The 57,077-nt window shown below is 56.3% G+C and carries 54 protein-coding genes, 3 tRNA genes, 1 pseudogene and 1 other annotated feature (2 of these 59 cut by a window edge); of the genes and pseudogenes, 39 read left to right on the top strand and 19 right to left on the bottom strand.

Annotated elements, in window-relative coordinates:
* Positions 1-340, bottom strand: partial view of a YbaK/EbsC family protein gene (locus E0L16_RS07415; protein ID WP_003856572.1) — the 5' portion only. The gene continues 119 nt to the left of window position 1, outside the view; the window shows 340 of its 459 coding nt (coding positions 1-340); it begins with the start codon at positions 338-340; its stop codon lies off the left edge, out of view.
* Positions 341-668: 328 nt separating this feature from the next.
* On the opposite strand from E0L16_RS07415, the gene E0L16_RS07420 reads away from it, so the two are divergent.
* Positions 669-2,015, top strand: a complete 1,347-nt coding sequence (locus E0L16_RS07420; protein WP_063450736.1) for a PTS sugar transporter subunit IIC — start codon at positions 669-671, stop codon at positions 2,013-2,015.
* Positions 2,016-2,099: 84 nt separating this feature from the next.
* On the opposite strand, the gene fhuF is transcribed toward E0L16_RS07420, so the two are convergent.
* A complete protein-coding gene (gene fhuF / locus E0L16_RS07425) occupies positions 2,100-2,888 on the bottom strand; it encodes a siderophore-iron reductase FhuF (RefSeq protein WP_131636647.1) in 789 nt (262 codons plus the stop codon).
* A gap of 93 nt (positions 2,889-2,981) precedes the next feature.
* Entirely contained in the window at positions 2,982-4,046 is a 1,065-nt protein-coding gene (locus E0L16_RS07430) for a GGDEF domain-containing protein (RefSeq protein ID WP_063867396.1), read from the bottom strand.
* A gap of 255 nt (positions 4,047-4,301) precedes the next feature.
* On the opposite strand from E0L16_RS07430, the gene E0L16_RS07435 reads away from it, so the two are divergent.
* Positions 4,302-4,532 carry a DUF1435 domain-containing protein gene (locus E0L16_RS07435; RefSeq protein ID WP_063867397.1) on the top strand — a complete coding sequence of 77 codons (231 nt, stop codon included), beginning with the start codon at positions 4,302-4,304 and terminating at the stop codon, positions 4,530-4,532.
* 42 nt (positions 4,533-4,574) lie between these two features.
* Here E0L16_RS07435 and E0L16_RS07440 read toward each other — a convergent pair.
* The 4 genes from E0L16_RS07440 to rsmC all read right to left on the bottom strand — a co-directional run bounded on the left by E0L16_RS07440 (position 4,575) and on the right by rsmC (position 6,071).
* Positions 4,575-4,661 (bottom strand) — tRNA-Leu (locus tag E0L16_RS07440).
* A gap of 32 nt (positions 4,662-4,693) precedes the next feature.
* A tRNA-Leu gene (locus E0L16_RS07445) sits at positions 4,694-4,779 on the bottom strand.
* Positions 4,780-4,807: 28 nt separating this feature from the next.
* Positions 4,808-4,894 (bottom strand) — tRNA-Leu (locus tag E0L16_RS07450).
* Positions 4,895-5,042: 148 nt separating this feature from the next.
* Positions 5,043-6,071 carry a 16S rRNA (guanine(1207)-N(2))-methyltransferase RsmC gene (gene rsmC / locus E0L16_RS07455; RefSeq protein WP_112792014.1) on the bottom strand — a complete coding sequence of 343 codons (1,029 nt, stop codon included), beginning with the start codon at positions 6,069-6,071 and terminating at the stop codon, positions 5,043-5,045.
* 102 nt (positions 6,072-6,173) lie between these two features.
* Between rsmC and E0L16_RS07460 the strand changes: the two genes are divergently transcribed.
* The 8 genes from E0L16_RS07460 (at position 6,174) to E0L16_RS07495 (ending at position 12,543) form a co-directional block, all read left to right on the top strand.
* Complete coding sequence (locus tag E0L16_RS07460) at positions 6,174-6,587, top strand: DNA polymerase III subunit psi (protein WP_131636648.1); 414 nt, start codon at positions 6,174-6,176, stop codon at positions 6,585-6,587.
* Positions 6,556-6,999, top strand: a complete 444-nt coding sequence (rimI, locus tag E0L16_RS07465; RefSeq protein WP_063450730.1) for a ribosomal protein S18-alanine N-acetyltransferase — start codon at positions 6,556-6,558, stop codon at positions 6,997-6,999. Before E0L16_RS07460 ends, rimI begins: the two co-directional genes overlap by 32 nt.
* 19 nt (positions 7,000-7,018) lie before the next feature.
* A complete protein-coding gene (yjjG, locus tag E0L16_RS07470) occupies positions 7,019-7,696 on the top strand; it encodes a pyrimidine 5'-nucleotidase (protein WP_131636649.1) in 678 nt (225 codons plus the stop codon).
* A 92-nt stretch (positions 7,697-7,788) separates the two neighbouring features.
* Positions 7,789-9,378: a peptide chain release factor 3 gene (prfC, locus tag E0L16_RS07475; RefSeq protein ID WP_063450728.1), complete on the top strand. Its 1,590-nt coding sequence runs from the start codon at positions 7,789-7,791 to the stop codon at positions 9,376-9,378.
* A gap of 304 nt (positions 9,379-9,682) precedes the next feature.
* Positions 9,683-10,300 carry a molecular chaperone OsmY gene (gene osmY, locus E0L16_RS07480; protein WP_063450727.1) on the top strand — a complete coding sequence of 206 codons (618 nt, stop codon included), beginning with the start codon at positions 9,683-9,685 and terminating at the stop codon, positions 10,298-10,300.
* A gap of 127 nt (positions 10,301-10,427) precedes the next feature.
* On the top strand, positions 10,428-10,589 hold the full coding sequence (locus tag E0L16_RS07485; RefSeq protein WP_003856556.1) for a DUF1328 domain-containing protein: 162 nt from the start codon (positions 10,428-10,430) through the stop codon (positions 10,587-10,589).
* Between the two features lie 122 nt (positions 10,590-10,711).
* Positions 10,712-11,764, top strand: a complete 1,053-nt coding sequence (locus tag E0L16_RS07490) for a patatin-like phospholipase family protein (RefSeq protein ID WP_063867402.1) — start codon at positions 10,712-10,714, stop codon at positions 11,762-11,764.
* Positions 11,761-12,543: a TatD family hydrolase gene (locus E0L16_RS07495; RefSeq protein ID WP_131636650.1), complete on the top strand. Its 783-nt coding sequence runs from the start codon at positions 11,761-11,763 to the stop codon at positions 12,541-12,543. The genes E0L16_RS07490 and E0L16_RS07495 overlap by 4 nt, the downstream gene beginning before the upstream one ends.
* Here E0L16_RS07495 and E0L16_RS07500 read toward each other — a convergent pair.
* Both E0L16_RS07500 and E0L16_RS07505 read right to left on the bottom strand, forming a co-directional pair.
* Positions 12,538-13,398, bottom strand: a complete 861-nt coding sequence (locus E0L16_RS07500; RefSeq protein ID WP_131636651.1) for a YjjW family glycine radical enzyme activase — start codon at positions 13,396-13,398, stop codon at positions 12,538-12,540. The two genes, E0L16_RS07495 and E0L16_RS07500, sit on opposite strands and share 6 nt — an antisense overlap.
* Positions 13,373-14,908, bottom strand: coding sequence for a YjjI family glycine radical enzyme (locus tag E0L16_RS07505; protein ID WP_131636652.1), 1,536 nt, complete (start codon positions 14,906-14,908; stop codon positions 13,373-13,375). Before E0L16_RS07505 ends, E0L16_RS07500 begins: the two co-directional genes overlap by 26 nt.
* Positions 14,909-15,171: 263 nt before the next feature.
* On the opposite strand from E0L16_RS07505, the gene deoC reads away from it, so the two are divergent.
* The 4 genes from deoC (at position 15,172) to deoD (ending at position 19,476) form a co-directional block, all read left to right on the top strand.
* Positions 15,172-15,951 (top strand): deoxyribose-phosphate aldolase, encoded by a 780-nt coding sequence (gene deoC / locus E0L16_RS07510; RefSeq protein WP_063867406.1) that lies wholly within the window; start codon positions 15,172-15,174, stop codon positions 15,949-15,951.
* 103 nt (positions 15,952-16,054) lie between these two features.
* Positions 16,055-17,377 carry a thymidine phosphorylase gene (gene deoA, locus E0L16_RS07515; RefSeq protein ID WP_063867522.1) on the top strand — a complete coding sequence of 441 codons (1,323 nt, stop codon included), beginning with the start codon at positions 16,055-16,057 and terminating at the stop codon, positions 17,375-17,377.
* 53 nt (positions 17,378-17,430) lie between these two features.
* The gene (gene deoB / locus E0L16_RS07520) at positions 17,431-18,654 is read left to right on the top strand and encodes a phosphopentomutase (protein ID WP_063867407.1); all 1,224 of its coding nucleotides are present in this window, start codon (positions 17,431-17,433) and stop codon (positions 18,652-18,654) included.
* A gap of 102 nt (positions 18,655-18,756) precedes the next feature.
* A complete protein-coding gene (gene deoD / locus E0L16_RS07525; RefSeq protein ID WP_003856538.1) occupies positions 18,757-19,476 on the top strand; it encodes a purine-nucleoside phosphorylase in 720 nt (239 codons plus the stop codon).
* A gap of 85 nt (positions 19,477-19,561) precedes the next feature.
* Here the strand turns inward: deoD and lplA are convergent, their stop codons facing one another.
* Complete coding sequence (lplA, locus tag E0L16_RS07530) at positions 19,562-20,578, bottom strand: lipoate--protein ligase (RefSeq protein ID WP_131636653.1); 1,017 nt, start codon at positions 20,576-20,578, stop codon at positions 19,562-19,564.
* Positions 20,579-20,617: 39 nt separating this feature from the next.
* Complete coding sequence (locus E0L16_RS07535; RefSeq protein ID WP_131636654.1) at positions 20,618-21,262, bottom strand: YtjB family periplasmic protein; 645 nt, start codon at positions 21,260-21,262, stop codon at positions 20,618-20,620.
* 117 nt (positions 21,263-21,379) lie between these two features.
* Here E0L16_RS07535 and serB point away from each other — a divergent pair, with 117 nt between their 5' ends.
* The 4 genes from serB (at position 21,380) to E0L16_RS07555 (ending at position 26,162) form a co-directional block, all read left to right on the top strand.
* On the top strand, positions 21,380-22,348 hold the full coding sequence (gene serB / locus E0L16_RS07540; protein ID WP_131636655.1) for a phosphoserine phosphatase: 969 nt from the start codon (positions 21,380-21,382) through the stop codon (positions 22,346-22,348).
* A 74-nt stretch (positions 22,349-22,422) separates the two neighbouring features.
* On the top strand, positions 22,423-23,808 hold the full coding sequence (radA, locus tag E0L16_RS07545; protein ID WP_003856523.1) for a DNA repair protein RadA: 1,386 nt from the start codon (positions 22,423-22,425) through the stop codon (positions 23,806-23,808).
* Between the two features lie 35 nt (positions 23,809-23,843).
* Positions 23,844-25,076 (top strand): multifunctional transcriptional regulator/nicotinamide-nucleotide adenylyltransferase/ribosylnicotinamide kinase NadR, encoded by a 1,233-nt coding sequence (nadR, locus tag E0L16_RS07550; RefSeq protein ID WP_063867411.1) that lies wholly within the window; start codon positions 23,844-23,846, stop codon positions 25,074-25,076.
* 186 nt (positions 25,077-25,262) lie between these two features.
* On the top strand, positions 25,263-26,162 hold the full coding sequence (locus E0L16_RS07555) for a LysR family transcriptional regulator (RefSeq protein WP_063867412.1): 900 nt from the start codon (positions 25,263-25,265) through the stop codon (positions 26,160-26,162).
* A 93-nt stretch (positions 26,163-26,255) separates the two neighbouring features.
* Here the strand turns inward: E0L16_RS07555 and ettA are convergent, their stop codons facing one another.
* Complete coding sequence (gene ettA, locus E0L16_RS07560) at positions 26,256-27,923, bottom strand: energy-dependent translational throttle protein EttA (protein ID WP_006810191.1); 1,668 nt, start codon at positions 27,921-27,923, stop codon at positions 26,256-26,258.
* A gap of 226 nt (positions 27,924-28,149) precedes the next feature.
* On the opposite strand from ettA, the gene sltY reads away from it, so the two are divergent.
* Positions 28,150-30,087 carry a murein transglycosylase gene (gene sltY / locus E0L16_RS07565; protein WP_131636656.1) on the top strand — a complete coding sequence of 646 codons (1,938 nt, stop codon included), beginning with the start codon at positions 28,150-28,152 and terminating at the stop codon, positions 30,085-30,087.
* A gap of 55 nt (positions 30,088-30,142) precedes the next feature.
* A complete protein-coding gene (gene trpR, locus E0L16_RS07570; protein WP_010427104.1) occupies positions 30,143-30,472 on the top strand; it encodes a trp operon repressor in 330 nt (109 codons plus the stop codon).
* Between the two features lie 27 nt (positions 30,473-30,499).
* Here trpR and yjjX read toward each other — a convergent pair whose 3' ends face one another.
* Positions 30,500-31,015, bottom strand: coding sequence for an inosine/xanthosine triphosphatase (yjjX, locus tag E0L16_RS07575; RefSeq protein WP_131636657.1), 516 nt, complete (start codon positions 31,013-31,015; stop codon positions 30,500-30,502).
* Between the two features lie 47 nt (positions 31,016-31,062).
* On the opposite strand from yjjX, the gene gpmB reads away from it, so the two are divergent.
* A complete protein-coding gene (gene gpmB / locus E0L16_RS07580; protein ID WP_063867415.1) occupies positions 31,063-31,710 on the top strand; it encodes a 2,3-diphosphoglycerate-dependent phosphoglycerate mutase GpmB in 648 nt (215 codons plus the stop codon).
* Here the strand turns inward: gpmB and robA are convergent.
* Entirely contained in the window at positions 31,707-32,576 is an 870-nt protein-coding gene (robA, locus tag E0L16_RS07585) for an MDR efflux pump AcrAB transcriptional activator RobA (protein WP_063450712.1), read from the bottom strand. The genes gpmB and robA overlap by 4 nt on opposite strands.
* A 215-nt stretch (positions 32,577-32,791) precedes the next feature.
* Here robA and creA point away from each other — a divergent pair, with 215 nt between their 5' ends.
* The gene (creA, locus tag E0L16_RS07590; RefSeq protein ID WP_063450711.1) at positions 32,792-33,262 is read left to right on the top strand and encodes a protein CreA; all 471 of its coding nucleotides are present in this window, start codon (positions 32,792-32,794) and stop codon (positions 33,260-33,262) included.
* A 49-nt stretch (positions 33,263-33,311) separates the two neighbouring features.
* On the opposite strand, the gene arcA is transcribed toward creA, so the two are convergent.
* Positions 33,312-34,028 (bottom strand): two-component system response regulator ArcA, encoded by a 717-nt coding sequence (gene arcA / locus E0L16_RS07595; RefSeq protein ID WP_003856501.1) that lies wholly within the window; start codon positions 34,026-34,028, stop codon positions 33,312-33,314.
* Between the two features lie 95 nt (positions 34,029-34,123).
* Here arcA and yjjY point away from each other — a divergent pair, with 95 nt between their 5' ends.
* From yjjY to E0L16_RS07630, 7 genes are all read left to right on the top strand, one after another.
* Positions 34,124-34,264, top strand: a complete 141-nt coding sequence (gene yjjY / locus E0L16_RS07600; RefSeq protein WP_001541509.1) for a YjjY family protein — start codon at positions 34,124-34,126, stop codon at positions 34,262-34,264.
* Between the two features lie 399 nt (positions 34,265-34,663).
* A complete protein-coding gene (locus tag E0L16_RS07605) occupies positions 34,664-35,350 on the top strand; it encodes a tRNA/rRNA methyltransferase (RefSeq protein ID WP_112792008.1) in 687 nt (228 codons plus the stop codon).
* 211 nt (positions 35,351-35,561) lie between these two features.
* On the top strand, positions 35,562-35,630 hold the full coding sequence (gene thrL / locus E0L16_RS07610; protein ID WP_072039575.1) for a thr operon leader peptide: 69 nt from the start codon (positions 35,562-35,564) through the stop codon (positions 35,628-35,630).
* Positions 35,569-35,686: a sequence feature (Thr leader region), on the top strand. It overlaps the preceding gene by 62 nt.
* A gap of 24 nt (positions 35,687-35,710) precedes the next feature.
* Positions 35,711-38,173 carry a bifunctional aspartate kinase/homoserine dehydrogenase I gene (gene thrA, locus E0L16_RS07615; protein ID WP_112792007.1) on the top strand — a complete coding sequence of 821 codons (2,463 nt, stop codon included), beginning with the start codon at positions 35,711-35,713 and terminating at the stop codon, positions 38,171-38,173.
* A 1-nt stretch (position 38,174) separates the two neighbouring features.
* Positions 38,175-39,104, top strand: coding sequence for a homoserine kinase (thrB, locus tag E0L16_RS07620; protein ID WP_023299286.1), 930 nt, complete (start codon positions 38,175-38,177; stop codon positions 39,102-39,104).
* Positions 39,105-39,107: 3 nt separating this feature from the next.
* A complete protein-coding gene (thrC, locus tag E0L16_RS07625; protein ID WP_063450707.1) occupies positions 39,108-40,394 on the top strand; it encodes a threonine synthase in 1,287 nt (428 codons plus the stop codon).
* Positions 40,395-40,707: 313 nt separating this feature from the next.
* Entirely contained in the window at positions 40,708-40,995 is a 288-nt protein-coding gene (locus E0L16_RS07630; RefSeq protein ID WP_107534663.1) for a DUF2502 domain-containing protein, read from the top strand.
* A 31-nt stretch (positions 40,996-41,026) separates the two neighbouring features.
* Here the strand turns inward: E0L16_RS07630 and yaaA are convergent, their stop codons facing one another.
* Entirely contained in the window at positions 41,027-41,800 is a 774-nt protein-coding gene (gene yaaA / locus E0L16_RS07635; protein ID WP_131636658.1) for a peroxide stress protein YaaA, read from the bottom strand.
* Between the two features lie 66 nt (positions 41,801-41,866).
* Positions 41,867-43,300 (bottom strand): alanine/glycine:cation symporter family protein, encoded by a 1,434-nt coding sequence (locus E0L16_RS07640; protein ID WP_112792006.1) that lies wholly within the window; start codon positions 43,298-43,300, stop codon positions 41,867-41,869.
* Between the two features lie 262 nt (positions 43,301-43,562).
* Between E0L16_RS07640 and tal the strand changes: the two genes are divergently transcribed.
* From tal to E0L16_RS07655, 3 genes are all read left to right on the top strand, one after another.
* Positions 43,563-44,516 carry a transaldolase gene (gene tal, locus E0L16_RS07645; protein WP_003856481.1) on the top strand — a complete coding sequence of 318 codons (954 nt, stop codon included), beginning with the start codon at positions 43,563-43,565 and terminating at the stop codon, positions 44,514-44,516.
* Positions 44,517-44,626: 110 nt separating this feature from the next.
* On the top strand, positions 44,627-45,214 hold the full coding sequence (mog, locus tag E0L16_RS07650) for a molybdopterin adenylyltransferase (RefSeq protein ID WP_063867421.1): 588 nt from the start codon (positions 44,627-44,629) through the stop codon (positions 45,212-45,214).
* A gap of 122 nt (positions 45,215-45,336) precedes the next feature.
* A complete protein-coding gene (locus E0L16_RS07655; RefSeq protein WP_131636659.1) occupies positions 45,337-46,659 on the top strand; it encodes an MFS transporter in 1,323 nt (440 codons plus the stop codon).
* On the opposite strand, the gene satP is transcribed toward E0L16_RS07655, so the two are convergent.
* Positions 46,636-47,202 (bottom strand): acetate uptake transporter, encoded by a 567-nt coding sequence (satP, locus tag E0L16_RS07660; protein WP_063450701.1) that lies wholly within the window; start codon positions 47,200-47,202, stop codon positions 46,636-46,638. The two genes, E0L16_RS07655 and satP, sit on opposite strands and share 24 nt — an antisense overlap.
* 296 nt (positions 47,203-47,498) lie before the next feature.
* Here satP and dnaK point away from each other — a divergent pair, with 296 nt between their 5' ends.
* From dnaK to nhaR, 4 genes are all read left to right on the top strand, one after another.
* Entirely contained in the window at positions 47,499-49,412 is a 1,914-nt protein-coding gene (dnaK, locus tag E0L16_RS07665) for a molecular chaperone DnaK (protein WP_063450699.1), read from the top strand.
* An 87-nt stretch (positions 49,413-49,499) separates the two neighbouring features.
* Positions 49,500-50,645 carry a molecular chaperone DnaJ gene (dnaJ, locus tag E0L16_RS07670; RefSeq protein ID WP_063450698.1) on the top strand — a complete coding sequence of 382 codons (1,146 nt, stop codon included), beginning with the start codon at positions 49,500-49,502 and terminating at the stop codon, positions 50,643-50,645.
* A gap of 172 nt (positions 50,646-50,817) precedes the next feature.
* On the top strand, positions 50,818-51,993 hold the full coding sequence (gene nhaA, locus E0L16_RS07675; RefSeq protein ID WP_131636660.1) for a Na+/H+ antiporter NhaA: 1,176 nt from the start codon (positions 50,818-50,820) through the stop codon (positions 51,991-51,993).
* A gap of 58 nt (positions 51,994-52,051) precedes the next feature.
* A complete protein-coding gene (nhaR, locus tag E0L16_RS07680) occupies positions 52,052-52,951 on the top strand; it encodes a transcriptional activator NhaR (protein ID WP_063450696.1) in 900 nt (299 codons plus the stop codon).
* Positions 52,952-53,009: 58 nt separating this feature from the next.
* On the opposite strand, the gene rpsT is transcribed toward nhaR, so the two are convergent.
* Positions 53,010-53,273 (bottom strand): 30S ribosomal protein S20, encoded by a 264-nt coding sequence (rpsT, locus tag E0L16_RS07685; RefSeq protein WP_003856458.1) that lies wholly within the window; start codon positions 53,271-53,273, stop codon positions 53,010-53,012.
* Positions 53,274-53,388: 115 nt separating this feature from the next.
* On the opposite strand from rpsT, the pseudogene E0L16_RS22285 reads away from it, so the two are divergent.
* The 3 genes and pseudogenes from E0L16_RS22285 to ileS all read left to right on the top strand — a co-directional run.
* Positions 53,389-53,594, top strand: a pseudogene (locus tag E0L16_RS22285) (DUF2575 domain-containing protein); the annotation flags it as partial.
* A 7-nt stretch (positions 53,595-53,601) separates the two neighbouring features.
* Positions 53,602-54,528 carry a bifunctional riboflavin kinase/FAD synthetase gene (ribF, locus tag E0L16_RS07700; RefSeq protein ID WP_063450695.1) on the top strand — a complete coding sequence of 309 codons (927 nt, stop codon included), beginning with the start codon at positions 53,602-53,604 and terminating at the stop codon, positions 54,526-54,528.
* 45 nt (positions 54,529-54,573) lie between these two features.
* A protein-coding gene (gene ileS, locus E0L16_RS07705; protein WP_131636661.1) for an isoleucine--tRNA ligase crosses the window boundary here: on the top strand, positions 54,574-57,077 show its 5' portion. Its footprint extends 313 nt past the window's final position; 2,504 of the gene's 2,817 nt are visible here — the first part of the coding sequence; the start codon lies at positions 54,574-54,576; the stop codon falls past the right edge of the window.

Consider the following 57,077-nt stretch of genomic DNA (forward strand, 5'->3'; position numbering starts at 1 on the left):
TGATGTCACAGTAAACAGAGAGAGGGTTTTCCAGCCCGAAAGGGCAGACGCCGCCCACAGGATGACCCGTCAGGGTGACGACCTCATCGCTGCTGAGCATGCGGGCTTTTGCACCGAATGTCTCTTTGAGCTTTTTGTTATCAAGACGCGCATCGCCTTTTGCGACCACCAGAATCACGTCATTTTTAATCTTCAGTGATAGCGTTTTGGCAATCTGGCCGGGTTCAACGTTGTGCGCGGCAGCAGCAAGTGCAACAGTCGCTGTGCTTTGATTAAGCTCAATGATCTCTATATCCGGAGCGTGTTCGGCGAAAAACTGCTGTACAGACTGCAAACTCATTGATTCCTCCTGACAAATATCCTGCGTAATCTGTCATAAGAATTTAGTCGCTGTAAATATCCCTTAAGTAACAAATATTCGTCAGGGTCGATTTCTGGATCGCCTTCACATTCACAGAAACCGGTTACAGTAACCGGTTGCAGAGCATGATGCAGAGATTAATACTGAGGGTGTAACTTCCCCTGTATCTAATAATAAGAGCTAATTATGAAACCATTCCGTTTGAGCAGTACCGCGGGTACACGATCCGGCAAGGTTGTGACGCTGAATTATGGAACAACGTGTGACGTGAGAACGTCCGAAACGAACGTCTGACAGGAGATCTGCTATGTCTGCCAACCATGCTGCATTTAATCTGATTTTCCGCTTCGTTGAGAATTACGTCAGCCCCGTTGCCGGGCGGATCTCTTCTCAGCGTCATGTGATGGCGATTCGCGACGGGTTCATCTCGGCGATGCCGTTTATGATCGTGGGTTCGTTTTTATTAGTGTTCGCTTATCCTCCTTTTTCGCCTGATACCACCTGGGGTTTTGCCCGCGCCTGGCTGGATATGGCGAAGCAGTTTGAAGGACAAATTCTGACGCCGTTTGATATGACGATGGGCGTGATGTCCCTTTATATCTGTGCGGCTATCGCCTACAACCTGGGCAAACATTACGTTAAAACCCATCAGCTGGATCCGTTCATGTGCGCCATGCTGTCGTTAATGGCGTTTCTGCTGGTGGCGGCCCCTAAAACCAAAGGCGCTTTGCCAGTCGATAGCCTGGGAGGGACCGGGATTTTCACCGCGATTCTGGTGGCGATTTATTGCGTTGAGATGATGCGTTTTCTGAAGGCACACAACATCGGGATCCGCCTGCCGGACCAGGTTCCGCCGATGATCAAAAACTCGTTTGACCTGCTGATCCCGGTACTGGTGGTGGTGTTGACGCTTTATCCGCTGAGCCTGCTGATCCAGTCGCAGTTCGGCATGCTGATCCCGCAGGCCATTATGTCGATCTTTAAGCCGCTGGTCTCTGCGGCTGACTCGCTGCCTGCCATCCTTCTGGCGGTGCTGATTGGCCACCTGCTGTGGTTTGCCGGGATCCACGGCGCAGCGATTGTCTCCGGGATGCTGCAAATGTTCTGGCTGACCAACCTGGGGGCGAACCAGACCGCACTGGCGGCGAGCCTGCCTTTGCCACACATCTTTATGGAGGCCTTCTGGACGTTCTTTATCGTTATCGGTGGGTCCGGCGCGACGATGGGGCTGGTGTTCTGCTACCTGCGCAGCCGCTCCGCGCACCTGCGTTCGATTGGCCGCCTCAGCGTGGTGCCGAGCATATTCAACATCAATGAACCGGTGATTTTTGGCACGCCGATTGTGATGAACCCGGTGTTCTTTATTCCTTTCCTGCTGGCGCCGATGGTCAACGCCGTGCTGGCATGGGCAGCGATGAAGTTTGATCTGATTGGCCGCGTGATTTCCGTGGTGCCGTGGACGGCGCCGGCGCCGGTTGGTGCGGCCTGGGCGCTGGGCTGGGATTTCCGCGCCGCCATTCTGGTGCTGGTCCTGGCCTGCGTTTCCGCCATTATCTATTTCCCGTTCTTCAAGGTGTACGAGAAGCAGCTGCTTCAGCAGGAAGCGGAAGAAGCACAGCGTAACGGGGAAGAGGAAAATCAGCAGATAGCGTAGGTAAAAGCAAAACGGCAACGCAGGTTGCCGTTTTTAGTTTTTGTTGCTTCTCCCCCGTGGGTGAGGGCATCAGGCCGGGCCAGACTACTTAAGCGTGCAATCGCCGCACTGCTGCACGTCCGGCAGACGGTAGCGCTGACAGCAGGTACGACGCACCAGAAGTCCCTCACGCGGTACGACGGTGCGGTAAAGAGGGTTATCCCGTCCATCTGAAAGCTGTTTGGCAAAGAAACAGCTCTGACGCAGTGCATCCACTTTTTCGTCGCCGAGCAGCGGCTTCATCTCCGTCAAATACCAGTGGATAAGATATCCGGTATTACTCCAGATCAGTTTGCCGTTAATCTCTCCCGTCGCTTCCAGGACATCCACCACCGGAACCAGCGCGCGCGTAATCAGCGATTCCATACGCGCCTGCGCAGACAGGTGCATCGCGCTGCGATCCTCATGCACGTCAATCCAGAAACAGGCGGCACGCCCGGTCTCATGAAATTCGACGTGGAAATGCTCCGAAGAGAGATCGAGCATGGTTTCCTGGGTCAACAACGCCAGCATGATCGGCGGCACCATCAGCCCGATGTACCACTGAGCCCAGAGGGAAAGCAGCGGTTTGTTTTCCCGCGCAAGCGTAGGCTGATTACGGTAGATATGATCGGAATAGGCCGCCAGCAGAGAGCGCAGCTCGGCAGGACGTTGCCACTGGGACAGCGTCAGAGCATGATGCGGGGGCGCTTCATCCAGCTTGATAAAATCCAGCAGATGGGCGCGCGTTACGGCGATTTTTTCCCGAATGGCGTCCGCAAGCGTCGTCTCCCCGGCGGAGAGTGGAGCGCGCCAGAGCAGGGGCTCAACGATGTGTGCAGTACGAGTCGCCATAGTGTGGATTACAAATCTAAATGATAATGATTGCCAATCCTAACTATAGATAAAACCGAGCGCAAGAGATTTATCCTGGCTCTGTGAGGGGGGTCAGGCGGTATGCAGCTCTTCGCTCATCAGAATGCTGTTGCGTCCCATGTGCTTGGCTTCATAGAGGGCTTTATCGGCTTTCGCCAGCGCACCCTCAACGTCTTCACCTTCGTACATGGCAATGCCAATGCTGATGGTCACGTTAGTGGCGACGCTTTCGTTAAACATGTGGGGGATTTTAAGATCGTAAACTTTCTGGCGTATGCGTTCTGCCGTCTGGCGTGCTTGCTCCAGCGGAATGTTACTCAACAGAACCATAAATTCTTCCCCGCCAAACCGGGCGACCACGTCGCGTGAACGCACGGCATCGCGGATCGCTGCCGAGACGCGGATCAACGCCTGATCGCCCATCATATGGCCGTAATGGTCGTTATAGGCTTTGAAATGGTCGATATCCATCAGCAGCACGAAGTGCTCGCCGCCGTCGGGCGTGGGGAGATTCTCCAGTCGGCTTTGCAGTCCACGACGGTTATACAAGCCGGTCAGCGGGTCCATCATGCTGAGATCGGTCAGGGTTTCGCGCTCCTCCAGCAGCTCGGAGAGCAGCTCCTGAGCGAAACGGTCGTTGCGCCGCTGGATCACGTGATGAATGCCAATGGCGACCATAGGCAGCGCGAAGAAATAGGTCATTCTCAGCCAGTTTTCGGCAGGGCTTAACCACAGGCAGATAATAAACGCGGGTAATGAATGTAGCGTAAATGCTTTGATATTACTGGCAAACGCCAGAGCCCCTATAAAAAGCACCGTTAAAAGCGCCATCATTAAAAACGGCGCGCGATCGTGGGTGATAACTAAAAATTTAGAGACGATCTGCCAGGCCCATAAAAAGCCGAAAATCGCGGAAACCGCGGGAATATTTATTTTCCGCGCGCTGTTTTTCCAGTGCCAGATGAGTAAGCCGGTGCTGATAGTCAATACGGCAACCAGGGGCACCGATAACACGCGCACGGAATAGAGCGGGTTTGTTATCGAGAACAGCGCTGAGGCGGCATTCAGAAATAAAAACAAACGTAAAGATAACTGATATTTCTTGTTGACCAAAGACAGCCAGGATTGTGATGTCATATGCGTGCGTTTTTATTAAAACTCAATTAAAACAATGCGCCAGGCGTTATTTATTCGTTATGGATGCAAGGAAATTGAATTCTTATTATCAGAAAAACTTTATAGAAAGTTAACAGGTGTGCAATTTATCACCTTACACATTCTCTGTCATTATGGGAAAGCGATTGTCGAGGCAATTTGTGCCCGCGCATGCTGACAGGTGATAATTATTATCATATGATATTGGTTATCATTATCAGTGTGAGAGGATAAACCATGTTGAGCAAAGCGCTGGGAAGTGGGTGGGGGATTTTACTGCCTGGTGTCATCCTTGGCGGCCTGACGTTTGCCGATCTCTCCATTGACGTCTGGAAGGCGATCATTGTTTCAGGGCTGCTGGTGACGTCGGCGATGATCTGGCATAAACAGCTTCGGCATTACGTGCTGCTGCCGTCTTGCGTTGCGTTGGTCAGTGGAATACTGGTGATTTTGATGAGTCTGAAATAGCCGGGAAAAACGAGAGGTACTGCCGGGAGGATGTAAGATAATTGGTGCGAGGGGGGGGACTTGAACCCCCACGTCCGTAAGGACACTAACACCTGAAGCTAGCGCGTCTACCAATTCCGCCACCTTCGCACAGTCATCTTACTGGTTTGATATCGCCTCGTTGGTGCGAGGGGGGGGACTCGAACCCCCACATCCTAAGGACACTAACACCTGAAGCTAGCGCGTCTACCAATTCCGCCACCTTCGCCCAGTGCGAGCAATATCAACGTGATTTATGGTGCGAGGGGGGGGACTTGAACCCCCACGTCCGTAAGGACACTAACACCTGAAGCTAGCGCGTCTACCAATTCCGCCACCTTCGCATACCATCGACACTGTAAAAGTATCGTAACCACGGAGGCGCATTCTAGATGTTTTCAGCTTTACGTCAACAGAAAATTGCGCACGTTGTTTTGATTGCTGCAAAAATGGGCGATGGCAGCGTCAGCCATCGCCGGACAAAGGCGGGGATTACTTTTTCGCCTGGCGCGTCATTACGGTGCGATACACCTTAAAGCGGCCCGTCTGGGCGATCACCTCGTGGAAGCCAAAGGTTTCATCCAGCACTTTCGGATAGGCCAGGAAGGCGTTCGCCACGATACGCAGCTCGCCGCCGCTGTTAAGGTGACGGGTTGCGCCACGGATCAGCGTTTGCGCCGCTTCAAGGCTGGTTTCCATACCGTCGTGGAACGGCGGGTTAGAGATGATCATATCAAAGCGACCGGTCACGTCGGAGAAGACGTTGCTGGCAATAACGTCGCCTTCGATACCGTTCGCCGCAAGCGTGGCGCGGCTGGCTTCCACCGCCGGAGCGCTCACGTCACACAGGGTTAAACGCACCTTCGGCGAGTGGCTGGCGAGAACCGTTGACAGCACGCCCGCGCCACAGCCAACGTCCAGCACCTTGCCTTTGGTGTGCGGCGTCAGGGTGGACAGCAGCAGCTTGCTGCCCGTATCAAGCGCGTCACGGCTGAATACGCCCGGCAACGTTTTGATGGTGAGGCCGTCGAGCTGATACTCGTCCCAGAAGGTGTCGGCATCAAAGGTTGTCTGTTTTTCCAGACGGCCATGATACAGGCCGCAGCGACGGGCGCTGTCGATTTTCGTCAGCGGCGCGTAGGCTTCGAGCATCTGCTCTGCGCTACGCACACCGCTGCGGTTCTCACCGACAACGAAAATATCGCAGCCGACCGGCAGCAGAGAAAGCAGGTTCATCAGCTGGAACTGGGCTTCCGGTTTGTTCTTCGGCCAGTAGTAAATGAACGTATCGCAGTCAGCAATATCGCTCTGCTCCGCCACCAGGCTAAAGCGCGCGCGCTCGCCCATCTGGCGGCTCAGCACCTGCCAGTGGTGGTAGTACTGGGTGTGGGCACGGCTTTCAGCACAGTCGAAACGCGCGGGCAGGTCATCCTGCATATCTCCGGCAAACAGAATACGGCTTTCTTCGAAATCATCACTGTGACGCAGCAAGACTTCACTTGCCGGGGTAAATGCAGACATGAATTGTTCCTCAATAAACTCAGGCGGGGATTATAGTAGGTAGATGGCGCAGTTTCGACACATTTGCTATATTTGCGCGCCTGAGAGACAGGAGTTTTCGCTATGACATCCCGACGAGACTGGCAGTTGCAGCAGCTGGGCATCACCCAGTGGGCTTTGCGTCGCCCGACGGCGTTGCGGGGCGAAATAGCCATCTCCATCCCTGCGCATGTCCGCCTGGTGATGGTGGCAGACGCGCCGCCTGCCCTGAATGAACCCCTGATTGAAGATGTCCTTCGCAGCCTGAAGGTGACAAACGATCAGGTATTACAGCTGGCGCCCGAAAGCGTCGCGATGCTTCCCCCTGACAGCCGCTGTAACAGCTGGCGAATCGGGGCGGTGAATGAGCTACCCCTTGAAGGCAGCCAGATCAGCTCGCCAGCGCTGGACGAACTGAAAGCCAACCCAAAGGCGCGTAGCGCGCTATGGCAACAAATTTGCGAATATGAACACGATTTCTTCCCTCACGACGGCTGACCTGACCACCGCGTTCGCGATTGAAACCCGCGCCCATGCCTTTCCGTGGAGCGAAAAGACGTTTGCCAGCAATCAGGGCGAACGCTATTTAAATCTGCGCCTGGACGTGGACGGTACCCTGGCCGCGTTTGCCATTACGCAGGTTGTTCTGGACGAAGCGACGCTGTTTAATATCGCGGTCGATCCCGCTTTCCAGCGCCGCGGGCTGGGCAGAGAACTGCTTGAGCACCTCATTCGTGAGCTGGAAACCCGTGACGTTTTCACTCTGTGGCTGGAGGTGCGCGCGTCTAATGTCGCCGCCATCGCACTTTATGAAAGCTTAGGCTTTAACGAGGCGACCATCCGCCGTAACTACTACCCCACCGCAGAGGGACGTGAAGACGCCATTATCATGGCTCTGCCGATTGGATAACGAAAATAAGGTTGTAACGATGAAATGGGACTGGATTTTCTTTGATGCCGACGAAACGCTGTTTACGTTTGACTCGTTCGGCGGCCTACAGCGGATGTTTCTCGACTATAGCGTGGCCTTCACCGCTGAAGATTTTCAGGACTATCAGGCGGTGAATAAACCGCTGTGGGTGGACTACCAGAACGGAGCCATCACTGCGTTACAGCTTCAGCATCAGCGTTTTGACGCCTGGGCGGAGCGGTTAAAAGTCAGTCCAGGGGCGCTGAACGAGGCGTTCCTGAATGCGATGGCGGATATCTGCGCGCCGCTGCCCGGCGCCGTTTCCCTGCTGGATTCACTGAAAGGCAAGGTGAAGCTTGGGATCATCACCAACGGTTTTACCGCGCTTCAGCAGATCCGCCTTGAGCGTACCGGCCTGCGCGATCATTTCGACGCGCTGGTGATCTCCGAGCAGGTGGGCGTACCGAAGCCGGATCCGCGTATTTTCGATTATGCGCTGGCGCAGGCTGGCAATCCTGACCGCGATCGCGTGCTAATGGTGGGCGATACCGCAGAATCTGATATTCTGGGGGGTATGAGATCGGGTCTGTCGACCGTCTGGCTGAACGCGCATGGTCGCGAGCTGCCGGAAGGCATCAAGCCGACCTGGACCGTCACGTCATTGAACGAACTAGAGCAGCTCCTGTGTAAACAATGATTGCCTGCCCCCTGTTGATGGGTAAAATAGCCGCATTTTTCGTATTCCATGATGCGCGGCCTGCTGCCGCGCCTACCTAAGAAGAATTGATTATGACGTTGTCTCCTTATCTGCAAGAGGTGGCCAAACGCCGCACTTTTGCCATTATCTCGCACCCGGATGCCGGTAAAACGACCATCACCGAGAAGGTGTTGCTGTTCGGACAGGCGATCCAGACCGCGGGTACCGTTAAAGGCCGTGGCTCCAGCCAGCATGCAAAATCTGACTGGATGGAGATGGAAAAGCAGCGTGGTATTTCGATTACCACCTCCGTGATGCAGTTCCCGTATCACGACTGCCTGGTGAACCTGCTGGACACCCCGGGGCACGAAGACTTCTCCGAAGATACCTACCGTACCCTGACGGCGGTGGACTGCTGCCTGATGGTGATCGACGCCGCGAAAGGTGTTGAAGATCGTACCCGCAAGCTGATGGAAGTGACCCGTCTGCGCGATACGCCTATCCTCACCTTTATGAACAAACTCGACCGTGACATCCGTGACCCGATGGAGCTGATGGATGAAGTGGAAAACGAGCTGAAGATCGCCTGCGCGCCCATCACCTGGCCGATTGGCTGCGGCAAGCTGTTCAAAGGGGTTTATCACCTCTATAAAGACGAAACCTACCTGTACCAGACCGGTAAGGGCCACACCATTCAGGAAGTCCGCATCGTAAAAGGTCTGGACAACCCGGAGCTGGACGCCGCCGTCGGTGAAGAGCTGGCCGCCCAGCTGCGCGATGAGCTGGAGCTGGTGCAAGGCGCCTCTCACGAGTTCGACAGAGAGCTGTTCCTGAGCGGCGAAATTACCCCGGTCTTCTTCGGTACCGCCCTCGGCAACTTCGGCGTTGACCATATGCTCGACGGTCTGGTTGAGTGGGCCCCGCAGCCGATGCCGCGTAAAACCGATACCCGTGAAGTCGAAGCGAAGGAAGAGAAGTTCTCCGGCTTCGTCTTTAAAATTCAGGCCAACATGGACCCGAAACATCGCGACCGCGTCGCCTTTATGCGCGTAGTGTCCGGTAAATACGAGAAGGGCATGAAGCTGCGTCAGGTGCGTATCGGCAAAGACGTGGTGATCTCCGACGCGCTGACCTTCATGGCGGGCGACCGTTCGCACGTGGAAGAAGCCTATCCGGGCGATATCATTGGTCTGCACAACCACGGTACCATTCAGATTGGCGATACCTTCACGCAGGGCGAAATGATGAAGTTCACCGGTATCCCGAACTTCGCGCCGGAACTGTTCCGCCGCATTCGCCTGCGCGATCCGCTGAAGCAGAAGCAGCTGCTGAAAGGGCTGGTTCAGCTTTCCGAAGAGGGGGCTGTACAGGTGTTTCGCCCAATCGCCAACAACGATCTGATCGTGGGCGCGGTGGGTGTGCTTCAGTTTGACGTGGTGGTTGCCCGTCTTAAGAGCGAGTACAACGTGGAAGCGATTTACGAATCGGTGAACGTGGCGACCGCGCGCTGGGTTGAGTGTTCAGACGTGAAGAAATTCGAAGAATTTAAGCGTAAGAACGAAGTTCAGCTGGCGCTGGATGGCGGCGATAATCTGACCTATATCGCCCCAACCATGGTGAACCTGAACCTGACGCAGGAACGTTATCCTGACGTTCAGTTCCGCAAAACGCGCGAGCATTAATTCCCTCTCAGAGCACGGCAGCCGCCGTGCTCTTCTTTAATTCCTGTGTTATTAAACCCTTGCGGAATGTTCTTAATTCAACGCAATTTTTCGCTATTCGTTCGTTTTTTCCCCAATTCTGAATGCACCCCCGTAATTGTGATCTATATTTAACTCAGTGTTTAGCACCGGGCATGGATGAATTAACTGTTCAATGCATGTCCACTGGTTCTCCATTTCGCCCGTGTGTTAATTCGCAATATATAAAACCAAGATTTAGGGAAGTATGTCGCCCAAATAACGGGCAAAACACAGGAATAAATCGATGAATATGACAAGACTGAAGATTTCTAAAACTCTGCTGGCTGTAACGTTGGGTAGTGTCCTGGTAAGCGGTTCTGCTCTGGCAGAAACCAGCACCATGGATAAAGCGCAAAATACCGCCAATACCGCAGGGGAAAAAATCGATAGCTCTATGAATAAAGTCGGTAATTTCATGGATGACAGCTCTATCACAGCAAAAGTGAAAGCCGCACTGGTGGATCATGAATCCATTAAGAGCACCGATATTTCTGTTAAAACCGACAACAAGGTTGTCACCCTGAGCGGTTTCGTTGAAAGCCAGACCCAGGCTGAAGAGGCCGTTAAAGTGGCCAAAGGCGTTGAGGGCGTAAGCTCCGTCAGCGACAAACTGCACGTACGTGACAGCAAAGAGTCTTCGGTGAAGGGTTATGCCGGAGATGCAGCAACTACCAGCGAAATCAAAGCTAAACTGTTAGCGGACGACATCGTGCCATCCCGTATGGTGAAAGTTGAAACCACCGATGGTGTGGTCCAGCTGTCCGGTACGGTTGAGAACCAGGCACAAAGCGATCGTGCTGAATCAATTGCGAAAGCGATTGATGGTGTGAAAAGCGTTAAAAACGATCTGAAAACGAAGTAAAGCAGCACCACTCGCCCGTCTGGCTTAACGCCGCGGGCGAAATAAAAACGACTCTGGAAAAACGCCGGTGAGTGGCCTGAGCGCTCACGTTTAGCGGCCGACATTAACTATGGTAAAGGAGAGGCTTATGTTTCGTTGGGGCATTATATTTCTGGTTATCGCGTTAATTGCCGCCGCATTGGGCTTTGGTGGACTGGCGGGTACCGCGGCATGGGCAGCGAAAATTGTCTTCGTCGTCGGTATTATTCTGTTCCTGGTGAGCCTGTTTACGGGTCGACGTCGCCCGTAGCAAACGCAATATTCATTAAACAAACTCAAGCCAGTCCTCGTGACTGGCTTTTTCTCGTTTGAGAACCGGCAGGGATCTGCGTTACTGTGTCTGAACATAATAATGAAAACAGGAAGGCAGAGGTGGGGCAGCGAATTCCCGTGACGATCGGCAATATTGCGCCGCTGACGTTAAAACCATTCCATGCAGGCCAGCTTGCGCTGGTCTGTGAAGGGGGCGGACAGCGCGGTATTTTCACAGCAGGCGTGCTGGACGAATTTATGCGCGCTGAGTTTAACCCGTTCGATCTCTATTTCGGCACCTCGGCCGGGGCGCAGAATCTCTCTGCCTACGTCTGTAACCAGCCCGGCTATGCGCGCAAAGTGATTATGCGCTACACCACCTCCAAAGCGTTCTTCAACCCGGTACGCTTCGTGCGCGGCGGGAACCTGATCGATCTCGACTGGCTGCTGGATGCCACCTCCAGCCAGATGCCGCTGGCCATGGATACCGCGTCACGACTGTTCGATACCGGAAAAGAGTTCTGGATGTGCGCCAGCCGCGGCGATGACTATTCGCCGGGTTACTTTTCGCCGCAGAAAGAGAACTGGCTGGATATCATCCGTGCCTCCAGCGCGATCCCCGGATTCTACCGCACCGGCGCGCTGCTGGAGGGGATCAGCTATCTTGATGGCGGTATCAGCGACGCGGTACCGGTACAGGAGGCGGCGCGGCGTGGGGCGAACACCATTGTGGTGATCCGCACGGTGCCTTCGCAGATGTATTACACCCCACAGTGGTTTAAGCGTATGGAACGCTGGCTGGGCGACAGCAGCCTGCAACCGCTGGTAAATATCGCAAAGCAGCATGAAACGACCTACGGCGCGATGCAGCGCTTTATTGAAAAACCCCCGGGCAAGCTGCGCATCTTTGAAATTTATCCGCCTAAGCCGCTGCTGAGCATGGCGCTGGGCAGCCGGCTGCCTGCGTTGCGTATGGACTACAAAACGGGGCGGCTGTGCGGGCGTTACTTCCTTGCGACCGTCGGGAAAATGCTGGCCGAGCAACCGCCGCTTCATCGGCATAAAAGCATCATATTGCCGCCCGCCGTTGTGGCCAATGACGCGGTGGCGATGCCGCTGGTGGACGCGCCACAGGCCAACGATGGCTTACTCGATAACGAGGATCTGGCGTGACGCACTGCTTTATCGATACCCATTGCCACTTTGATTTCCCCCCGTTTAGCGGTGAGGAAGCCGCAAGTATCGCGCGCGCGGCTCAGGCCGGCGTGAGGGGCATTATTGTCCCGGCTATTGAGGCGGCGAGGTTTGAGAACGTCCTGGAACTTGCCCGCGTTCACGATGCACTGTACGCCGCGCTGGGTCTGCATCCGATCGTGATTGAGCACCATCTTGATGAACATATCGACAGGCTGGATGCCACGCTGCAAAACGCGGATAAGAAGCTGGTTGCCATCGGGGAGATCGGCCTCGATCTCTATCGTGAAGATCCGCAGTTTGAACGCCAGCAGACGATCCTGGATGCGCAGCTCCGGCTGGCAAAGCGCCACGATCTGCCGGTGATCCTCCACTCCAGACGTACCCATGACAAACTGGCGATGCACCTGAAGCGCATCGATCTGCCGCGCACGGGCGTGGTCCACGGTTTCGCCGGCAGCCTTCAGCAGGCGCAGCGTTTTATCGGGCTGGGCTATAAGATTGGCGTCGGCGGCACCATCACCTATCCGCGAGCCAGCAAAACCCGCGACGTGATGGCGCAACTCCCCCTGTCTTCGCTCCTGCTGGAAACAGATGCGCCTGACATGCCGCTGAATGGTTTTCAGGGCCAGCCCAACCGCCCGGAGCAGGCGGCGCGCGTTTTTGACGTGCTGTGTGAACTGCGTCAGGAGCCTGAAGAGGTGATTGCCGGCGCGCTGCTGGAAAATACCCGCGCGGTCTTTGGCATCACGCTATAGATAAAGAGCCGGGCGGATCACCGTAATGTGCTGCTGTTCCAGCGCCCGCGCCAGCGGCTCGACGTCCTCCGGCGTGGCGCTCCGCCATTGCGCCGCCTCCCCGTAAACCCCATGGGCATGAAACGCGTTGATCCGCACCGGAACGTTCCCCAATGCGTGGATAAAAGCGGTCAGCGATGGCAGATGTTGCAGATAATCACACCGATCGGGGATCGCCAGCAGGCGCAGCTCCGTCAGGCGATGACGCTCGGCCAGCCAGCGTATGCTCTGCTTGATCAGCGAATTTTCGCGCCCGGTCAGAAAACAGTGATGCTCATTGCCCCAGGCTTTCAGATCCACCATCGCGCCGTCAAATACCGGTAACAGCTTTTGCCAACCGGTTTCGCTTAACATACCATTGCTGTCTACCAGGCACGTCAGATGGCGCAGGGACGGATCGGCTTTGATCGCGGTGAACAGCGCCACCACAAACGGCAGCTGTGTGGTGGCTTCACCCCCGCTGACGGTCACGCCCTCGATAAAAGGCGCGGACGTGCGGACCCGGGCGAGGATCTCCTCGACGCTGTAGCGCTGCGCCATCGGCGTCGCCTGCTGTGGACACAGGTGCAGACAGGTGTCGCACTGCTGGCAGTGACTTTCCTGCCACCAGACGCGCCCGGCCTGAAGAGTCAGCGCGTCATGAGGGCAGTGAGGAACACAGTCGCCGCAGTCGTTGCAGCGCCCTATCGTCCACGGATTGTGGCAGGTTTTGCAGCGCAGGTTACAGCCCTGGAGGAACAGCGCCAGGCGACTGCCCGGCCCGTCCACGCAGGAGAAGGGGATGACCTGACTAACTAAAGCGCATCTTCTGTTCATGGCTAATCACGCGCGGCTGACGTTCCAGAATACGGGTATTGCGTGCGGCCTCTTCGCCCAGCCACGTGGTGTTCGTTCTCGAACCCGCTTCCCGGTATTTCTCCAGATCCGACAAGCGAACCATATACCCGGTCACGCGCACCAGGTCGTTTCCCGCCACATTCGCGGTGAACTCACGCATACCGGCGTTGAACGCCCCCAGGCACAGCTGCACCACCGCCTGAGGATTGCGTTTGACCGTCTCATCCAGGGTAAGAATATCGCTGATCCCCGAGTGATAGTGTTTATGGTGCGGCGCTACGGCGAGCAGGTGGCTGATGGGATCCGGCTCGTCACCGTACGGCAGACGCGCTCCCGGCGTGGTGCCCGAATCAGAACTGATCCCTGACTGCGCATGCAGCATTGCGCGATGCTGCCAGCCGTGTTTCACCGGCGTGTTTTCAACAAACGCCGCAAGCTGTTCACTGATGCGGTAGCCCAGCACATTGGCCTGCTCGCTTTTACCGTACCGTCCCGCTATGCCTGCTTTCTCGCACAGTACGTTCACCGCTTCGGCCAGGCCGTACATGCCAAACATCGGCACAAAACGATCGGCATCAATCAGCCCCTCTTTTACCAGGAAGCTATTCTCAAAGAAGCCGGACTGCTCATATAAAAAATCGCAGCGCGCGTCGAGTATTGCGATTTGCTGCTGACAGTAGTGGGGCAGGGTACGGGTGAAAAAGTCTTCCGGGGAGTGGCTGTGCTCCGCAATCGCTTTCAGGTTAAGGCGCACCAGCGTGCTGCCGCCGCCCGCGAGCGGCAGGGAGTTGTAACAGCTCACTACGCCATAGCGACCTTTTGTGAAAATTTTATCATTCACCGGACCGTTGGAAATATGCGGCTTGCTGCACTCACAAATGTTTTTCGCCACGCTCAGCAGCAAATCGTCGGGGGTAACGTCCGGGTCGTAGATAAAGGTCAGATTCGGCGCAACCTGCTTCAGTTCAGCATCTGCGCGCAGAATGGCGCGGGTGACGGGCGTATCCGCCGGGCCGATATTGGCATGCATAAAGGCGTCTGGCAGGGTGCGGTCCAGATAGCGCCAAAAACGTTTTATTCGGCTATCGATTTCATCCTGTGTTAGAATTTTAACATAAGGACTGAGGATTTCATCGAGCTGGCCCAGATAGACCGGCATGGACGTGACGGACGGAACGTGGTGGTAAAGGATAGTGAGCAGCGAGAGGGCATCATCCAGATCGTTCGCCCCTTCCAGCTCCAGCCATTCTGAACCGTTAGCCAGGAATTTAGCGTAATCCGGCAGCACGTAGCGCGGTTTGTAAGGCGCATGGCCTTCGAACATGTCGCAGATAAATCCCTCATCCAGCGCGGCGCGTGCCGCCTCTGGCAGAGCGGGATAGGGCAGATTGTTTTCCGCTTCCAGCGCCAGAAAATGACGTTTTTGTTCCGGGGTTAACACCGGGCTTGTCACAATGTGCTGGCATCGTTGTTGCAGGGCGTCGGGCATGTTCAACTTCCTTGAGGGTTCTGCGGATGGTGAACGAATTGTAGAAAGCCAGCCCGTTGGCGCTTTTGATCCGACAGGGGGTATCGCTGCTTTAGTCGGCGGTTGGCGCATGAAAGTTTGAAGAAGATCTCATTACAGTAATGCAAATTTGCACACAGTTTTCATTAACTGTGATGAATGTCGAAGTGTAGAGGCGGGTGAATGTTAGAATACTCACAGACCCGCAAGGTAAAATTGATACGGCACTGCCGTTGGAGAATGTTATGACCGATTTAACTGCAAGCAGCCTGCGCGCGTTGAAGCTGATGGACCTGACCACCCTGAACGATGACGACACCAATGAAAAAGTCATCGCCCTGTGCCATCAGGCGAAAACGCCAGTGGGTAACACCGCCGCCGTTTGTATCTACCCGCGCTTTATCCCGATTGCCCGCAAAACGCTGAAAGAGCAGGGCACGCCGGACGTGCGCATTGCAACCGTGACTAACTTCCCGCACGGCAATGACGACATTGAGATTGCGCTGGCGGAAACCCGCGCGGCGATTGCCTACGGCGCAGACGAAGTTGACGTGGTGTTCCCGTACCGTGCGCTGATTGCCGGCAATGAGCAGGTTGGCTTTGACCTGGTGAAAGCCTGTAAAGACGCCTGTGCGGCGGCAAACGTGCTGCTGAAAGTGATCATCGAAACCGGCGAGCTGAAAGAAGAAGCGCTGATTCGTAAAGCATCTGAAATTTCCATCAACGCTGGCGCAGATTTCATCAAAACCTCTACCGGTAAAGTGCCCGTCAACGCCACGCCGGAAAGCGCGCGCATCATGATGGAAGTCATTCGCGATATGGGCGTATCCAAAACCGTTGGCTTCAAACCTGCGGGCGGCGTACGTACTGCCGAAGACGCGCAGCAGTTCCTGGCGATTGCCGACGAGCTGTTTGGTGCCGACTGGGCGGATTCCCGTCACTACCGTTTCGGCGCGTCCAGCCTGCTGGCCAGCCTGCTGAAAGCGCTGGGTCACGGCGACGGTAAGAGCGCAAGCAGCTACTGATTGCCAGACAATGCCGGATGACGCTTCGCTTATCCGGCCTACAGGATCGTAGGGCGGGTAAGTGTACCCGCCACAACTCCCCCGATTCCGCATGGAGGTTACCGTGTTTCTCGCACAAGAAATTATTCGTAAAAAACGTGATGGTCTTGCTTTAAGCGACGAAGAGATCCGCTTCTTCATCAACGGCATTCGTGACAACACCGTCTCAGAAGGGCAGATTGCTGCCCTGGCGATGACCATTTTCTTCCACGATATGTCGATGCCTGAGCGCGTGTCGCTGACCATGGCGATGCGAGATTCAGGAACCGTTCTGGACTGGAAAAGCCTTAACCTTAACGGCCCGATTGTGGACAAACACTCCACCGGCGGCGTGGGTGATGTGACTTCGCTGATGCTCGGCCCTATGGTGGCAGCCTGCGGCGGTTACGTTCCCATGATCTCCGGGCGCGGCCTGGGCCACACCGGCGGTACGCTCGACAAACTGGAAGCCATTCCGGGCTTCGATATCTTCCCGGATGACAATCGCTTCCGCGAGATTATTAAAGACGTTGGCGTGGCGATTATCGGCCAGACCAGCTCTCTTGCGCCGGCAGACAAGCGTTTTTACGCGACGCGCGATATTACCGCCACCGTAGACTCTATCCCGCTGATCACCGCCTCTATCCTCGCCAAAAAACTGGCGGAAGGGCTGGACGCGCTGGTGATGGACGTGAAGGTGGGCAGCGGCGCGTTTATGCCGACCTATGAACTCTCTGCTCAGCTTGCCGAAGCGATCGTTGGCGTCTCCAACGGCGCAGGCGTGCGCACCACCGCGCTGCTGACCGACATGAACCAGGTGCTGGCCTCCAGCGCCGGTAACGCGGTTGAAGTGCGCGAGGCCGTGCAGTTCCTGACGGGTGAATACCGCAACCCGCGCCTGTTCGACGTCACCATGGCGCTGTGCGTGGAGATGCTGATTTCCGGCAAGCTGGCCAAAGACGATGCGGAAGCCCGTGCGAAGCTTCAGGCGGTGCTGGACAACGGCAAAGCGGCGGAGATCTTTGGCCGTATGGTGGCGGCGCAGAAAGGCCCGACCGACTTCGTGGAAAACTATGCGAAATACCTGCCAACCGCGATGCTCAGCAAGGCGGTCTACGCGGACAGCGAAGGTTTTGTCTCCGCTATGGACACCCGCGCGCTCGGCATGGCTGTCGTATCTATGGGCGGCGGTCGTCGTCAGGCATCGGACACCATTGATTACAGCGTCGGCTTTACCGATATGGCCCGTCTGGGCGACAGCGTTGACGGCCAACGTCCGCTGGCGGTGATCCACGCGAAGGACGAAGCCAGCTGGCAGGACGCGGCGAAAGCGGTGAAAGCGGCAATATCTCTTGACGATAAAGCACCGGAAACCACACCGACGGTCTATCGTCGTATCACTGAATAGCGGTATACTGATCTGATCGCATTTTTATGAAGCACTAAGTACGGAGAACAATTATGAAACGTGCATTTATTATGGTGCTGGACTCATTCGGCATCGGCGCAACCGAAGATGCAGAACGTTTTGGTGACGTGGGTTCCGATACCCTGGGTCACATCGCGGAAGCCTGTGCAAAAGGCGAAGCGGATAACGGTCGTAAAGGCCCTCTGAACCTGCCAAATCTGACCCGCCTCGGGCTGGTAAAAGCGCATGAAGGCTCTACCGGTAAAATCGCAGCCGGTATGGACGGTAACGCGGAAGTCGTGGGCGCCTACGCCTGGGCGCACGAGCTCTCTTCCGGGAAAGATACCCCGTCCGGCCACTGGGAAATCGCGGGTGTGCCGGTGCTGTTCGACTGGGGTTACTTCTCCGATCACGAGAACAGCTTCCCGCAGGAGCTGCTCGATAAGCTGGTGAAGCGCGCCAACCTGCCGGGCTACCTCGGTAACTGCCACTCTTCCGGTACCGTGATTCTGGATCAGCTCGGCGAAGAGCACATGAAAACCGGCAAGCCGATTTTCTACACCTCTGCTGACTCCGTGTTCCAGATTGCCTGCCACGAAGAGACGTTTGGCCTGGATAAACTCTATGAACTGTGCGAAATCGCCCGGGAAGAGCTGACCGAAGGCGGCTACAACATTGGCCGCGTGATCGCACGTCCGTTTATCGGCGACAAAGCGGGTAACTTCCAGCGTACCGGTAACCGTCACGACCTGGCCGTTGAGCCACCGGCACCTACCGTGCTGCAAAAGCTCGTCGACGAGAAAGGCGGTCAGGTCGTTTCCGTCGGTAAAATCGCGGACATTTACGCCAACTGCGGCATTACCAAAAAGGTCAAAGCGACCGGTCTGGATGCGCTGTTCGACGCTACCATCAAAGAGATGAAAGAGGCGGGCGATAAGACCATTGTCTTCACCAACTTCGTGGACTTCGACTCCTCCTGGGGCCACCGTCGCGATGTAGCCGGTTATGCGGCAGGCCTGGAGCTGTTTGACCGCCGTCTGCCAGAGCTGATGGAGCTGGTGGGGGAAGATGATATTCTGATCCTGACCGCCGACCACGGCTGTGACCCAACCTGGACCGGTACCGACCACACCCGCGAGCACATTCCGGTGCTGGTGTACGGCCCGAAAGTAAAACCGGGTTCGCTGGGGCACCGTGAAACCTTCGCGGACATCGGCCAGACGATTGCGAAATACTTTGGTACGTCTGACATGGAATATGGCAAGGCTATGTTCTGATGTCATTGCCGGGTGGCGGCTGCGCCTTACCCGGCCTACAAAACCGTAGGCCCGGTAAGCGAAGCGCCACCGGGCAAAAAAACAAATGAAAAGGAACTGAAGATGGCAACTCCTCACATTAATGCAGAAATGGGTGATTTCGCTGACGTCGTATTGATGCCTGGCGACCCGCTGCGCGCGAAGCACATTGCAGAAACTTTCCTCGAAGACGTGCGTGAAGTGAACAACGTGCGCGGCATGCTGGGCTTCACCGGTACCTATAAAGGCCGCAAGATCTCCGTAATGGGCCACGGTATGGGTATCCCGTCCTGCTCCATCTACACCAAAGAGCTGATCACCGATTTCGGCGTGAAGAAAATCATCCGCGTTGGCTCCTGCGGTGCGGTGCGTATGGACGTTAAGCTGCGTGACGTGGTGATCGGCATGGGCGCGTGTACCGACTCTAAAGTTAACCGCATCCGCTTTAAGGATCACGATTTTGCGGCAATCGCCGACTTTGACATGGTGCGTAACGCGGTTGACGCGGCAAAAGCACTGGGCGTCGATGCGCGCGTGGGTAACCTGTTCTCTGCCGATCTGTTCTACTCGCCAGAAGGCGACATGTTCGACGTGATGGAAAAATACGGCATCCTGGGCGTGGAAATGGAAGCGGCCGGTATCTACGGCGTGGCGGCTGAGTTTGGTGCGAAAGCGCTGACCATCTGCACCGTGTCTGACCACATCCGTACCCACGAGCAGACCACCGCTGCCGAGCGTCAGACCACCTTCAACGACATGATCAAAATCGCGCTGGAATCCGTTCTGCTGGGCGATAAAGAGTAAAAGCTGTAGTGCCGGGGGGCGGCTTTGCCTGACCCGGCCTACGGTTTTCCAGGCCCGCTAAGCGCAGCGCCAGCGGGCTTTTTTACTAGCGTACTGCCTGCGCAATCCACGCCGATAAGTCCCGCAACTCTTGTTCCTGTTCCGGAAAATCAACAAGTAACGCGTCACACTCCTGTTGCAGCATATCCGCCCGATACAAACAGCCCTGCAACCGTGCCGCCAGCGCCTCCAGCGGTGCCGGATTCAGGCTATCGGTAAACACCTGCGTACGGGTGATATGGCCTTTTTCCACGTCAAAGTGCAGCTCTACGCCGCCCCAGGTGAAGCGCTCGTCCAGCAGGTGTGAAAACGCCGGTGCCTGGCCGAAGTTCCACTCCCAGCTGCTCTGGCGGGCAAAGGTTTCAGCGAAGTTGGGCAGGTCAGGGATCTTATCGGGGGAGATCACTTCCGCCTCCACGCGCTCGCCGTAATGCTTAAAGAAGGCTTCACGGATCGCATCGCAAATTTGCTCGTGGGTAATGCCCGGCAGGAGTTCCACCAGATTCGTCACGCGACCGCGTACGGAGGTGATCCCTTTCGCCTGGAGCTTTTTCTTGTCCGGGTTAAGGTAGTTCGCCAGACGGCTCAGGTCGGCGTTCAGCAGCAGGGTACCGTGGTGGAATCCGCGATCCAGGGTTTCGCGGTAGGCGGAGCCTGACACTTTCCGGTCGCCTTCGGGCGTTTTCACGACCAGATCGTTACGTCCGGAGGCTTCGGCCTTCACGCCGAGCGAATTGAGCGCGTTGAGGACAATGGCGGTCGAGATGGTTTTATCGTATTCCGGCTTGCCCGCCATAAAGGTAAAGCAGGTATTGCCCAGATCGTGAAACACCGCGCCGCCGCCGCTGCTGCGGCGCGCAAGACGGACGTTGTCCTCTTCCATACGGCGGGTGTTACACTCTTTCCACGGATTTTGCGCGCGGCCAATGACGACCGTATCGGCGTTGCGCCAGAGAAACAACACGCGCTGAGTGGCGGGCATCTGGCGGAAGATGCACTCTTCCACCGCCAGGTTAAACCAGGGATCGTAAGAGTCAGAGATAAGCAGGCGTAACGTCGTCATGGCAGAGTTCCTTTTCCGAATCATCTGCCTACTTTATCACTATTCTTTCTTCTCGCTCTCTTCCTCTTCGGGAACCGGCTTGCTGGCGGTTAGCAGGAACGGCGACTGCTGCCAGCGGGTGCGCTTGCCCTGGAGCAGCGTACGCGCCAGTACCACGCCAATCGCCAGCGAGAGGAGCAGCATCAGGCGCAAAATATTGGTGGTGTTATCCACCTGTTTGGCTTCGGTTGGCAGGGTGTGGGTATCGAGCGTCAGGCGTAAATAGCCGAGTGGACCATTTTTGCCCTCAATAGGTTCGACGATTTGCTGACTGAAATAACCGCCGGCTTTTTTGCCGTCCAGCGCCAGCCTGTCGCGCACGTCGACATGCTCACCCGCGCGGGCAATCAGGTCGCCCTGTTCATCGTACACGCCCGCATCCAGAATGCGGCTGTTTTCCGTGAGTTGGCGCAACACCAGGGCTATCCGCTTGTCGTCCGGCGTTTCGGTGCGCATAGACGGCGCGACGTTAAGCGTCACCTGGCGCGCCAGCGTGCGGGCCAGCTCTTCAAACTGCGGGTTACGTTGCCGTTGGTGATTCTGGCTAAACCAGGATGCCCCCTGCATCAGCGCCACTAACAGGGCGAGACAGATAAGGACAATCACGGCGCGATGAAGCCGGAATTTCAGTTTTGCGCGAGCCATATTCCACCTGCTGAAAATTTACGGCTTAATGTTGCCAGAAGTGATGGTTACAGGGTAGCCTCATGCGTTATTTTCCCTCTGGAACCTTCCGGCGCGAACGAAATTACAGGAGCTTCAATGCCGAACATTACCTGGTGCGACCTGCCAACGGATGTCTCTTTATGGCCAGGATTGCCGCTCTCGTTAAGTGGCGATGAGGTGATGCCCCTCGATTACCACGCTGGCCGTAGCGGCTGGCTGCTGTACGGACGCGGCCTGGATAAGCAACGCCTGACCCAGTATCAAACCAAACTGGGCGCAGCGATGGTCATCGTTGCGGCCTGGTGCGTGGAAGATTATCAGGTCATTCGCCTCGCGGGTTCCCTGACGCAGCGCGCCACGCGCCTGGCGCACGATGCCGGGCTGGACGTTGCCCCGCTCGGCAAGATCCCGCACCTGAAAACGCCGGGCCTGCTGGTGATGGACATGGACTCTACCGCCATTCAGATCGAATGTATCGACGAGATCGCTAAACTGGCGGGCAGCGGCGAGCTGGTGGCGGACGTCACCGAGCGCGCGATGCGCGGCGAGCTGGATTTCACCGCCAGCCTGAGACAACGCGTGGCGACCCTGAAGGGAGCCGATGCGAACATTTTGCGTCAGGTGCGCGATGAACTGCCCCTGATGCCGGGGCTGACGCAGCTGGTGCTCAAGCTGGAGACGCTCGGCTGGAAAGTGGCGATTGCCTCCGGCGGGTTCACCTTCTTTGCCGATTACCTGCGTGACAAGCTGCGTCTGAGCACCGTGGTGGCAAACGAGCTGGAGATCATGGACGGCAAGCTGACCGGAGAGGTCATCGGCGACATCGTGGATGCGCAGTACAAAGCCAGTACGCTGACGCGTCTGGCGGAAAAATATGATGTTCCGGTTGAGCAGACCGTCGCCATCGGCGATGGCGCGAACGATCTGCCGATGATCAAAGCTGCCGGTCTGGGTATTGCTTACCACGCCAAGCCAAAAGTGAATGAAAAGACGGAAGTCACTATCCGTCACGCTGATCTGATGGGGGTGTTCTGCATTCTCTCCGGCAGCATCAACCAGAAATAACGGTCTGCGCTGTAGGCCGGGTAAGCGTAAGCGCCACCCGGCACGCAGGCCGCACAGAAATAACGAGGTAAACCGTGGCGAAAGCTCCAAAACGCGCATTTGTCTGTAATGAATGTGGTGCGGATTATCCGCGCTGGCAGGGGCAATGCAGCGCCTGTCATGCCTGGAACACCATCACCGAAGTGCGTGGTGTGGCGGCTTCGCCGAGCGTGGCCCGCAATGAACGGCTGAGCGGCTATGCGGGCAATGCAGGCGTGTCGAAAGTACAAAAACTTTCGGATATCAGCCTTGAGGCGCTGCCGCGCTTCTCAACCGGATTCAAAGAATTTGACCGCGTGCTCGGCGGCGGCGTGGTGCCGGGCAGCGCCATTCTGATCGGCGGTAACCCGGGCGCGGGCAAATCGACCCTGCTGCTGCAAACGCTCTGCAAGCTCGCCGAACAGATGAAAACCCTGTATGTGACGGGTGAAGAATCCCTCCAGCAGGTGGCGATGCGCGCTCACCGTCTCGGCCTGCCGACCGGTAACCTGAATATGCTGTCGGAAACCAGCATCGAGCAAATCTGCATGATCGCCGAAGAAGAGCAGCCGAAGCTGATGGTGATCGACTCCATCCAGGTGATGCACATGGCGGACATTCAGTCCTCGCCGGGCAGCGTGGCGCAGGTGCGTGAAACGGCTGCGTATTTAACGCGCTTTGCCAAAACGCGCGGCGTGGCGATTGTGATGGTGGGCCACGTCACCAAAGACGGCTCTCTGGCGGGTCCGAAGGTGCTGGAGCACTGTATCGACTGCTCGGTGATGCTCGACGGCGATGCGGACTCCCGCTTCCGTACCCTGCGCAGCCACAAAAACCGCTTCGGCGCGGTGAATGAGCTGGGCGTTTTTGCCATGACCGAGCAGGGGCTTCGCGAAGTCAGCAACCCGTCAGCCATCTTCCTGAGCCGTGGCGACGAGATCACCTCCGGGAGTTCGGTAATGGTGCTGTGGGAAGGGACGCGTCCGCTGCTCGTCGAAATTCAGGCACTGGTGGATCATTCGATGATGGGCAACCCACGGCGCGTGGCGGTCGGTCTGGAACAGAACCGCCTGGCGATCCTGCTGGCGGTGCTGCATCGTCACGGCGGCCTGCAAATGGCGGATCAGGATGTGTTCGTCAACGTGGTGGGTGGCGTGAAGGTGACCGAAACCAGCGCGGACCTGGCGCTGCTGCTGGCGATGGTCTCCAGCCTGCGCGACAGACCGCTGCCGCAGGATCTGGTGGTGTTTGGCGAAGTGGGGCTGGCGGGCGAAATTCGCCCGGTGCCGAGCGGACAGGAGCGTATCTCCGAAGCGGCAAAACATGGCTTCCGCCGCGCGATTGTTCCGGCCGCCAACGTGCCGAAAAAAATCCCGGAAGGGATGCAGGTTTTTGGCGTTAAAAAACTCGCAGATGCGTTAAATGTCTTTGACGACTTATAATTACGTATTCGATTTTGCAGGAGGCACCGTAATTTATGTCATCATTTGACTACATCAAGACCGCGATCCGCCAGAAGGGCTGCACGTTGCAGCAGGTGGCGGACGCCAGCGGCATGACCAAGGGCTACCTGAGCCAACTGCTGAACGCCAAAATCAAAAGCCCCAGCGCGCAGAAGCTTGAAGCGCTGCACCGTTTTCTGGGGCTTGAATTTCCGCGGATGCAAAAGAATATAGGCGTGGTGTTCGGCAAGTTCTACCCGCTGCATACCGGGCACATCTATCTGATCCAGCGCGCCTGTAGCCAGGTCGACGAGCTGCATATCATCATGGGCTACGACGAAACCCGCGATCGCCAGCTGTTTGAAGACAGCGCCATGTCGCAGCAGCCCACGGTGCCGGACCGCCTGCGCTGGCTGCTTCAGACGTTTAAGTATCAGAAAAATATTCGCATTCATGCCTTTAATGAAGAGGGCATGGAGCCATATCCGCACGGCTGGGACGTGTGGAGCAACGGCGTCAAAGCGTTTATGGAAGAGAAGGGCATTACGCCTAACTGGATCTACACCTCTGAAGAGTCCGACGCGCCGCAGTTCCGCGAGCATCTGGGCATCGAGACGGTGCTGATCGATCCTAAACGCACCTTTATGAACATCAGCGGGGCGCAGATCCGCGAAAACCCGTTCCGTTACTGGGACTACATCCCGACCGAGGTGAAGCCGTTCTTCGTGCGTACGGTGGCGATCCTTGGCGGCGAGTCGAGCGGCAAATCGACGCTGGTTAATAAGCTGGCGAATATCTTCAACACCACCAGCGCGTGGGAGTATGGCCGCGATTACGTCTTCTCGCACCTCGGCGGTGACGAGATGGCATTGCAGTATTCCGACTACGATAAAATTGCGCTGGGGCACGCCCAATACATTGATTTTGCGGTGAAATACGCCAACAAAGTCGCGTTTATTGATACTGATTTCGTCACCACGCAGGCGTTCTGTAAAAAGTACGAAGGACGTGAGCACCCGTTTGTGCAGGCGCTGATTGACGAATATCGCTTTGACCTGGTGATCCTGCTGGAAAACAACACGCCGTGGGTGGCCGACGGCATGCGCAGCCTGGGCAGCTCGGTGGACAGGCGCGAGTTCCAGACCATGCTGGTTGAGATGCTTAACGAAAACAACGTTGAGTTTGTGCATGTGGAAGAGTCGGACTACGACACCCGTTTCCTGCGCTGCGTCGAGCTGGTGAAAGAGATGATGGGGGAGCAGGGTTAGGGTGAGGGGAATTATCCACTCAGAACTCAACCACTACCTCCCCACGCATATACCCCTGCGGCGCAATCATTTCACTGACCTGTGCTCCTCGATGAAATGCGTCTTGTTGAGGCTAGTCTGGTAAGGGGTCAGCTGCGTAATAAGATGGACAATCCAGAGCTCACCGTTCGCACGGGGTGAACAATCATGTTTAAACAGCTTCAGGATATGGCGCTGTTTGCGCTGGTGGCAGAAATGGGCAGCTTTACCGCGGCGGCGCTGAAAGCTGAGCTGCCGAAATCCAGCGTCAGCCAGCGCATCAGCCAGCTTGAACAACAGGTGGGGATCCGTCTGCTGAATCGCACCACGCGCAGGATCAGCCTGACGTTCGCGGGCGAGCACTATCTGGTGCACTGTCGCGAGATGCTGGCGGCCAGCGAGCGGGCGGAGTATGCCATTCAGCGCCTGCGCGAAAACCCCAGCGGACGGCTGCGTATTACGTGTCCGGCGGGGATTGGCGCGACCCTGCTGGCGCATATGAATGCCGAGTTCCAGCTTCGCTATCCTGACGTTTCGCTCGATGTCTCAATTTCAGATGATGTCCTCGATCTTGTGGAGTCGGGTTTCGACGTTGCCCTGCGAACCGGGAAACCTCAGGACTCTTCCCTGATCGGCCGCATGATAGGGCACTGTCCACGCTACATGCTGGCATCGCCTGACTATCTGGCGCGCCGGGAGCCGTTAACCCATCCCCGACAGCTGGTGGATCACCGTTGTATTACCCATAAATCCTGGGCTGAGTGGTTGTTGCAGAGCGAGAGCGAGGATTATCGCTTTCTGCCGGATAACGCCCATCTGACGGATAACCTGGTGTACGCCCGCGAGTGCGCGATTGCCGGGGCGGGGATCACGCTGTTACCCGCATTCCTGCTGGAAGACAAAATCGAAAGGGGCGCGCTGGTGAAAGTGCTGCCGGAGTGGAGCGTTGAGGGAAACGATCTGTGGCTGGCCTATCCGAGCCGTAAGCTCAATTCGCCCGCGCTGATGAGCTATATCGAGTTTGCGATGCAGTTTGACGAGGTGAAGCGGTATTACGTGGGCAAATAAAAAAGCCGGGTGGCGGCTTCGCCTTACCCGGCCTACAAACAGCGCAGAACCGTAGGCCGGGTAAGCGTGAGCGCCACCCGGCTTTTTTGGCACTTACTTAGCAATACGCTTGTACTTAATACGCTTCGGCTCCAGCGCGTCAGCGCCCAGCGTGCGTTTCTTGTACTCTTCGTATTCGGTGAAGTTACCTTCGAAGAACTCCACTTTACCTTCGTCCTGGTAGTCCAGGATGTGGGTCGCGATACGGTCAAGGAACCAGCGGTCGTGCGAGATAACCATAGCGCAGCCCGGGAACTCCAGCAGGGCGTTTTCCAGCGCGCGCAGGGTTTCGATGTCCAGGTCGTTGGTCGGTTCATCGAGCAGCAGAACGTTGCCGCCAACCTGAAGCAGTTTCGCCAGGTGCAGACGACCACGCTCACCGCCGGACAGCTCGCCCACGCGTTTGCCCTGGTCGGTGCCCTTGAAGTTAAAGCGGCCAACATAGGCGCGGCTTGGCATCTCGGTATTGCCGATACGCATGATATCCAGCCCGCCGGACACTTCTTCCCACACGGTTTTGCTGTTGTCCATCGCGTCGCGGAACTGGTCAACGGACGCCAGCTTCACGGTCTCACCCAGGGTGATAGAGCCGCTGTCAGGCTGCTCCTGACCGGACATCATACGGAACAGGGTCGATTTACCCGCGCCGTTCGGACCGATAATGCCCACGATCGCACCTTTCGGTACGGAGAAGGTCAGATCGTCGATCAGCAGGCGGTCGCCGTATGACTTACGCAGGTTGGTCACTTCAACCACTTTATCCCCCAGACGTGCTCCAGGCGGGATAAACAGTTCGTTGGTTTCGTTACGCTTCTGGTATTCGGTGTTGTTCAGCTCTTCGAAGCGCGCCAGACGGGCTTTGCCCTTGGACTGACGGCCTTTCGCGCCCTGACGAACCCACTCCAGCTCTTTCTCAATAGACTTACGGCGCGCCGCTTCCTGAGAAGCTTCCTGAGCCAGACGCTGATCTTTCTGCTCCAGCCAGGAGGAGTAGTTGCCTTCCCACGGAATCCCTTCACCGCGGTCCAGCTCCAGGATCCAGCCTGCCACGTTGTCGAGGAAGTAACGGTCGTGGGTAATGGCCACTACGGTACCTTCGAAGTCGTGCAGGAAGCGCTCCAGCCAGGCCACGGATTCCGCATCCAGGTGGTTGGTTGGTTCGTCGAGCAGCAGCATGTCTGGTTTTTCCAGCAGCAGGCGGCACAGCGCCACGCGGCGGCGCTCACCACCGGAGAGATTCGCGATTTTTGCATCCCAGTCCGGCAGACGCAGGGCATCAGCCGCGCGCTCCAGCTGCACGTTCAGGTTGTGACCGTCGTGCGCCTGGATGATCTCTTCATATTTGCCCTGCTGAGCGGCCAGTTTGTCGAAGTCCGCATCCGGCTCGGCGTATTTGGCATACACTTCATCCAGACCTTTCAGCGCGTTAACCACCTCGGACACCGCTTCTTCAACGGATTCACGTACGGTGTGTTCCGGGTTCAGCTGAGGTTCCTGCGGCAGGTAGCCGATCTTGATGCCAGGCTGCGGACGGGCTTCACCTTCGATGTCTGTATCGATGCCGGCCATGATGCGCAGCAGGGTGGACTTACCGGCACCGTTGAGACCCAGAACACCAATTTTTGCGCCCGGGAAGAAGCTCAGCGAGATATTTTTAAGAATATGACGTTTCGGCGGGACAACTTTGCCGACACGATGCATGGTATAAACGAATTGAGCCACGTTGGACTTCGCCTCTTTTATCGTGATGAGAATGAATTTCAGCCTCGAAGTGTAGCCTTTTTCACGCCCTAATCCCAGCCAGGAACGTCGGGAGTGTTAAAACGCGCAAGAAAGGTAAAAAAGTGTCCACGACGTGGCGCGTTGTGGGATGCCTGGTTAGCATAAGTTGAGGTAACTTTGACGTGGCAAGACGCTGCAACTAACGAAAAACAATGAGGAAGAGCTTGTGGAAAAAGCCAAACGGGTGGTCTGGCGTCTGCTGGCTGCCAGCGTATGCGTAATGGCGGTAAGCCAGGCGGTGCATGCCGATTCACTGGATGAACAACGTAACCGCTATGCCCAGATTAAACAGGCATGGGACAACAAGCAGATGGATACCGTGCAGGCGCTGATGCCGACGCTGAAGGATTATCCGCTGTATCCGTACCTTGAGTATCGCCAGATCACGGACGATCTCATGAATCAACCGACCGTCACCGTGAATAACTTCATTCAGGCGAACCCGACCCTGCCGCCTGCGCGCACCCTGAAATCCCGGTTCGTGAACGAGCTGGCCCGTCGTGAAGACTGGCGCGGCCTGCTGGCCTTCAGCCCGGATAAACCGGGTGCGACGGAAGCGCAGTGTAATTACTATTATGCGAAATGGGCGACCGGTCAGCAGGAGGAAGCCTGGGCCGGGGCGAAAGATCTGTGGTTGACGGGCAAAAGCCAGCCAAACGCCTGTGACCCGCTTTTCAGCGCCTGGCGCGCCTCGGGCAAGCAGGATCCGCTCGCTTACCTGGAACGTATTCGCCTGGCAATGAAGGCCGGAAACACCCGGCTGGTCAACGTGCTGGCGGGCCAGATGCCAGCGGATTATCAGACCATTGCGTCTGCCGTTATCGGTCTGGCAAACGATCCCAACACCGTGCTGACGTTTGCGCGTACCACCGGCGCGACCGATTTTACCCGTCAAATGGCGGCGGTGGCCTTTGCCAGCGTGGCGCGTGACGATGTGGAAAACGCGCGGCTGATGATCCCGCAGCTGGTGCAGGCTCAGCAGCTTAATGACGATCAAACCCAAGAGCTGCGCGACATTGTGGCGTGGCGACTGATGGGCACGGATGTCACCGACGAACAGGCGCGCTGGCGTGACGATGCGGTGATGCGTTCAAACTCCGTTTCGCTGGTGGAGCGCCGCGTGCGCATGGCGCTGGGCACGGGCGACCGCCGCGGCCTCAATACCTGGCTGGCGCGTCTGCCGATGGATGCCAAAGAGAAAGATGAGTGGCGTTACTGGCAGGCGGACCTGCTGCTGGAGCGTGGCCGTGAAGACGAAGCCAAAGCGATCCTCCACTCCCTGATGCAGCAGCGCGGCTTCTACCCGATGGCGGCGGCACAGCGTCTGGGTGAGGAGTACACGCTGAAAATCGACAAAGCGCCCGCCAACGCGAACCCGGCGCTGACCCAGGGGCCAGAAATGGCCCGCGTGCGTGAGCTGATGTACTGGAATCTGGATAATACCGCGCGCAGCGAGTGGGCCAATCTGGTGACCAGCCGTACCGTCGATGAGAAGGCGCAGCTTGCCCGCTACGCGTTTGATAATCGCTGGTGGGATCTGAGCGTACAGGCGACGATCGCCGGCAAGCTGTGGGATCATCTTGAGGAGCGTTTCCCGCTGGCGTACAACGATCTCTTTGAGCGCTACACCCGCGACAAAGATATCCCGCAGAGCTACGCAATGGCGATCGCGCGCCAGGAGAGCGCCTGGAACCCGAAAGTGCGTTCTCCGGTGGGGGCCAGCGGTCTGATGCAGATTATGCCGGGCACCGCGACGCACACGGTGAAGATGTTTAATATCCCGGGATACAGCAGCCCGTCCCAGCTGCTGGATCCGGATACCAACATCAATATCGGTACCAGCTACTTGCAGTACGTCTATCAGCAGTTCGGTAATAACCGCATCTTCGCGTCAGCGGCGTACAACGCAGGGCCTGGGCGCGTGCGGACGTGGCTCGGCAACAGCGCAGGGCGACTCGACGCCGTGGCGTTCGTTGAAAGCATTCCGTTCTCGGAAACGCGCGGATACGTGAAGAACGTGCTGGCGTATGACGCCTACTATCGGCACTTCATGGGGGAGAAAGATGCCCTGATGAGCGATGCCGAGTGGCAGAGACGTTACTGATCGGCGTGGGTTGTGTTATGCTGTACTCGTTAATGAGTACAAGAGGCAGCATAACATGACCCAGCATTCCCCGTATTCCTCGGCCATGGCCGAACAGCGTCATCAGGAGTGGCTTCGTTTTGTGGAGCTGCTTCGACAGTCTTACGAGCAGGATTTGCACCTACCCCTCATGCAGCTGATGCTTACGCCGGACGAGCGTGAGGCGCTGGGCACGCGCGTGCGGATTATTGAAGAGCTATTACGCGGTGAGATGAGCCAGCGCGAGCTGAAAAACGAGCTGGGCGCGGGCATCGCGACCATCACCCGTGGATCGAACAGCCTGAAGTCGGCGCCGGTTGAGCTGCGCCAGTGGCTGGAAGCGGTATTGCTGAAAAACGCCGGATGACGGCTTCGCCTTATCCGGCCTACAAACTTAACGATAAATCGCGTTATGAAACGGGCTCAGCGCCAGGATCACCGCCTGGTGATAAACGCTCGAACGGGTGAGCTTGCCGGCGGTAAAGACGCCAATCGCCCCTTCTTTACGCCCAATTTCATCAATGCCGGTGTACTGTGACATCACCGGCCCGAGCGCTTCACCTGCGCGGACTTTTTCCAGAATGACCTCCGGCAGCGGCAGGGTGGCTGAGCGCGCTTCGCCGCGCTGCTCGCGGCTTTCGATGACAACCCAGCTAAAGGTTGCCCCTTCGTCGATGCCCGCTTCAATCGCGACCCAGAAGTCAGCGTCGGGTGCGGCGGCTTTTGCATTCGCCACGCGATTTCGTGCGCCAGCGCGCGTTTCCTCGCTGCCAAACGGCTGTTCCGGCACGCCACTCTCGACGCCGACGGCGTCCATATGGCAGGATCCTTCGCCGAAGATCTCTTCAAATGCCCTTAGAATTGCCTGAATTTTGGCAGGATTGGTGGTAGCAGAGACAACATGGTGCATAATTAAGCTCGATTAAAAAATTCATCGCAGTATAACGGAAAAAAAGCATGTTACAGGTATACCTTGTTCGCCACGGTGAAACGCAGTGGAACGCCGAGCGACGTATTCAAGGGCAGTCAGACAGTCCTCTCACCGACAAGGGTGTGCAACAAGCGTGGCAGGTGGCGGAGCGCGCCAGAACGCTGGGCATCACTCACGTTATCTCCAGTGATTTAGGCCGCACGCAGCAGACGGCACGCATTATCGCCGATGCCTGTGGCTGTGACGTCACCCTCGAACCGCGCCTGCGCGAGCTGGATATGGGCGTGCTGGAAAAACGTCCTATCGATACGCTGACGGAAACCGAAGAAGGCTGGCGTCGCATGCTGGTGAACGGTACCGAAGATGGTCGCATCCCGGAGGGGGAATCCATGCAGGAGCTGAGCGTGCGTATGCATGCCGCGCTGGCCGAGTGCCTGAAGCTTCCGGCAGGTAGCCGTCCGCTGCTGGTGAGCCACGGTATCGCGCTGGGTTGCCTGGTGAGCACCATTCTGGGTCTGCCGGCTTACGCCGAGCGCCGTTTACGTCTGCGCAACTGTTCCATTTCCCGTATCGACTATCAGGAAAGCGCCTGGCTGGCATCGGGGTGGGTAGTTGAAACGGCAGGGGACATTTCGCATCTTGATGCCCCTGCACTGGACGAATTACAGCGTTAACGACGTACCGGAATCAGGAATTCCATACGCAGATTGATAGGGCCTTCTTCCGGTTTAGCATCCTGTGCCGGATAGTAGCGCTCAATGTCCTGACCTTTACGGCGATTCAGATTCAGCATCGGCATGCAGGTCCCGTAAACGGTCAGGATGAACTCCTGAACGCCCGTTCCTAACCCTTCGTATGAGAACATTACATATTCGCCGCCTTCCAGCACGACAGGCTGCGAGCCATGAATGTACCCGTTCGCCATGTCAGGCGTGAGCGCCGTGGTATAAAACACCTCCTGCTCGTCGTCTTTTTCCTGGCTTGGATGCGTTTCGTTCAGGCCATACAGAATCGGCGGGATCGCCGGCGCGTGGCTTAAAAATTCGCGCCAGAACTGAACGCGCATCTGATGGCGGAACTCGGAGATCTGCTCCAGGGAACAGGAGTAGCTCTGGGTGGTGCCGACCAGGTGCGTTTCCGGCAGGGTGATGATTTCATATTTTGGCATCGCAAATTCGCCCAGACGCAGCGGCGGACGCATACCAAAGGAGCTCCAGTCAGGCGAGCGGCGATAAAGCGCAGGCGTTAACGAGAACTGTTTCTTAAAGGCGCGGGTAAAGGTTTGCTGTGAATCGAAGCGATATTGCAGGGCAATATCGAGGATGGGTCGCGCGGTCAGGCGCAACGCAACAGCAGACTTTGATAACCGACGTGCACGAATATAGGCACCGATAGCATGACCGGTGACATCCTTGAACATCCTTTGCAGATGCCACTTGGAATAGCCTGCTTTTGCCGCCACATTATCCAGTGACAATGGCTGGTCGAGATGACCTTCCAGCCAGGTGAGCAGGTCGCGAATAATTCCAGCCTGATCCATATACTATCCTCATCCTTAAAACTGCCGCAGGTGCCTGTTTACAGGTTAGCGGATAATAGCATTTTTTGACGTTTTAGCATTCAGTGTTTTTTTTGCGCATAAATGCTTTTTGTAGGGGTTTATGTGCGGATATATTCTAATCCTGTGATCTTGCTACATTTTTAGCTAACGTGTTGAATAATCGCTCAGAGTAATTTTTTATGAATGGTAACAATATGAAATACAAGGCTTTACTCTTTACGGCGTTGGTACTCATGGCGGGAAGCGCAGCGCAGGCTGAACAGGTGGGCTCTGTGGATACCGTGTTCAAAATGTTTGGGCCGGACCATAAAATTGTGGTGGAGGCCTTTGACGATCCGGATGTTAAAAACGTCACCTGCTACGTCAGCCGGGCAAAGACGGGCGGGATTAAAGGCGGGCTGGGGCTGGCTGAGGATACGTCTGACGCGGCCATTTCCTGCCAGCAGGTCGGCCCGGTTGAATTGAGCGACAAAATCAAAAACGGCAAAGCGCAGGGCGACGTCGTATTCCAGAAACGGACCTCGCTGGTATTCAAAAAGCTACAGGTGGTGCGTTTCTACGATGCGAAACGCAACACGTTAGCTTATCTGGCTTATTCCGACAAAGTCGTGGAAGGTTCACCGAAAAATGCGATCAGCGCGGTGCCCATTATGCCGTGGCATTGATAAAAAAAACGGCGCAAATGCGCCGTTTTTTACTGCGTGACGTGACGGATTATTCCTGTAGGTCACCGCAGAAACGATAGCCTTCACCATGGATGGTGGCGATGATTTCCGGTGTATCAGGCGTAGATTCGAAATGTTTACGAATACGACGGATGGTAACGTCAACGGTACGATCGTGTGGCTTCAACTCACGACCGGTCATTTTCTTCAGCAGTTCTGCACGGGACTGGATCTTGCCCGGGTTTTCGCAGAAGTGCAGCATCGCGCGGAATTCACTGCGCGGCAGTTTATACTGCTCACCGTTCGGGCTAATCAGCGAACGGCTATTGATATCAAGTTCCCAGCCGTTGAATTTGTAGCTGTCGACGCTACGACGCTCTTCACTGACCGTACCCAAATTCATGGTGCGGGACAGCAGGTTGCGTGCACGAATGGTTAACTCGCGTGGGTTAAACGGCTTGGTGATGTAGTCGTCCGCGCCGATTTCCAGACCAAGAATTTTATCAACCTCGTTGTCACGGCCTGTCAGGAACATCAACGCGACGTTCGCCTGTTCACGCAGTTCGCGCGCCAGAAGAAGGCCGTTTTTGCCCGGCAGGTTGATATCCATAATCACCAGGTTGATATCATTTTCAGAAAGGATCTGATGCATCTCTGCGCCATCGGTCGCTTCAAAGACATCGTAGCCTTCTGCTTCGAAAATGCTCTTTAACGTGTTGCGTGTTACCAACTCGTCTTCAACGATAAGAATGTGCGGGGTCTGCATGTTTGCTACCTAAATTGCCAACTAAATCGAAACAGGAAGTACAAAAGTCCCTGACCTGCCTGATGCATGTCGCAAATTAACATGATCGGCCTAACGTGACTAAAGTACGTAATTGCGTTCTTGATGCACTTTCCATCAACGTCAACAACATCATTAGCTTGGTCGTGGGTACTTTCCCTCTGGACCCGACAGTGTCAAAAACGGCTGTCATCCTAACCATTTTAACAGCAACATAACAGGCTAAGTGACACCGGACACCCAATAAAACTACGCTTCGTTGACATATATCAAGTTCAATTGTAGCACGTTAACAGTTTGATGAAATCATCGTAGCTGAATGCTAGCCTTTGTCACAATTTTTCAATAAACCAACTAGTTGCGGACATTGATTGATAAACGATACGAATCCAATCAGAAAAGAGTATTCATATAGTCATTATCATTACAAAACATAAGGATAATAGACTTCTGTTAACATTCTAACTGATTGTTCAATCACAAAATAGTTTAGCTTTTTTTAATTGTTATGAAACGCTATTTCGGTGATTTGTGTTGCAAAATTGTAAATTCGTGCCGCGTAATATGTTGAAGTGAATCACATTTTTACCTGCTAACTGATTAAAAAGAGAGCATAAATGCATCTGTCGATTGTGCTGGTGGCACCAGCAAGAGCTGAAAATATTGGCGCTGCGGCGCGTGCCATGAAGACCATGGGTTTTACCGATTTGCGTATTGTAGACAGCACGGCGCATCTGGAGCCTGCCGCACGATGGGTGGCGCACGGTTCGGGTGATATTCTCGATAATATAACCACTTACGCGACGCTCGCTGACGCCCTGCACGATATTTCCTTTACCGTCGCGACCACCGCGCGCAGCCGGGCGAAGTTTCACTATTACGCCACGCCAGCTGAACTGGTGCCCATGCTGGAAGAAAAAAGCCAGTGGCTGGAGAAAGCGGCGCTGGTGTTTGGGCGCGAAGATTCGGGGCTGACGAATGAAGAGCTGGAGCTGGCTGACGTGCTGACGGGCGCGCCGATGGTGGCGGATTATCCGTCACTTAATCTGGGCCAGGCGGTGATGGTTTACTGCTATCAATTAGCATCCTTAATACAAATTTCTCAGCCACCGGTGACAGCAACGGATGAAAATCAGCTGGCGGCCCTGCGCGTTCGCGCTGACAAACTGCTTATGCAACTGGGCGTGGCTGACGATCGGAAAATGGTGGACTGGTTGCAGCAGCGCCTGGGGCGTCTGGAACAGCGCGACACGGCAATGCTGCACCGATTGCTCCATGATATTGAAAAAAAATTAGCCGAGTAAAATGCTGTAATAAGTTTTTAATATGGCCGATGTTGCTGATAACTGGGGTTGCATATGGGGTATTCGGATGAAAATAAATCTGCTCGCAGCGGGACGTGAGAATGTCCCGAATTGTGATCAAAGTAAAAATTCATTGACTTAAGGTGCCCGATCCTTTAACCCTAAAAGAATAGAGCACAGACAGATAATAATGACAGAGTACACAACATCCATGAAACGCATCAGCATCACCACCATTACTACAACCACCATCATTACCACAGGTAACGATGCGGGCTGACGCGTACAGGAAAAACAGAAAAAAGCCCGCACCTGAACAGTGCGGGCTTTTTTTTCGGCTAAAGGAAATGAGGTAGAACCATGCGAGTGTTGAAGTTCGGCGGTACGTCAGTGGCAAATGCGGAGCGTTTTCTGCGCGTTGCCGATATCCTGGAAAGCAACGCCAGGCAGGGGCAGGTTGCCACCGTGCTCTCTGCCCCGGCCAAAATCACGAACCACCTGGTGGCGATGATTGAAAAAACCATTGGTGGTCAGGATGCACTTCCGAACATCAGCGACGCTGAGCGTATCTTCACCGAGCTGCTTCAGGGGCTGGCAGATACCCAGCCGGGCTTCCCGCTGGCGCAGCTGAAAACCACCGTTGAACTCGAATTTGCCCAGATTAAACATGTCCTTCACGGTATCAGCCTGCTGGGTCAGTGCCCGGACAGCATCAACGCGGCGCTGATTTGCCGGGGTGAAAAACTCTCCATCGCCATCATGGCGGGCGTGCTGGAAGCGCGCGGTCACCGCGTGACGGTCATCGACCCGGTTGAAAAACTGCTGGCGGTGGGCCACTACCTCGAATCCACCGTTGATATTGCCGAATCAACCCGCCGTATCGCCGCGAGCAAAATCCCTTCTGACCATATGATCCTGATGGCGGGCTTTACCGCCGGGAACGAGAAGGGCGAATTAGTCGTGCTGGGCCGTAACGGCTCTGATTACTCCGCCGCCGTGCTGGCCGCGTGCCTGCGCGCAGACTGCTGTGAAATTTGGACTGACGTCGACGGCGTTTATACCTGCGATCCGCGCCAGGTGCCGGACGCCAGGCTGCTGAAGTCCATGTCGTATCAGGAAGCGATGGAGCTTTCCTACTTCGGCGCCAAAGTACTTCACCCGCGCACCATCTCCCCGATTGCCCAGTTCCAGATCCCATGCCTGATTAAAAACACCGGTAACCCGCAAGCGCCGGGCACGCTGATTGGCGCCAGCGCGAATGAAGATGACCTGCCGGTGAAAGGCATTTCAAACCTGAATAACATGGCGATGTTCAGCGTCTCCGGCCCGGGTATGAAGGGGATGGTCGGCATGGCTGCACGCGTGTTTGCCGCCATGTCCCGCAACGGTATCTCGGTGGTGCTGATCACCCAGTCCTCTTCCGAATACAGCATCAGCTTCTGCGTACCGCAGGGCGATTGCCTGCGCGCCCGTCGCGCGCTGGAGGAAGAGTTCTATCTGGAGCTGAAAGAGGAGCTGCTGGAGCCGCTCTCTATTCAGGAGCGTCTGGCGGTGATCTCCGTCGTTGGCGACGGCATGCGCACCCTGCGCGGTATCTCTGCTAAATTCTTTGCCGCGCTGGCGCGGGCCAATATCAACATCGTGGCGATTGCGCAGGGCTCTTCCGAGCGTTCAATTTCAGTTGTAGTCGATAACGACGATGCGACCACCGGCGTGCGCGTGGTTCACCAGATGCTGTTCAACACCGATCAGGTCATCGAGCTGTTCCTGATTGGCGTCGGCGGCGTCGGCGGTGCGCTGCTGGAGCAGGTGAAGCGCCAGCAGGAGTGGCTCAAGAAAAAGCACATCGATCTGCGCGTCTGCGGAATTGCGAATTCGAAAGCGCTGCTCACTAACGTCCACGGTCTGAACCTGGAAAACTGGCAGGCGGAGCTGGAAGAGGCGAAAGAGCCGTTCAACCTGGGCCGCCTGATCCGCCTGGTGAAAGAGTATCATCTGCTCAACCCGGTGATCGTCGACTGTACCTCGAACCAGGCCGTGGCCGATCAGTACGCGGACTTCCTGCGCGAAGGTTTTCACGTGGTGACGCCGAACAAAAAGGCCAACACCTCGTCGATGGATTACTATCACCAGCTGCGTCTGGCGGCGAGCAAGTCGCGCCGCAAGTTCCTGTACGACACCAACGTGGGCGCGGGCCTGCCGGTCATTGAGAATCTGCAAAACCTGCTGAACGCGGGCGACGAATTGCAGCGCTTCTCCGGCATCCTCTCCGGCTCCCTGTCGTTTATCTTCGGCAAGCTGGATGAAGGCATGAGCCTGTCGGAAGCCACCCGTGCCGCGCGCGAGCTGGGCTACACCGAGCCGGATCCGCGCGACGATCTCTCCGGGATGGACGTGGCGCGCAAGCTGCTGATCCTGGTGCGCGAAACGGGCCGCGAGCTGGAGCTTTCGGATATCGTGATTGAGCCGGTGCTGCCAGCAGAATTTGATGACAGCGGCGACGTCAGCGCCTTTATGGCGAATTTACCTCAGCTTGACGATGCCTTTGCCGCACGCGTGGCGAAAGCCCGTGATGAAGGTAAGGTATTGCGCTATGTTGGCAACATCGAAGAGGATGGCGTCTGCCGGGTGAAGATTGCCGAAGTGGATGGCAACGATCCGCTGTACAAGGTGAAAAACGGCGAGAATGCCCTGGCGTTCTACAGCCACTATTATCAGCCACTGCCGCTGGTGCTTCGCGGCTATGGTGCAGGGAATGATGTGACGGCGGCGGGCGTGTTTGCCGATCTGCTGCGTACCCTGTCATGGAAGTTAGGAGTTTAAGATGGTTAAAGTATATGCCCCGGCTTCCAGCGCCAATATGAGCGTCGGATTTGACGTGCTGGGCGCGGCGGTGACGCCGGTGGACGGTTCGCTGCTGGGTGATACGGTAACGGTTGAGGCGGCAGAGCGCTTCAGCCTGAATAACGTTGGCCGTTTCGCCAGCAAGCTGCCGCCTGAACCACGCGAGAATATTGTTTATCAGTGCTGGGAACGCTTCTGTCAGGAGATCGGCAAAAACGTGCCGGTCGCCATGACGCTGGAAAAAAGCATGCCGATTGGCTCGGGACTGGGCTCCAGCGCGTGTTCGGTAGTCGCCGCGCTGGTGGCGATGAACGAGCACTGCGGCAAGCCGCTGAACAACAGCCGTCTGCTGGCGCTGATGGGTGAGCTGGAAGGGCGCATCTCCGGCAGTATTCACTATGATAACGTGGCACCGTGCTTCCTCGGCGGCATGCAGCTGATGATTGAAGAAAATGGCATCATCAGCCAGCAGGTGCCCGGGTTTGACGAGTGGCTGTGGGTGCTGGCCTATCCGGGCATTAAGGTCTCGACCGCTGAAGCGCGCGCGATCCTGCCGGCGCAGTATCGTCGTCAGGACTGTATTGCTCACGGGCGTCACCTGGCGGGCTTTATTCACGCCTGCTACACCCGCCAGCCGCAGCTGGCGGCGAAACTCATGAAAGACGTGATTGCCGAGCCGTACCGCACGAAGCTGCTTCCTGGCTTTAACGAGGCGCGACAGGCTTCAATGGATATCGGCGCGCAGGCATGCGGCATCTCCGGCTCCGGCCCGACGCTGTTCGCCCTGTGCGACAAACCAGACACCGCGCAGCGCGTGGCGGACTGGCTCTCTAAACACTACCTGCAAAATCAGGAAGGCTTTGTTCATATTTGCCGTCTGGACACGGCTGGCGCACGAGTACTGGGATAACGAATGAAACTCTACAACCTTAAAGATCATAACGAGCAGGTCAGCTTCGCGCAGGCGGTCACGCAGGGGCTGGGCAAAAATCAGGGGCTGTTCTTCCCGCACGACCTGCCGGAATTCCAGCTGACCGAAATCGATGAGCTGCTGAAGCAGGACTTTGTCACCCGCAGCACCAAAATTCTGTCTGCGTTTATCGGCGATGAAATCCCGCAGGAGCTGCTGGAAGAGCGCGTGCGTGCGGCGTTTGCTTTCCCGGCTCCGGTTCAGCAGGTTGAGCCGGACGTTGGCTGTCTGGAGCTGTTCCACGGCCCGACGCTGGCGTTTAAAGACTTCGGCGGCCGCTTTATGGCGCAGATGCTGACCCACATCAGCGGCGACAAACCGGTGACGATTCTGACCGCGACCTCCGGCGATACCGGTGCGGCGGTGGCCCATGCGTTCTACGGCCTGAAAAACGTCCGCGTGGTGATCCTCTATCCGAAGGGCAAAATCAGTCCGCTTCAGGAAAAACTGTTCTGCACCCTTGGGGGCAACATTGAAACCGTGGCGATCGACGGCGATTTCGATGCCTGTCAGGCGCTGGTGAAGCAGGCCTTCGACGACGAAGAGCTGAAGGTGGCGCTGGGTCTGAACTCCGCCAACTCGATCAACATCAGCCGTCTGCTGGCGCAGATCTGCTACTACTTCGAAGCGGTGGCGCAGCTGCCGCAGGACGCGCGCAATCAGCTGGTGGTTTCCGTGCCAAGCGGCAACTTCGGCGACCTGACGGCGGGCCTACTGGCGAAATCACTCGGTCTGCCGGTGAAGCGCTTTATTGCCGCCACTAACGCCAACGACACCGTACCACGCTACCTGAAAGACGGGAAATGGGCGCCGAACGCGACGCAGGCCACGCTCTCCAATGCGATGGATGTGTCACAGCCTAACAACTGGCCGCGTGTAGAAGAGCTGTTCCGCCGTAAGGTCTGGCGTCTGGGCGACCTCGGCTATGCTGCGGTGACGGATGAAACCACCAAAGCGACCATGCGTGAGCTGAAAGCCGTGGGCTATACCTCTGAGCCGCACGCGGCGATTGCTTACCGTGCGCTGCGCGACGCGCTTCAGCCGGGCGAGTATGGCCTGTTCCTCGGAACCGCTCATCCGGCGAAGTTTAAGGAGAGCGTGGAAGCGATCCTGGGTGAAACGCTGCCGCTGCCAAAAGAGCTGGCCGAGCGCGCCGATCTGCCGCTGCTGTCCCATGAGCTGCCGGCAGATTTTGCGGCACTGCGTAAGCTGATGATGACCCGAGCGTGATTCTCTTGCCCGGTGGCGGCTACGCCTTACCGGGCCTACAAGATCCACAACGACCCCAACGAACCCAATCGTAGGCCGGGTAAGCGCAGCGCCACCCGGCAACGACAGCTCCGGTCCGTAGGCCGGGTAAGGCGCAGCCGCCACCCGGCTTTTTTATGGAGAAATTAAGGAGAAAAACAGCAGGAAAAAAGCAGAAATTCCCAATAAATGCGGCCACTTAGCGTTTAGGATTGCAGAGAATAACATCCGCCGTTTCCATCACGTACTCTCCTTACATCGGCCCACGCTGGGCAAGAAGAATAAGGAGTCACCTATGTCTACACTGAAACCTGCACTCATCGCGCTCTCACTGATGCTGGTCGCTCCCATGGCGGTGCAGGCCGCTGAGATCACCCTCGTGCCTGCGGTAAAGCTGCAAATTGGCGATCGGGATAATAACGGACACTACTGGGATGGCGGCCGCTGGCGCGACCATGACTGGTGGAAAGCGCACTATGACTGGCGCGACAACCACTGGCGTCCGCACGATGAACATCGCGATCGTCACGATCGCCACCGTCATGACGATCATCGTCCGGGCCCGGACAGGAAACACCATTAAAACAAACCCCGCCAGCTGGCGGGGTTGTCTTTTATTGCTCGTGACGCTTAAACACCAGCTCGTTTTTGCCTGACGATGCCTCGTCGAAGAAATACCCTTCGCTGTTAAAAGCGGTGAGCTGCTCCGGCTTTGTCAGGCGGTTTTGAATGATGAAGCGGCTCATCAGACCGCGCGCTTTTTTGGCGTAGAAGCTGATCACTTTAAATTTGCCGTTCTTCTCGTCGAGGAACACCGGCTTGATAATGTCCGCGTTCAGCTTTTTCGGCTTCACCGATTTGAAGTACTCATCGGAGGCCAGGTTGATCACCACGTTATCCCCCTGGGCTTGCAGCGCCGCGTTAAGCTTGTCGGTGATCACATCGCCCCAGAAGTGGTACAGATCTTTGCCTTTGGCGTTTTTCAGGCGAATACCCATCTCCAGACGATACGGCTGCATCAGATCCAGCGGGCGCAGTACGCCATACAGGCCGGACAGCATGCGCAGATGCTGCTGGGCAAAATCGAAGTCGGCTTCGCTAAACGTTTCTGCTTGCAGGCCAGTGTAGACATCACCTTTAAAGGCCAGCAGCGCCTGGCGCGCGTTGTCGGGCGTGAAGTCAGGCTGCCACTCGTGAAAACGGGTGGCGTTCAGGTCGGCGAGTTTATCGCTGATGCTCATCAGCGAGGCGATCTGCGGAGCCGACAGTTTACGCGCCTCGTGGATCAGCTGTTGCGAGTAGTCCAGCAGTTCCGGCTGGGTATAACGCTCAGTGGCGAGCGGGCTCTGGTAGTCGAGCGTTTTTGCAGGTGAAATCAGAATCAGCATATCCAGTCCTTGCAGGAAATTTAGAGCGACTTTAACAAAAAATCGCCCTGATTTGATCGATAGCTGTTATTGCCGCGGCAAATCATCCCAGGTGCCAGGGGCAATTTGTGACTCGATTTCGGGATAGCGTGAGGCGTCAAAGACGGGCGGCACGCCGAGCTTGCGCTGACGCAGATAATCCCGCGCGATCAGCGCCACAACCGGTGAAAGCAGCAAAATGGCCGTCAGGTTAGTGATGGCCATCAGCGCCATAATGACGTCCGCTATTTGCCAGACCATCGGCATGCTGAGCAGGGAGCCGACGAACACCATCCCCAGCACAGCCGCGCGAAGGACGTTACGGGCCAGACGCGAATCGACGTTCAGAAAGACAAGGTTGTTTTCGGCATAGATATAGTTCACCGCAATGGAGCTGAAGGCAAAAAGCCCCACGACAAGGGCGACAAGACCGGCGCCCCAGCCGCCAACGAGTGAGACCAGCGCCTGTTGTACCCAATGAATGCCTGCCGTACTGCCGGATGGATGTTCAACGGCGCCGGCCAGCAGCATTATCATCGCACTGGCGGAGCAGATAACAATGGTGTCCGTGAAGACGCCAATCATCTGCACAATGCCCTGCGCGGCGGGATGCGGGGGCCAGGATGCGGCCGCGGCGGCGGCATTTGGCGTGGAGCCCATTCCCGCTTCGTTGGAGAACATCCCCCGCTGGAACCCGGCAGTGAGGGCCTGGCTAACGGTGTAACCCAGCGCGCCGGACGCCGCTTCGCGCCAGCCAAACGCGCTTTTGAAGATGGTGGCGATGACGTTCGGCACCTCGTCGATATGTATCGCGCATACCAACAGGCTGGTGGACACCCACAGCAGCGCCATCAGGGGAACCAGCCACTGCATCAGGCGGGCAACCCCTTTAAGACCGGTCACTATGGTCAGCAGGGTGAGAAGGGCAAGCGCGCCGCCCGTCAGCCACTCCGGACAATTGAAGGCAAAGCGCAGCGCGTGGGCGACGGAATTTGCCTGAACGGTGTTGAAAATCAGGCCATACGCCACCAGCAAAAAGATCGAGAACAGAACGCCCATCCAGCGCATTCCGAGCCCGCGAGCCATATACCAGGCAGGTCCGCCGCGAAACTGGCCTTTGCTGTCTTTTTCTTTATAGAGCTGGGCCAGCGAGCATTCGGCAAAGGCGGTGGCCATGCCGATAATCGCCGTTACCCACATCCAGAACACCGCGCCCGGACCGCCCGCGCCGATCGCCAGCGCAACACCGGCCAGGTTACCGCTGCCGATGCGTGCGGCGAGGCTGGTACAGAGCGCCTGAAACGAGGTCAAACCGCCCGGCTGCGGGGTGACGCTGTTTTTCAGACTTCTGCCAAATTTGCGGATATAGCGAAACTGAATCAGCCCGCTGCGCCACGTAAACCAGATACCTGCCCCTGAAAGCAGGTAAATCATGATCGAACCCCAGAGGACTTCGTTGATAAAGAAAAAGAAATCAGGCACTAACGTCCCTCTTGTTGATGCCAACGTGAATATGTAAGCGCTACCACTGATTGTGCATGCTGTTACTTAGCAGCCTGTTAATATTGTGAGTTTATCATACTCTGCCTAAGCGCACTGTCTGCGGTTGCGCTGCCTCTCACTCGTGTTATCATCAGGGCAGACCGGTTACATCCCCCTAACAAGTAAACCTGTCATTTTTCCGCTGCTGGCAGGCTGTCGGTAGTGTGAATTATCCAGGGAACGTTAAAAGAGAAACACTATCATGACGGATAAATTGACCTCCCTTCGTCAGTTCACCACTGTCGTCGCTGACACCGGAGATATTGCGGCAATGAAGCTGTACCAGCCGCAGGATGCTACAACCAACCCTTCTCTGATCCTTAACGCCGCGCAGATCCCTGAGTATCGCAAACTGATCGACGAAGCGGTGACCTGGGCGAAAGCGCAGAGCAATGACCGCGCGCAGCAGGTTGTGGATGCTACCGACAAGCTGGCGGTGAACATCGGTCTGGAAATTCTGAAACTGGTTCCTGGCCGTATCTCAACTGAAGTTGATGCTCGCCTGTCCTACGACACCGAAGCGTCTATCGCCAAAGCAAAACGCCTGATCAAACTGTACAACGATGCGGGCATCAGCAACGACCGTATCCTGATCAAACTGGCCTCTACCTGGCAGGGCATTCGCGCCGCCGAGCAGCTGGAAAAAGAAGGGATCAACTGTAACCTGACTCTGCTGTTTTCCTTCGCGCAGGCGCGTGCCTGTGCCGAAGCTGGCGTATACCTGATTTCTCCGTTTGTGGGCCGTATTCTGGACTGGTACAAAGCCAACACCGACAAGAAAGAGTACGCGGCGTCTGAAGATCCAGGCGTGATTTCCGTGACGGAAATCTACGAATACTACAAACAGCACGGCTATGAGACCGTTGTGATGGGCGCAAGCTTCCGTAACGTCGGTGAAATTATCGAGCTGGCCGGCTGTGACCGCCTGACCATCGCCCCTGCGCTGCTGAAAGAGCTGGCAGAAAGCGAAGGCGCTATCGAGCGTAAACTGTCTTACACCGGTGAAGTGAAAGCGCGCCCGGAGCGCATCACGGAATCCGAGTTCCTGTGGCAGCATAACCAGGATCCAATGGCAGTAGACAAGCTGGCGGACGGTATCCGTAAGTTTGCTATTGACCAGGAAAAACTGGAAAAAATGATCGGCGACCTGCTGTAATCATTCTGCGTGACCGGGCTCCCGGTCACGCGTCTTTCCCCCGCCTCTGTCTGAATTTTCTCTCTGCGTGTATCATTCCCATTAATCAGTACTTTTTGAATGGAATGGATATGAATACCTTACGCATCGGCCTAGTGTCGATTTCTGACCGCGCCTCCAGCGGTGTTTATCAGGATAAAGGCATCCCCGCTCTGGAAGAATGGCTGGGCAGCGCGCTGACTACCCCGTTTGAGATCCAGACTCGCCTGATCCCGGACGAGCAGCCGATCATCGAGCAGACCCTGTGCGAGCTGGTGGATGAGATGAGCTGCCACCTGGTGCTGACGACGGGCGGAACCGGCCCCGCGCGCCGCGACGTGACGCCTGACGCGACGCTGGCTATCGCCGATCGGGAAATGCCGGGCTTCGGTGAACAGATGCGCCAGATCAGTCTACACTTTGTTCCGACGGCCATTCTTTCCCGTCAGGTCGGGGTGATCCGCAAACAGGCGCTGATCCTGAACCTGCCGGGGCAGCCGAAGTCGATCAAAGAGACGCTGGAAGGCTTAAAGGCCGAGGATGGCAGCGTCATCGTCCACGGTATCTTTGCAAGTGTACCGTATTGTATACAGCTGCTTGACGGGCCATACGTGGAAACTGACGACAACGTGGTAGCAGCATTTCGTCCGAAAAGCGCACGCCGCGAGACAATCTCCTGAAGTTGATTAAAATGTGACATTCGCGCCAGCGGCAGTAGCGTGTAAATGGATTTACGATATAGTAATTTTTTCTTTACGATTGCTGTAAAAATAAATCCACAACACACGCACAATGGTTCGCTATGTCACATAACGCCCGACCTCTGAATCGACAGGACTACAAAACCCTCACGCTCGCTGCCTTAGGCGGCGCGCTGGAGTTTTACGACTTCATCATCTTCGTCTTCTTCGCCGCCGTCGTGGGTGCGCTGTTCTTCCCGGCGGATATTCCGGAATGGCTGCGCCAGGTGCAAACCTTCGGCATTTTCGCTGCCGGGTATCTGGCGCGTCCGCTGGGCGGCATCGTCATGGCGCACTTTGGCGATCTGGTCGGGCGCAAGAAGATGTTTACCCTCAGTATCCTGCTGATGGCCGTGCCGACGCTGGCCATTGGCCTCTTGCCGACCCATGCGTCGATGGGCATTATTGCTCCGTTGTTGCTGCTGCTGATGCGCGTGCTCCAGGGCGCGGCCATTGGTGGAGAAGTGCCGGGCGCGTGGGTGTTTGTCGCCGAGCACGTCCCGGCGCGCCGCATCGGCATTGCGTGCGGAACGCTGACGGCCGGGCTAACGGTTGGCATTCTGCTTGGCTCCGTGGTGGCAACCCTTATCAATACCAGCATGACGCAGCAGGCCGTTTACGACTGGGGCTGGCGTATTCCTTTCCTGCTGGGGGGAGCGTTCGGGCTGGTGGCGATGTACCTGCGTCGCTGGTTGCAGGAGACGCCAATATTTCTGGAAATGCAGCAGCGGAAGACGCTGGCACAAGAACTGCCGGTGAAAGCGGTGGTGGTGCGGCATAAAAAAGCGGTGGTGGTGTCGATGCTGCTCACCTGGCTGCTGTCTGCGGGTATCGTGGTGGTCATTTTGATGTCGCCGGTCTGGCTGCAAAAGCAGTACGGTTTTGCGCCTGCGGTAACGTTGCAGGCGAACAGCATCGCGACGATTATGCTCTGCTTTGGCTGTCTGGCCGCCGGGCTGGCGGCGGATCGTTTTGGCGCCAGCGTGACCTTTATCGTCGGGAGCCTGCTGCTGGCCGCGTCGAGCTGGGCTTTTTATCATCTGGCGGGCACCCATCCTGAACAGCTGTTCCTGCTGTACGGCATCGTTGGGCTGTGCGTGGGGGTCGTTGGCGCCGTACCGTACGTGATGGTCCGCGCCTTCCCGCCGGAGGTACGCTTCACCGGGATCTCGTTCTCTTATAACGTCTCGTATGCCATTTTCGGTGGGCTAACGCCAATAGTGGTTACGGTGTTGATGGGCGTGTCGCCGCTCGCACCAGCGTGGTACGTGCTGGCGTTATCGCTGATGGGGCTGGTATTGGGGATATGGCTTCGTCAGTCTGGGGGGTATCGTGCCCGCGATGCGGGCACGACAGAGGGATCAGTGTTTTTCACCAATCGGTAATACGGTGCGGCCGAACTGCTCGTTCAGCACTTCACCCATTGCCAGGTAGATCGCGCTTGCGCCGCATACCAGACCAACCCAGCCGGCAACGTGAACGATGCCTTCGTTATCCGCCAGGTGCCCCATTGCCAGCAGGGCGAACAGCACGGTCAGACTCAGGAAGACGAATTGCAGTGCGCGGTTCGCCTTCAGGGTGCCGAAGAACATGAACAGAGTGAAGACGCCCCACAGTCCCAGGTATACGCCCAGGAAGTGGGCGTTTGCCGCATCCGCCAGGCCCATTTTAGGCATCAGCAGAATCGCGACCAGCGTCAGCCAGAACGAACCGTAAGAGGTAAAGGCGGTTAAGCCGAAGGTATTGCCTTTCTTATATTCCAGCAGGCCCGCGAAGATTTGCGCGATACCGCCGTAAAAAATGCCCATCGCCAGGATTACGCCGTCCATCGGGAACATCCCGATATTGTGCAGGTTCAGCAGAATGGTGGTCATGCCAAAACCCATCAGGCCCAGCGGAGCCGGATTAGCCAACTTAGTGTTGCCCATAAGTCCTCAAAAAAATCATCATTAAAATGGTGAAATGGTTAAACCCGCGTCAGTTCTACCTGACAGGGCGCGGCATCATAATGGGCGGCATCGGCGCCGTCTATGATCTCATCAGGGTGAAATTAAAAATTTTTTTATGTCTCCCCCTTGATGGATGACGTTGCGACCCCATCTTGTAAGCAACCGCAGTGTGTGGACCTGAAAAAAATCAAATCTGGGCAGTTGAAAAAGCACGTTCTGCCCTTATTACAGGTACACAACCACATGTTGACTGAATTTTTAGTGGAGACGTTTAGATGGGTAAAATTATTGGTATCGACCTGGGTACTACCAACTCTTGTGTAGCGATTATGGATGGCACTACTGCACGCGTGCTGGAGAACGCCGAGGGCGATCGCACCACGCCTTCTATCATTGCTTATACCCAGGATGGTGAAACTCTGGTTGGTCAGCCGGCTAAACGTCAGGCAGTGACAAACCCGCAAAACACCCTGTTTGCGATCAAACGCCTGATTGGCCGCCGCTTCCAGGACGAAGAAGTTCAGCGTGACGTTTCCATCATGCCTTACAAAATCATCGCAGCCGATAACGGCGATGCATGGCTTGATGTGAAAGGCACCAAAACTGCACCTCCGCAGATCTCTGCTGAAGTGCTGAAGAAAATGAAGAAAACCGCAGAAGATTACCTGGGCGAACCGGTAACTGAAGCTGTTATCACCGTACCTGCTTACTTCAACGATGCTCAGCGTCAGGCAACCAAAGATGCTGGCCGTATCGCAGGTCTGGAAGTAAAACGTATCATCAACGAACCAACCGCAGCGGCGCTGGCTTACGGTCTGGATAAAGAAGTCGGCAACCGTACTATCGCGGTGTACGACCTGGGTGGTGGTACTTTCGATATCTCTATTATCGAAATCGACGACGTTGACGGCGAAAAAACCTTCGAAGTTCTGGCAACCAACGGTGATACCCACCTGGGTGGTGAAGACTTCGATACCCGTCTGATCAACTACCTCGTTGACGAGTTCAAGAAAGATCAGGGCATTGACCTGCGTAACGACCCGCTGGCGATGCAGCGCCTGAAAGAAGCCGCTGAGAAAGCGAAGATCGAACTGTCTTCCGCTCAGCAGACCGACGTGAACCTGCCGTACATCACCGCAGACGCGACCGGTCCTAAACACATGAACATCAAAGTGACCCGTGCGAAACTGGAAAGCCTGGTAGAAGACCTGGTGAACCGTTCTATCGAGCCACTGAAAGTTGCATTGCAGGACGCTGGCCTGTCCGTGTCTGACATTCAGGACGTTATCCTGGTAGGTGGTCAGACCCGTATGCCAATGGTTCAGAAGAAAGTGGCTGAATTCTTTGGTAAAGAGCCACGTAAAGACGTGAACCCGGACGAAGCAGTAGCTATCGGTGCTGCGGTTCAGGGTGGTGTATTGACCGGTGAAGTGAAAGACGTACTGCTGCTGGACGTTACCCCGCTGTCTCTGGGTATCGAAACCATGGGTGGCGTGATGACTCCGCTCATCAACAAAAACACCACTATCCCGACGAAACACAGCCAGGTGTTCTCTACCGCTGAAGACAACCAGTCTGCGGTAACCATCCATGTGATTCAGGGTGAGCGTAAGCGTGCGGCAGATAACAAATCTCTGGGTCAGTTCAACCTGGACGGTATCAGCCCGGCACCACGCGGTATGCCACAGATCGAAGTCACCTTCGACATCGATGCTGACGGTATCCTGCACGTGTCTGCGAAAGACAAAAACAGCGGTAAAGAGCAGAAGATCACCATCAAGGCATCTTCTGGCCTGAACGAAGCGGAAATCGAAAAAATGGTTCGTGATGCCGAAGCTAACGCGGAATCCGACCGTAAGTTCGAAGAGCTGGTTCAGACCCGTAACCAGGGTGACCATCTGCTGCACAGCACCCGTAAGCAGGTTGAAGAAGCGGGCGATAAACTGCCAGCGGAAGACAAAACTGCGATCGAAACTGCACTGAGCGCGCTGGAAACGTCTCTGAAAGGCGAAGACAAAGCGGACATTGAAGCGAAGATGCAGGAGCTGGCACAGGTTTCTCAGAAACTGATGGAAATCGCTCAGCAGCAGCACGCACAGCAGCAGGCGGGCGCTGATGCTTCGGCGAACAACGCGAAAGACGACGACGTTGTCGACGCTGAGTTCGAAGAAGTGAAAGATAAAAAATAATCGCCCTGATGCAGGGTAATTAATCGGCACGGGCGTAGGAGAATTCTCCACGCCCGTGCTCGCATGTTAAGGGGCTTAAAAAAACCAATGGCAAAGCAAGACTATTACGAGATTTTAGGCGTTCCGAAAACTGCGGAAGAGCGTGAAATCAAAAAGGCGTATAAGCGCCTGGCCATGAAATATCATCCGGACCGCAATCAGGGTGATAAAGAGGCTGAAGCCAAATTTAAAGAGATTAAAGAAGCCTACGAAGTCCTGACCGACGCGCAAAAACGCGCGGCTTATGACCAGTATGGTCATGCGGCCTTTGAACAGGGCGGCATGGGCGGCGGTGGATTTGGTGGCGGCGGCTTCGGCGGCGGCGCTGATTTCAGCGATATCTTTGGTGATGTATTCGGCGATATCTTCGGCGGCGGTCGTGGTCGCCAGCGCGCGGCGCGCGGCGCAGACCTGCGCTACAACATGGAGCTGACGCTGGAGGAAGCGGTTCGCGGCGTCACCAAAGAGATCCGTATTCCGACGCTGGAAGAGTGTGACGTTTGCCACGGCAGCGGCGCGAAAGCGGGGACTCAGCCACAGACCTGTCCAACCTGTCACGGTTCCGGTCAGGTGCAGATGCGCCAGGGCTTCTTCGCGGTGCAGCAGGCGTGTCCGCACTGTCACGGTCGCGGTACGCTGATCAAAGATCCGTGCAACAAGTGTCACGGCCACGGTCGCGTTGAGAAAACCAAAACCCTGTCCGTTAAGATCCCGGCAGGCGTCGATACGGGCGACCGTATCCGTCTGGCAGGCGAAGGCGAAGCGGGCGAGCACGGCGCACCGGCAGGCGATCTGTACGTTCAGGTTCAGGTGAAGCAGCACGCCATTTTCGAGCGTGAAGGCAACAACCTGTACTGCGAAGTGCCGATCAACTTCGCGATGGCGGCGCTGGGCGGTGAAATCGAAGTGCCGACGCTGGACGGTCGCGTGAACCTGAAGGTGCCGGGCGAAACGCAGACCGGCAAGCTGTTCCGTATGCGCGGCAAAGGCGTTAAATCCGTTCGCGGTGGCGCGCAGGGCGACCTGCTATGCCGCGTGGTAGTCGAAACGCCAGTTGGCCTGAACGACAAGCAGAAACAGCTGCTGAAAGAGCTTCAGGAAAGTTTTGGCGGCCCGACGGGTGAGAAAAACAGCCCGCGCTCCAAAAGCTTCTTCGATGGCGTCAAAAAATTCTTCGATGATTTAACCCGCTAACCCGTCAGCTGGTTACTATCCTTTAAAGCCCGGAAGCGATTCCGGGCTTTTTCTTTACAGCGTTATTGCTCGGTTAAACTGAATCCATACCCAATATTAATCTGTTTTTACCGATCTGTTTGCGCTGATATTATGGTTTTACCGAGGTATTGTTGTAAAAGAGAGAATTAACGTGAAATTACTACACCGTTTCTTTAGCAGTGAGGCATCCGGAGGCGTCATCCTGATTATTGCAGCTGCGGCCGCCATGCTGCTCGCCAATATGGGTATGACGCGCGATCTCTATCACGCATTTCTGGAAATGCCCGTCGAGCTGAAGGTCGGGGCGCTGGAAATCAACAAAAACATGCTGCTGTGGATCAACGATGCGCTGATGGCGGTATTTTTCCTGCTGGTGGGCCTGGAGGTCAAACGTGAGCTGGTGAGGGGCTCGCTTGCCAGCCGTCAGCGCGCGGCGTTCCCTGCGATCGCGGCGGTTGGCGGGATGATCGTGCCGGCGCTGCTCTTCCTCGCGTTCACGTGGCAGGATCCGGTTGCGCGCGACGGCTGGGCGATCCCGGCCGCAACGGATATCGCGTTTGCGCTCGGGGTATTAGCCTTGCTCGGTAGCCGCGTCCCGGTAGCACTGAAAATTTTCCTGATGGCGCTGGCGATTATCGATGACCTGGGCGCTATCGTGATTATCGCGCTGTTCTACACCAGCGATCTGTCCGTTCTGTCGCTGAGCGTGGCGGCCGTGGCTATCGCGGTGCTGGCGTTGCTGAACGTCTTCAACGTCCGACGCACGGGCATTTATATCCTGGTGGGAATGGTGCTGTGGACGGCGGTGCTGAAATCCGGCGTGCACGCCACGCTGGCGGGCGTCATCGTTGGTTTCTTCATCCCACTGAAGGAGCAGGACGGCAAATCGCCTGCCAGACAGTTAGAGCACGTGCTTCACCCGTGGGTAGGCTTTATGATCCTGCCGCTGTTTGCGTTTGCCAACGCGGGCGTTTCCCTGGCAGGGGTGACTTTGGACGGCCTCACCTCCGTGCTGCCGCTGGGTATTATCGCCGGTCTGTTTATCGGTAAGCCGCTGGGCATCAGCCTGTTCTGCTGGCTGGCGCTGAAGCTTAAGCTGGCGTCATTGCCAAACGGGACCACCTTTAGTCAGATTATGGCCGTCGGGGTGCTGTGCGGTATTGGATTCACCATGTCGATCTTCATCTCGACGCTGGCGTTTGGCGCAAGCGCGCCTGAGCTTATCGTCTGGGCAAAACTCGGCATTCTTATCGGGTCGCTGCTGGCCGCGGTTATCGGCTATACCTTGTTGAAGGTGAAGTTGTCCGGACAGGCTGTCCAGGCATAACGGGAAACCGGGAGGAGGGAAGCCTTCTCCCGATAAACTATCAGGGAGTGAAAACGTGATGTCTCATTTGAACTACAACCATCTCTATTACTTCTGGCATGTCTACAAGCAGGGCTCGGTCGTGGGAGCCGCAGAGGCGCTCTACCTGACGCCACAGACCATTACCGGGCAAATCAAAGCCCTGGAAGAGCGCTTGCAGGGCAAGCTTTTTAAGCGGAAAGGGCGTGGTATTGAGCCGAGCGAGCTGGGTGAACTGGTGTTCCGTTACGCGGACAAGATGTTCACCCTGAGCCAGGAGATGCTGGATATCGTTAACTATCGCAAAGAGTCTAACCTGCTCTTTGACGTGGGCGTGGCGGATGCGCTATCCAAACGGCTGGTAAGCGGCGTGCTGGATGCGGCGGTGGTGGAAGATGAACAGATTCATTTACGCTGCTTTGAGTCCACCCACGAGATGCTGCTGGAACAGCTGAGCCAGCATAAGCTGGATATGATTATCTCGGATTGCCCCATCGACTCCACCCAGCAGGAAGGCTTGTTCTCGGTGAAAATTGGCGAGTGCGGCGTCAGCTTCTGGTGCATCAATCCGCCACCGGAAAAACCGTTTCCGGCCTGCCTGGAAGAGCGCCGTTTGCTGGTGCCGGGAAGACGGTCAATGCTCGGACGTAAGCTGCTGAACTGGTTTAACTCCCAGGGGTTGAACGTGGAAATCCTCGGTGAGTTTGACGATGCCGCGCTGATGAAAGCCTTTGGCGAGGCGCACAACGCGATCTTCGTTGCCCCGACGCTGTACGCGCACGATCTCTATTCAGACGACAAGATTACGGAGATTGGCAGGGTGGAAAACGTGATGGAAGAGTATCACGCCATATTCGCCGAAAGGATGATTCAGCACCCCGCGGTGCAGCGTATCTGCAACCGGGACTACTCGGCGCTGTTTACGCCACCGGCAATCTGAAGACATAAAAAAACCCGCGTTAAGCGGGTTCTTTCAAACAAGCAACAACAAGTGGCGATTAAGCCAGTTTGTTGATCTGCGCGGTCAGGTTTGCTTTATGACGCGCTGCTTTGTTTTTGTGGATCAGACCTTTAGCAGCCTGACGATCCACGATTGGTTGCATTTCGTTAAATGCGTTCTGCGCTGCAGCTTTGTCGCCAGCTTCGATTGCTGCGTATACTTTCTTGATGAAAGTACGCATCATAGAGCGACGGCTTGCATTGTGCTTACGAGCCTTTTCAGACTGAACGGCACGTTTCTTAGCTGATTTGATATTAGCCAAGGTCCAACTCCCAAATATGATCTATGTGGACAATTCAAAGGCCGAGGAATATGCCCTCTATACCTTCTTTTGTCAATGGATTTGTGCAAATAAGCGCCGTTAATGTGGCGACGCTACGTTACGTAGTGATGGCGCAGGATTCTACCAGCTTGTCGTCCGTGAATACAGCTTTTCGGCGTAAAAAACGCTGTTCGCGGGCAGATTTTTTTGCTGTGAAAGGTCAGCGTGATGAAATCATACGGCTTTCTGTTTCGCGTGAACAATCGCCGGTTAACCTTAACCGCTGTACAAGGTATACTTTGGCGATTTTCACTGTTTTGAGCCAGTCATGAAGCTGATACGCGGCATACATAATCTCAGTCAAGCCCCGCGCGGGTGCGTGCTGACCATTGGTAATTTCGACGGCGTGCATCGTGGGCATCAGGCGCTGTTGCAGGGATTGCGTAAAGAAGGCGAGGCGCGAGGCCTGCCCGTCGTGGTGATGATTTTCGAGCCTCAGCCGCTGGAGCTGTTTGCGGGCGAGAAATCCCCCGCACGGCTGACCCGCCTGCGCGAGAAGTTACGCTATCTGGCGGAGTCCGGCGTGGACTACGTCCTGTGCGTACGTTTCGACCGTCGCTTTGCCGCGCTGACCGCACAAAACTTTGTCAGCGATCTGCTGGTCAGGCAGCTTGGCGTGCAGTTCCTCGCGGTAGGGGATGATTTCCGCTTTGGCGCTGGTCGTCAGGGCGATTTCTTGTTATTACAGAAGGCTGGTCTGGAGTACGGGTTTGACGTCACCAGTACGATGACCTTCTGCGAGGGCGGCGTACGCGTCAGCAGCACGGCGGTACGCCAGGCGCTGGCGAACGATGATCTGGACACGGCAGAAACGCTGCTGGGCCACCCGTTCACGATTTCAGGTCGCGTGGTCCATGGCGATGCGCTGGGCCGCACGATAGGTTTCCCGACGGCGAACATACCGCTGCGTCGTCAGGTCTCCCCGGTTAAAGGGGTATATGCGGTGGAAGTGGCAGGACTGGGCGAGAAGCCTTTCTACGGCGTCGCCAACATTGGCACGCGTCCAACGGTTGCCGGTGTGCGTCAACAGTTAGAAGTACACCTGCTGGACGTTGTAATGGACCTCTACGGTCGCCATATAGATGTGATACTGCGTAAAAAAATACGCAATGAACAGCGATTCGCTTCGCTGGACGAGCTTAAGGCGCAAATCGCGCGAGATGAATTGACGGCCCGCGAGTTTTTTGGGCTTTAGAACCGGCTTAACTGCCTACGTGATAAATACGGAACCGAGAATCTGATGAGTGACTATAAATCAACCCTGAATTTGCCGGAAACAGGGTTCCCGATGCGCGGCGATCTCGCCAAGCGCGAACCGGGAATGCTGGCGCGTTGGACCGATGATGACCTGTACGGCATCATTCGTGCAGCCAAAAAAGGCAAAAAAACCTTCATTCTGCACGATGGCCCTCCATATGCGAATGGCAGCATTCATATTGGTCACTCTGTAAACAAGATTCTGAAAGACATTATCGTGAAGTCCAAAGGACTCGCGGGATATGACTCGCCTTACGTTCCGGGCTGGGACTGCCACGGCCTGCCAATCGAGCTGAAAGTTGAGCAAGAGTACGGCAAGCCAGGCGAGAAGTTCACCGCCGCTGAGTTCCGCGCGAAATGCCGCGAATATGCTGCCACCCAGGTTGACGGCCAGCGCGCAGACTTTATCCGTCTGGGCGTGCTGGGCGACTGGTCGCACCCGTACCTGACCATGGACTTCAAAACCGAAGCCAACATCATCCGGGCGCTGGGCAAAATCATCGGTAATGGTCACCTGCACAAAGGCGCTAAGCCAGTGCACTGGTGCGTGGACTGCCGCTCTGCGCTGGCTGAAGCCGAAGTGGAGTATTACGACAAAACGTCTCCTTCTATCGACGTGGCTTTCGAAGCGGTCGATCAGGACGCGATCAAAGCTAAATTCGGTCTGCCTGGCGTAAGCGGCCCGATCTCGCTGGTGATCTGGACCACCACCCCGTGGACCCTGCCGGCGAACCGCGCAATCTCTCTCTCCGGCGAGTTCGAATACGCGCTGGTGCAGGTTGACGGCCGCGCGGTTATCCTGGCGAAAGATTTGGTAGAAAGCGTGCTGAAGCGCGCGAACATCACCAATTACACCGTGCTGGGCACCGTGAAAGGCGACGCGCTGGAGCTGATGCGCTTCAAACACCCGTTCCTGGACTTCGACGTTCCGGCGATCCTGGGCGACCACGTTACGCTGGACGCGGGTACCGGTGCGGTGCATACCGCTGGCGGTCACGGTCCTGACGATTACAACATCAGCCTGAAATACGGTCTGGAAATCGCCAACCCGGTTGGCCCGGACGGGTCTTACCTGCCTGGCACCTACCCGGCGCTGGACGGTATCAACGTCTTTAAAGCCAACGACATCATCGTTGAGATGCTGCGTGAGCGCGGTGCGCTGCTGCACGTTGAAAAAATGCAGCACAGCTATCCGTGCTGCTGGCGTCACAAGACGCCGATCATCTTCCGTGCGACCCCGCAGTGGTTCGTCAGCATGGATCAGAAAGGCCTGCGCGAGCAGTCCCTGAAAGAGATCAAGGGCGTGCAGTGGATCCCGGACTGGGGCCAGGCGCGTATCGAATCCATGGTGGCTAACCGTCCTGACTGGTGTATCTCCCGCCAGCGTACCTGGGGCGTGCCGATGTCGCTGTTCGTGCACAAAGAGACGCAGGAACTGCATCCGAACACCCTGGAACTGATGGAAGAAGTGGCGAAGCGCGTTGAAGTTGACGGCATTCAGGCGTGGTGGGATCTCGACGCCCGCGACATCCTGGGCGCGGACGCGGACAACTACGAGAAAGTGCCGGATACCCTGGACGTGTGGTTCGACTCCGGTTCAACCCACGCCTCCGTGGTTGACGTGCGCCCTGAGTTCGCCGGTCACGCTGCCGACATGTATCTCGAAGGCTCCGACCAACACCGCGGCTGGTTCATGTCATCGCTGATGATCTCCACCGCCATGAAGGGCAAAGCGCCTTACCGTCAGGTACTGACCCACGGCTTCACCGTGGATGGCCAGGGCCGTAAGATGTCCAAGTCCATCGGTAACACCGTTTCGCCGCAGGACGTAATGAACAAGCTGGGCGCGGACATCCTGCGTCTGTGGGTAGCCTCTACCGACTACACCGGCGAAATGGCGGTGTCCGACGAGATCCTGAAACGTGCTGCCGACAGCTATCGTCGTATCCGTAACACCGCGCGCTTCCTGCTGGCGAACCTCAACGGGTTCGATCCGGTAAAAGACATGGTGAAGCCGGAAGAGATGGTCGTGCTCGATCGCTGGGCGGTAGGCTGCGCGAAAGCGGCGCAGGAAGACATCCTGAAAGCGTACGAGTCTTACGATTTCCACGAAGTGGTGCAGCGCCTGATGCGCTTCTGCTCCATCGAGATGGGCTCGTTCTACCTCGACATCATTAAAGACCGTCAGTACACCGCGAAAGCGGACAGCGTGGCGCGCCGCAGCTGTCAGTCTGCGCTGTACCACATCGCAGAAGCGCTGGTGCGCTGGATGGCGCCGATCATGTCCTTCACCGCGGATGAAATCTGGGGTTACCTGCCGGGCGAGCGTGAGAAGTATGTTTTCACCGGCGAGTGGTACGAAGGTCTGTTCGATCTCTCCAGCACCGAAGCGATGAACGATGCCTTCTGGGACGAACTGCTGAAAGTGCGTGGCGAAGTGAACAAGGTTATCGAGCAGGCACGTGCTGACAAGAAAGTCGGCGGCTC

Origin of the sequence: Enterobacter quasihormaechei (assembly GCF_004331385.1) — a bacterium.
Lineage (GTDB): Bacteria > Pseudomonadota > Gammaproteobacteria > Enterobacterales > Enterobacteriaceae > Enterobacter > Enterobacter quasihormaechei.

Excerpts from the sequence above, each read along its gene's own strand:
- dnaK (WP_063450699.1), top strand. The coding sequence starts at position 47,499 with ATGGGTAAAATTATTGGTATCGACCTGGGTACTACCAACTCTTGTGTA.
- rimI (WP_063450730.1), top strand. The coding sequence starts at position 6,556 with ATGAACACGATTTCTTCCCTCACGACGGCTGACCTGACCACCGCGTTC.
- gpmB (WP_063867415.1), top strand. The coding sequence starts at position 31,063 with ATGTTACAGGTATACCTTGTTCGCCACGGTGAAACGCAGTGGAACGCC.
- E0L16_RS07535 (WP_131636654.1), bottom strand. The coding sequence starts at position 21,262 with ATGGCTCGCGCAAAACTGAAATTCCGGCTTCATCGCGCCGTGATTGTC.
- deoB (WP_063867407.1), top strand. The coding sequence starts at position 17,431 with ATGAAACGTGCATTTATTATGGTGCTGGACTCATTCGGCATCGGCGCA.
- fhuF (WP_131636647.1), bottom strand. The coding sequence starts at position 2,888 with ATGGCGACTCGTACTGCACACATCGTTGAGCCCCTGCTCTGGCGCGCT.
- ribF (WP_063450695.1), top strand. The coding sequence starts at position 53,602 with ATGAAGCTGATACGCGGCATACATAATCTCAGTCAAGCCCCGCGCGGG.
- E0L16_RS07500 (WP_131636651.1), bottom strand. The coding sequence starts at position 13,398 with ATGAACAGAAGATGCGCTTTAGTTAGTCAGGTCATCCCCTTCTCCTGC.
- serB (WP_131636655.1), top strand. The coding sequence starts at position 21,380 with ATGCCGAACATTACCTGGTGCGACCTGCCAACGGATGTCTCTTTATGG.
- yjjX (WP_131636657.1), bottom strand. The coding sequence starts at position 31,015 with ATGCACCATGTTGTCTCTGCTACCACCAATCCTGCCAAAATTCAGGCA.
- E0L16_RS07555 (WP_063867412.1), top strand. The coding sequence starts at position 25,263 with ATGTTTAAACAGCTTCAGGATATGGCGCTGTTTGCGCTGGTGGCAGAA.
- nhaR (WP_063450696.1), top strand. The coding sequence starts at position 52,052 with ATGTCTCATTTGAACTACAACCATCTCTATTACTTCTGGCATGTCTAC.
- yjjG (WP_131636649.1), top strand. The coding sequence starts at position 7,019 with ATGAAATGGGACTGGATTTTCTTTGATGCCGACGAAACGCTGTTTACG.
- arcA (WP_003856501.1), bottom strand. The coding sequence starts at position 34,028 with ATGCAGACCCCGCACATTCTTATCGTTGAAGACGAGTTGGTAACACGC.
- E0L16_RS07460 (WP_131636648.1), top strand. The coding sequence starts at position 6,174 with ATGACATCCCGACGAGACTGGCAGTTGCAGCAGCTGGGCATCACCCAG.
- satP (WP_063450701.1), bottom strand. The coding sequence starts at position 47,202 with ATGGGCAACACTAAGTTGGCTAATCCGGCTCCGCTGGGCCTGATGGGT.
- nadR (WP_063867411.1), top strand. The coding sequence starts at position 23,844 with ATGTCATCATTTGACTACATCAAGACCGCGATCCGCCAGAAGGGCTGC.
- yaaA (WP_131636658.1), bottom strand. The coding sequence starts at position 41,800 with ATGCTGATTCTGATTTCACCTGCAAAAACGCTCGACTACCAGAGCCCG.
- prfC (WP_063450728.1), top strand. The coding sequence starts at position 7,789 with ATGACGTTGTCTCCTTATCTGCAAGAGGTGGCCAAACGCCGCACTTTT.
- robA (WP_063450712.1), bottom strand. The coding sequence starts at position 32,576 with ATGGATCAGGCTGGAATTATTCGCGACCTGCTCACCTGGCTGGAAGGT.
- rsmC (WP_112792014.1), bottom strand. The coding sequence starts at position 6,071 with ATGTCTGCATTTACCCCGGCAAGTGAAGTCTTGCTGCGTCACAGTGAT.
- deoD (WP_003856538.1), top strand. The coding sequence starts at position 18,757 with ATGGCAACTCCTCACATTAATGCAGAAATGGGTGATTTCGCTGACGTC.
- dnaJ (WP_063450698.1), top strand. The coding sequence starts at position 49,500 with ATGGCAAAGCAAGACTATTACGAGATTTTAGGCGTTCCGAAAACTGCG.
- trpR (WP_010427104.1), top strand. The coding sequence starts at position 30,143 with ATGACCCAGCATTCCCCGTATTCCTCGGCCATGGCCGAACAGCGTCAT.
- tal (WP_003856481.1), top strand. The coding sequence starts at position 43,563 with ATGACGGATAAATTGACCTCCCTTCGTCAGTTCACCACTGTCGTCGCT.
- E0L16_RS07420 (WP_063450736.1), top strand. The coding sequence starts at position 669 with ATGTCTGCCAACCATGCTGCATTTAATCTGATTTTCCGCTTCGTTGAG.
- E0L16_RS07655 (WP_131636659.1), top strand. The coding sequence starts at position 45,337 with ATGTCACATAACGCCCGACCTCTGAATCGACAGGACTACAAAACCCTC.
- thrA (WP_112792007.1), top strand. The coding sequence starts at position 35,711 with ATGCGAGTGTTGAAGTTCGGCGGTACGTCAGTGGCAAATGCGGAGCGT.
- mog (WP_063867421.1), top strand. The coding sequence starts at position 44,627 with ATGAATACCTTACGCATCGGCCTAGTGTCGATTTCTGACCGCGCCTCC.
- lplA (WP_131636653.1), bottom strand. The coding sequence starts at position 20,578 with ATGACGACGTTACGCCTGCTTATCTCTGACTCTTACGATCCCTGGTTT.
- thrB (WP_023299286.1), top strand. The coding sequence starts at position 38,175 with ATGGTTAAAGTATATGCCCCGGCTTCCAGCGCCAATATGAGCGTCGGA.
- thrC (WP_063450707.1), top strand. The coding sequence starts at position 39,108 with ATGAAACTCTACAACCTTAAAGATCATAACGAGCAGGTCAGCTTCGCG.
- osmY (WP_063450727.1), top strand. The coding sequence starts at position 9,683 with ATGAATATGACAAGACTGAAGATTTCTAAAACTCTGCTGGCTGTAACG.
- E0L16_RS07505 (WP_131636652.1), bottom strand. The coding sequence starts at position 14,908 with ATGCCCGACGCCCTGCAACAACGATGCCAGCACATTGTGACAAGCCCG.
- E0L16_RS07605 (WP_112792008.1), top strand. The coding sequence starts at position 34,664 with ATGCATCTGTCGATTGTGCTGGTGGCACCAGCAAGAGCTGAAAATATT.
- E0L16_RS07430 (WP_063867396.1), bottom strand. The coding sequence starts at position 4,046 with ATGACATCACAATCCTGGCTGTCTTTGGTCAACAAGAAATATCAGTTA.
- E0L16_RS07630 (WP_107534663.1), top strand. The coding sequence starts at position 40,708 with ATGTCTACACTGAAACCTGCACTCATCGCGCTCTCACTGATGCTGGTC.
- deoC (WP_063867406.1), top strand. The coding sequence starts at position 15,172 with ATGACCGATTTAACTGCAAGCAGCCTGCGCGCGTTGAAGCTGATGGAC.
- E0L16_RS07485 (WP_003856556.1), top strand. The coding sequence starts at position 10,428 with ATGTTTCGTTGGGGCATTATATTTCTGGTTATCGCGTTAATTGCCGCC.
- creA (WP_063450711.1), top strand. The coding sequence starts at position 32,792 with ATGAAATACAAGGCTTTACTCTTTACGGCGTTGGTACTCATGGCGGGA.
- E0L16_RS07435 (WP_063867397.1), top strand. The coding sequence starts at position 4,302 with ATGTTGAGCAAAGCGCTGGGAAGTGGGTGGGGGATTTTACTGCCTGGT.